Annotated in this window: 36 protein-coding genes and 1 pseudogene; 28 read left to right on the top strand and 9 right to left on the bottom strand. The window is 44.9% G+C overall.

Annotation, left to right across the window (positions count from 1 at the left end):
• Positions 1-109: 109 nt before the first annotated feature.
• Positions 110-1,238: pseudogene (locus DW922_RS10065) on the bottom strand (IS3 family transposase); the annotation flags it as partial.
• 46 nt (positions 1,239-1,284) lie between these two features.
• Between DW922_RS10065 and DW922_RS10060 the strand changes: the two are divergent.
• On the top strand, positions 1,285-1,797 hold the full coding sequence (locus tag DW922_RS10060; RefSeq protein WP_002567441.1) for a restriction endonuclease subunit R: 513 nt from the start codon (positions 1,285-1,287) through the stop codon (positions 1,795-1,797).
• A gap of 367 nt (positions 1,798-2,164) precedes the next feature.
• On the opposite strand, the gene bla is transcribed toward DW922_RS10060, so the two are convergent.
• Positions 2,165-3,058: a class A beta-lactamase gene (gene bla, locus DW922_RS10055; protein ID WP_002567442.1), complete on the bottom strand. Its 894-nt coding sequence runs from the start codon at positions 3,056-3,058 to the stop codon at positions 2,165-2,167.
• A gap of 1,761 nt (positions 3,059-4,819) precedes the next feature.
• On the opposite strand from bla, the gene DW922_RS10050 reads away from it, so the two are divergent.
• Positions 4,820-5,242, top strand: a complete 423-nt coding sequence (locus tag DW922_RS10050; protein ID WP_002596369.1) for a hypothetical protein — start codon at positions 4,820-4,822, stop codon at positions 5,240-5,242.
• A gap of 108 nt (positions 5,243-5,350) precedes the next feature.
• On the top strand, positions 5,351-6,346 hold the full coding sequence (locus tag DW922_RS10045) for a hypothetical protein (RefSeq protein WP_002596370.1): 996 nt from the start codon (positions 5,351-5,353) through the stop codon (positions 6,344-6,346).
• 141 nt (positions 6,347-6,487) lie between these two features.
• Here DW922_RS10045 and DW922_RS10040 read toward each other — a convergent pair whose 3' ends face one another.
• The 5 genes from DW922_RS10040 to DW922_RS10020 all read right to left on the bottom strand — a co-directional run bounded on the left by DW922_RS10040 (position 6,488) and on the right by DW922_RS10020 (position 11,170).
• On the bottom strand, positions 6,488-8,293 hold the full coding sequence (locus tag DW922_RS10040) for a BlaR1 family beta-lactam sensor/signal transducer (protein ID WP_118726452.1): 1,806 nt from the start codon (positions 8,291-8,293) through the stop codon (positions 6,488-6,490).
• Position 8,294: 1 nt separating this feature from the next.
• The gene (locus DW922_RS10035; protein WP_002596372.1) at positions 8,295-8,681 is read right to left on the bottom strand and encodes a BlaI/MecI/CopY family transcriptional regulator; all 387 of its coding nucleotides are present in this window, start codon (positions 8,679-8,681) and stop codon (positions 8,295-8,297) included.
• 230 nt (positions 8,682-8,911) lie between these two features.
• A complete protein-coding gene (locus tag DW922_RS10030; protein ID WP_118726451.1) occupies positions 8,912-9,259 on the bottom strand; it encodes a helix-turn-helix transcriptional regulator in 348 nt (115 codons plus the stop codon).
• Positions 9,260-9,476: 217 nt separating this feature from the next.
• Positions 9,477-10,880: a relaxase/mobilization nuclease domain-containing protein gene (locus DW922_RS10025; protein WP_002596374.1), complete on the bottom strand. Its 1,404-nt coding sequence runs from the start codon at positions 10,878-10,880 to the stop codon at positions 9,477-9,479.
• A complete protein-coding gene (locus tag DW922_RS10020; RefSeq protein ID WP_002596375.1) occupies positions 10,829-11,170 on the bottom strand; it encodes a MobC family plasmid mobilization relaxosome protein in 342 nt (113 codons plus the stop codon). The genes DW922_RS10025 and DW922_RS10020 overlap by 52 nt, the downstream gene beginning before the upstream one ends.
• A 385-nt stretch (positions 11,171-11,555) precedes the next feature.
• Here DW922_RS10020 and DW922_RS17480 point away from each other — a divergent pair, with 385 nt between their 5' ends.
• The 6 genes from DW922_RS17480 (at position 11,556) to DW922_RS09995 (ending at position 15,014) form a co-directional block, all read left to right on the top strand.
• A complete protein-coding gene (locus DW922_RS17480) occupies positions 11,556-11,717 on the top strand; it encodes a hypothetical protein (protein ID WP_014081113.1) in 162 nt (53 codons plus the stop codon).
• Positions 11,718-11,720: 3 nt separating this feature from the next.
• Positions 11,721-12,050 carry an HTH domain-containing protein gene (locus tag DW922_RS10015; RefSeq protein WP_002596376.1) on the top strand — a complete coding sequence of 110 codons (330 nt, stop codon included), beginning with the start codon at positions 11,721-11,723 and terminating at the stop codon, positions 12,048-12,050.
• A gap of 541 nt (positions 12,051-12,591) precedes the next feature.
• On the top strand, positions 12,592-12,774 hold the full coding sequence (locus DW922_RS18050; RefSeq protein WP_002596377.1) for a DUF6462 family protein: 183 nt from the start codon (positions 12,592-12,594) through the stop codon (positions 12,772-12,774).
• A gap of 107 nt (positions 12,775-12,881) precedes the next feature.
• The gene (locus DW922_RS10005) at positions 12,882-13,064 is read left to right on the top strand and encodes a hypothetical protein (RefSeq protein ID WP_002596378.1); all 183 of its coding nucleotides are present in this window, start codon (positions 12,882-12,884) and stop codon (positions 13,062-13,064) included.
• A gap of 46 nt (positions 13,065-13,110) precedes the next feature.
• Positions 13,111-14,343 carry a site-specific integrase gene (locus tag DW922_RS10000; protein ID WP_002596379.1) on the top strand — a complete coding sequence of 411 codons (1,233 nt, stop codon included), beginning with the start codon at positions 13,111-13,113 and terminating at the stop codon, positions 14,341-14,343.
• 194 nt (positions 14,344-14,537) lie between these two features.
• Complete coding sequence (locus tag DW922_RS09995) at positions 14,538-15,014, top strand: hypothetical protein (protein ID WP_080908660.1); 477 nt, start codon at positions 14,538-14,540, stop codon at positions 15,012-15,014.
• 129 nt (positions 15,015-15,143) lie between these two features.
• On the opposite strand, the gene DW922_RS09990 is transcribed toward DW922_RS09995, so the two are convergent.
• Positions 15,144-16,376, bottom strand: coding sequence for a site-specific integrase (locus DW922_RS09990; RefSeq protein WP_006874387.1), 1,233 nt, complete (start codon positions 16,374-16,376; stop codon positions 15,144-15,146).
• A gap of 52 nt (positions 16,377-16,428) precedes the next feature.
• Positions 16,429-16,629 (bottom strand): hypothetical protein, encoded by a 201-nt coding sequence (locus DW922_RS09985; protein WP_003501914.1) that lies wholly within the window; start codon positions 16,627-16,629, stop codon positions 16,429-16,431.
• A gap of 914 nt (positions 16,630-17,543) precedes the next feature.
• Here DW922_RS09985 and DW922_RS09980 point away from each other — a divergent pair.
• The 19 genes from DW922_RS09980 to DW922_RS09890 all read left to right on the top strand — a co-directional run bounded on the left by DW922_RS09980 (position 17,544) and on the right by DW922_RS09890 (position 41,484).
• The gene (locus tag DW922_RS09980) at positions 17,544-18,611 is read left to right on the top strand and encodes a lambda-exonuclease family protein (protein ID WP_050624129.1); all 1,068 of its coding nucleotides are present in this window, start codon (positions 17,544-17,546) and stop codon (positions 18,609-18,611) included.
• Positions 18,612-18,625: 14 nt separating this feature from the next.
• Positions 18,626-20,899, top strand: a complete 2,274-nt coding sequence (locus tag DW922_RS09975) for an ATP-dependent RecD-like DNA helicase (protein WP_118479204.1) — start codon at positions 18,626-18,628, stop codon at positions 20,897-20,899.
• Between the two features lie 69 nt (positions 20,900-20,968).
• On the top strand, positions 20,969-22,126 hold the full coding sequence (locus DW922_RS09970; protein WP_118479206.1) for a hypothetical protein: 1,158 nt from the start codon (positions 20,969-20,971) through the stop codon (positions 22,124-22,126).
• Positions 22,127-22,168: 42 nt separating this feature from the next.
• A complete protein-coding gene (locus tag DW922_RS09965) occupies positions 22,169-23,962 on the top strand; it encodes a YodL domain-containing protein (protein ID WP_118479208.1) in 1,794 nt (597 codons plus the stop codon).
• A gap of 15 nt (positions 23,963-23,977) precedes the next feature.
• Complete coding sequence (locus tag DW922_RS09960; protein ID WP_025529719.1) at positions 23,978-24,226, top strand: hypothetical protein; 249 nt, start codon at positions 23,978-23,980, stop codon at positions 24,224-24,226.
• A gap of 72 nt (positions 24,227-24,298) precedes the next feature.
• Positions 24,299-25,219: a Cas9 inhibitor AcrIIA9 family protein gene (locus DW922_RS09955; protein WP_182439116.1), complete on the top strand. Its 921-nt coding sequence runs from the start codon at positions 24,299-24,301 to the stop codon at positions 25,217-25,219.
• 25 nt (positions 25,220-25,244) lie between these two features.
• A complete protein-coding gene (locus tag DW922_RS09950) occupies positions 25,245-25,787 on the top strand; it encodes a hypothetical protein (protein WP_050624134.1) in 543 nt (180 codons plus the stop codon).
• A gap of 1 nt (position 25,788) precedes the next feature.
• Positions 25,789-27,975: a PcfJ domain-containing protein gene (locus DW922_RS09945; RefSeq protein WP_118479212.1), complete on the top strand. Its 2,187-nt coding sequence runs from the start codon at positions 25,789-25,791 to the stop codon at positions 27,973-27,975.
• 66 nt (positions 27,976-28,041) lie between these two features.
• On the top strand, positions 28,042-28,299 hold the full coding sequence (locus DW922_RS09940; RefSeq protein ID WP_025529721.1) for a hypothetical protein: 258 nt from the start codon (positions 28,042-28,044) through the stop codon (positions 28,297-28,299).
• Positions 28,296-28,619 carry a hypothetical protein gene (locus tag DW922_RS09935; RefSeq protein ID WP_003501931.1) on the top strand — a complete coding sequence of 108 codons (324 nt, stop codon included), beginning with the start codon at positions 28,296-28,298 and terminating at the stop codon, positions 28,617-28,619. The genes DW922_RS09940 and DW922_RS09935 overlap by 4 nt, the downstream gene beginning before the upstream one ends.
• Entirely contained in the window at positions 28,619-30,643 is a 2,025-nt protein-coding gene (ligA, locus tag DW922_RS09930) for an NAD-dependent DNA ligase LigA (RefSeq protein ID WP_118479214.1), read from the top strand. The genes DW922_RS09935 and ligA overlap by 1 nt, the downstream gene beginning before the upstream one ends.
• A 110-nt stretch (positions 30,644-30,753) precedes the next feature.
• Complete coding sequence (locus tag DW922_RS09925) at positions 30,754-32,871, top strand: hypothetical protein (protein WP_118523227.1); 2,118 nt, start codon at positions 30,754-30,756, stop codon at positions 32,869-32,871.
• A complete protein-coding gene (locus DW922_RS09920; protein ID WP_118479218.1) occupies positions 32,868-35,342 on the top strand; it encodes a hypothetical protein in 2,475 nt (824 codons plus the stop codon). Before DW922_RS09925 ends, DW922_RS09920 begins: the two co-directional genes overlap by 4 nt.
• Entirely contained in the window at positions 35,335-35,964 is a 630-nt protein-coding gene (locus DW922_RS09915) for a hypothetical protein (RefSeq protein WP_118479220.1), read from the top strand. The genes DW922_RS09920 and DW922_RS09915 overlap by 8 nt, the downstream gene beginning before the upstream one ends.
• A 236-nt stretch (positions 35,965-36,200) precedes the next feature.
• Positions 36,201-36,890 carry a response regulator transcription factor gene (locus DW922_RS09910; protein WP_039959333.1) on the top strand — a complete coding sequence of 230 codons (690 nt, stop codon included), beginning with the start codon at positions 36,201-36,203 and terminating at the stop codon, positions 36,888-36,890.
• A complete protein-coding gene (locus DW922_RS09905) occupies positions 36,887-37,918 on the top strand; it encodes a HAMP domain-containing sensor histidine kinase (protein WP_118479222.1) in 1,032 nt (343 codons plus the stop codon). Before DW922_RS09910 ends, DW922_RS09905 begins: the two co-directional genes overlap by 4 nt.
• Before the next feature lie 128 nt (positions 37,919-38,046).
• Complete coding sequence (locus tag DW922_RS09900) at positions 38,047-38,307, top strand: hypothetical protein (RefSeq protein WP_080908638.1); 261 nt, start codon at positions 38,047-38,049, stop codon at positions 38,305-38,307.
• Between the two features lie 112 nt (positions 38,308-38,419).
• Positions 38,420-39,085 carry an ABC transporter ATP-binding protein gene (locus DW922_RS09895; RefSeq protein WP_118024200.1) on the top strand — a complete coding sequence of 222 codons (666 nt, stop codon included), beginning with the start codon at positions 38,420-38,422 and terminating at the stop codon, positions 39,083-39,085.
• A gap of 14 nt (positions 39,086-39,099) precedes the next feature.
• Positions 39,100-41,484 carry an ABC transporter permease gene (locus DW922_RS09890; protein ID WP_118552398.1) on the top strand — a complete coding sequence of 795 codons (2,385 nt, stop codon included), beginning with the start codon at positions 39,100-39,102 and terminating at the stop codon, positions 41,482-41,484.
• Positions 41,485-41,494 lie beyond the last annotated feature (10 nt).

The following is a 41,494-nucleotide window of genomic DNA, read 5'->3' as shown; positions in this document are numbered from 1 at the left end:
CAGTGATATCCTTGAGGAAAATGTGTCAACTAATATTGACAATATCATAGGGTTTTGAACTATAGTCAATGAAAAAGACGCGATTTTTAAATATATTTTCTGGGAATGCCTAGATTCCTTGTCGTTCCCAGAATGTTGTTTCCATTTCGTCTGGTATCAGATAGCCTAAAGAACCATGTGGTCTGCGAGAGTTATAGAAGTCTTTGATATACTGGAAGACAGAGTGGTATAGGTCACGATAGGTGCGAAAATTACGCCTATTGGTTTCTTCTTTTTTGAGATATTTGAAGAAACTTTCGCAGCAGGCGTTATCAAAAGGATATGCCTTTTTCGAGAAGGACTGGACAACATTCAGTTCATCAAGCAGTTTTCGAAATGCAAAGGTTATGTACTGTGATCCTCTATCAGAGTGAAACATCAGTCCAGCAGGACAATTTCTGGTATGATATGCTTTCTGAAAGGTCTGGATTACCAGATCTGCATTGGGTCTGGATGATATATTCCAAGAGATAATTTTTCTAGAAAAAGATCCATAATGATACAAAGGTAATACCACTTACCTCCGGCTTTGAGATATGTAAAATCACTTGTCCAGACCAAGTTGGGAGCTTTTTGATGAAAGGCTTGATGCAGGTGATTAGCATAACAGCCGGACAACTCTTTTGGGCGAGAAATGGATTTTGGTTTTATTGTGGATATAGGCGGAAGCTGCATGGAATGCATCAGGCGGTACACTCGACCGACGCTGATGAAAATGCCATAGTCACGACCTAAGATATATGTAATTTTATAAGCACCGATGCGTTTATCGTAGTCAGCGTAAATGTGTAGAATCATTTGTTTGATGTTCTGATTCTCAATGGTTCTGGAAGAAGGCAGAGAATAAAAATGTTTGTAATAAGTACTGCGGTTTACGTTGAGAACACGGCAGAGGGTTTTGATATTGTGCTGTAATCGAAGCTTATAAACTGTGCTTAATCTTTGTTTGAGTGTAGCGTGAAGATGGCAATCGCTTTTTTTAGGATGAGGTTTTCTTCTTCAAGCTGAGCATTTCTTTTCTGAAGTTCCTGAATCTGTTTAGCGGTCAGAATTTCACCATTAGATGTTTCAACAGTGGAGTATTGCTTGATCCATCTGGAAAGAGCAGTTTGAGAAACACCATACTCTTTGATTAGAGAAGCTTGCGTTTTGCCATTATGATAGAGATCAACAAGAGTTCGTTTGAAATCCTCATCATAATAATTTTTTTAGCCATAAAGATACCTCCTTTTGGTGTCTAGTATTATGGTACATCTGTTTATAAATCGTGTCCACTTATTTAATATAGATCCAAATATCGACTACATATTGATGTTGGTCGAGCAATATCATGAGGGCAACTGTGAGGATAAGGAAATTCTCACTTCGATCCGTAAGGCAGTAGATGCCAGTATGCAGCTTCGCAGCAAGAAAGAATTGATTGAAGCCTTTATCAATCGTGTCAATGTAGACACACAAGTTACAACTGACTGGCGCAGATTTGTGCTTACTCAGGAAGAAAATGACCTTGCTAAAATTATTATGGCAGAAAAGCTCAAACCAGAAGAAACCAGAAAATTTGTGTCCAATGCGTTCCGCGATGGAGTATTGAAAACGACTGGAACCGAAATTAACAAGCTCATGCCTCCGGTATCCCGTTTTGGCGGTAGTGGCAGAGCCAAGAAAAAGCAAGGTGTTATTGAGAAACTGAAAGCATTTTTTGAAAAATACTTTGGTTTAGGTATTACGGAGATGCAGTCAGAAAAAGAAGAAAATTAGAATTATGATAAAACCATATTGGCAAAATTGATTTTTGTTCCTGCCGAAAGGGCTTGTATTGTATGAATGAAATTTTAAGTTTTGTCGATCCCCTGACCACCATAATGGTGGTATCAGACTGTCAAAAAACCCCTGAATTTTGGATAAAATTCAGGGGTTTTTGACAAGTTAAACAGGTGAGAAAGCCACTTGTTATTGACATGCCATCAGCTAGATGGTATATATAGCATATGGGTGAAATCTTCTAAGTATTGCATCCATGATTATCTGAAAATAATCTTATCTATGGTTCTTTTTGAGAGTTTCTAAGATAAAACTTTTGTAATCGTATTTTGGTATATTAATTTATTTTTGAGTGAATCAATTTTTATGATATTAAATCAAAGATGATTTTTGTGGCATCTGCTATCAGTTTATTGTCATATTCTGCATCTTGTTCTGCTTTTTTTGAAAGTACAGCTACAAATATAGGTTTTTTATTTGGGGGTGTTACAATAGCGATATCATTTCGTGTTCCATAAGAACCAGCACCACTTTTATCTGCCACAATCCAATCACTTGGTACACCAGCACGAATTAATTCATCACCAGTTGCATTATTTGACATCCAATCTATAAAAATCTCTTTTTTATCATCTGACAATATATCTCCAGTTACATATTCTTTCAAATTGAAAGCCAATTGTTTAGGAGTACTAGTATCTCTTATATCGCCAGGTACAGCATCATTCAATTCAGTTTCTATTCTAGAAGGCTCACTTACAGTATCACCAATTTTACTTAATGATTGTTTAAAACCATTAGGTCCATCAAGAAGAGTAAATTGTAGATTTCCAGCAGTATTATCGCTTTGTCTAACTGCAGCATCACATATTTCTCTAATAGTCATTCCAGTATCTACTTTATCTTTTGCAACTGGTGCATAAGATAAAACATCTTCTTCTTCAAAATATATTACATTATCAAGTTCTTCAATAGAGTATTTTTCTAAAATGGCACCGGCAGCTAAAGCTTTATATGTTGAACAGTATGCAAATCTCTCATCTGCATTATAAGAAATTTCTTTATTAGTTTCTGTATCAAGTGCATAAATTCCTAATGTAGCATCATATTTTTCTTCCAGTTCTTGAAATAGAGAATCATAATCTGCATTAACATTTTCATTGCTATCAGGAATGTTTTCTTGTTTATTACTACATCCAACAGATAATAATATGATAAAGATCGTTAAAATACTTATGATAATTTTGTTGTGTTTCATAACTTTATCCTCCTAAAATATAGATTATACATAGAATTTTGAATTTTTGAAGCATTTATATCATTTCATATAGCTAACTTATGCATTTGTAATATATTATCTCCACCTTTCAAGTTTTTCATTGCAAATCCATAATAAAATAGTAGTATTTCCATTTTAAAGGATATGAGAGTTGTATTTGTCACAATATATAATTCTTTATTTAGGTTAAATTTAGTAAACCATTCATTTTAGTTGTGCTTACGAACTATAATCCAACATAGTTTATCTTTTCTCAACATATTTGTATTAAGATTTTGAAAATGTTTTGTCACCTCTCTTTATAAATAAAATGAATTCTATATGTATTTGTCAATATAAAATTTTAGTTGAGAAAATATAGCAATAAGTCTATTGTGTGAAGCACGTTTTAAATATTACAATAGTAATATTTAAAAGTCAAGCAAAATTTAAAATAATTTTTCCTATTGTATCTGAGCATAAAAAGTGAACTGAACCAATAAAAACGGACAATGACAAAAAGCCCCCTTATTTAAAATAATAGAATCACATAAGGAGCCTGTGGTTTCAACAAAAAACACTTGATTATATGAGCAGGTTTTATTATAGCAAAAAGTAAATACACGCATATCAAATAATTGAACCAAAGCTGATTGCTATGTGTAAAGTAGGAAAAACCAATCCGTAAGCTTGTAAAATACTTTTAATTAGAGATTCGACAAATTGAAAACTGAATCAATTACTATAATCGGGAATAGACTCGTCTTATTGCTGGGCTTCTGCTAAAATACAGAGGACGTCCTAAAAACAGACAGAACCAGCTAGTATCAGAGAATATCAGTAAGAAATTGAGTGCCTGAAGATGAAAAATGAACTTTTACGGAATTTTCTGCGATTAGAAGAATGGATGTGAGAGTACAAGTGCAATATGAGTTTATATATAGACACAAAGTGTGCTATACATTATCAATGATGTATCGTTTCTTCGAGATATCTTGCTGTAGATATTATGATTTCCGAAAACATTCCAGCAAATTATGAAGAAATATGGGTTGTTGCCAGAAATTTGCCGACACAGAAAATGGGTAACGGATATTTCTTATATGCATACATAACAGGATATTTTATATCTGTCAGACATCTTTTATAACCATAAGTATATCCAATCAAAACCACTAGTAAACTAGTGGTTTGAGCAACCCCTAGAAGGGATATTACGTGCCAACCCCTAAAAGGGGCATCGAAAAAATATCATCGTATTTGTTTGCACTGCAACCTGTAAACAGGTACTATAATTGAGAATACAGTATGTTAATTAAATATTGTATATCCTTTAGTTGATAATTCGTAAATCCATAGTAATTATCATTCAAAAAAATATACTAAAGTATTTTATTTATCCCTAGTAGAACTAGGGGTTTTATTAAGCTAAAGCATCCAATGAAAAACAGGAGTGGCATCGCCACTCCGTTGGAAACTCAAATATTATCTTAACAAGAATGTTTTTTATATGATGTCCACACAATATGGGCAGTTTATCTTTTTGTGTACCATCCTTTTATCAATTTAAAGAATCGTATTAAACTAAACTGATTGAGTTATGTTGTTTTTTCTTATCTATATGATTGTTACTTTTATAATTTATAAATATTCATATCAGATAATATAGAAAGTGTAATTTCAGATATGCTTTCGTTAGAATATGCTATGCCATATCAATTACTTAAGACAAAATATAATAGAAGGAAAATTATTTATATAATGACACCAGTATTATTTTTGTTATCAATCGGCTGCTATTTTGTAAAGAGTTATCCGATGTTTTATGTGGGAATGGGGATTTCTATTATTGCATTGATTTGGATTATTTGGTTTCAATCTAAGGGAAAAAAATTTGAAAATAATGTCCATGAATTTGTATGGAATAAATCAAGATATAACAAAGTGGAAATTGATATTCAGGGAATAAAATTAGAAGATAAAAAGATCTGTGAACTTAAAGAAATAGATAGAGTCTTTTTGTACAAAGGTTTTTTCTTTCTCATAACGAATGAAAAGAAGTTACTTGTACTAAAAACAGTAGGTGTAGAGACAGAAGAACTTATTAAGATTATTAAAGAAGCTGATATCTTATTTGAAAAAAGAGAAGAACCATTTAATATTTATGAATATTGCAAAAAGTAGTAATTAAAAAAAGAAAAAACATGTCCCTTTTCGGAATTGTGTTCCCGCTCTCCATCAATGTATAAATATAAATTTGTAATTGTGTCTGCATGACAAGGAGGCTTTCAGATGAAAGATATTTTAAAGCATTATTCTAAGTATATACTCTTAGATACACTTGTAGCCGCTACGTTATTTGCAGGTGCTCACGGCATATTATCGCTTTTCCATCTGAAGTTTATAGAATGGTTTTATTATGCGGTAATCGGAATCATAACAATAGGAATATTGTTGGGCATATTTCAATTATTGCTAAAAATACGAAAGAACTATGTGAAATATGTAGCAATATGTGTTGAAGCCATTTGTCTCATACCTTTGACTTATATTTGCATTTTAATATTTGCTTTTACTTATAAACCGATGCATATAGTTGAAAAAGACGGAATAAAATGTGTTGCCTATGTGAGAGCCTTTCTGCGGGTATATGTTGATTATTATGAATACAGAAATCCACTTATTACAGGTGATGAAGTACTTTTTACTGATTACTTTGGAAAAGGCGGATTTGATCCATTTGTTGATGGTTACGAATATGATAGTATGATAGAAGAAAATGCTGCAATGGATGATACTACTGAAATAACTGATGATTCAGAAGACGAGAGAATAGATAATGAAAATATATTTTCTCAACAGAAGAAGGAGGATGACACAGCAATAGATACAGACAGTGACGGCTATCCTATGACAGAAGAATTTCAGTCCTATAAGAAGGAACTAACAGCTGTTGCAACTTATATCAGAAATACCGAGTCATACCAAGGAGTAAAGGCTGGGGATGAACTCAGCGAGTTTCTGGCATATAATATTTCGGCTAAGGGATATCCTTACGTTAATATTGCGGAGCAAGTATACGAGCAAGATGGTATTTCAACTATAGCAACGCATTACATTATTATTAATGAATCTTATGTTGAAAATGGTTCAAGAGAATATGTTTATCAAATTAAATTCAAAGACAAATCCGGTAATGAAGTAGCTTCCACCAAGGTTGTGGATTTCTATCTAATAGATACTGAGACATTGGAGATTACGGATGAGAAAACAAATGATTGGCATTAATTCGGGAAAGCACCCGATGATGTACAGAAAGCTGTAATTTAACAACTCACTTTTCCGAAAAGGGAGAAAAACATTTAATATTTATAAGCCTCGAAAAAACGAGTAAAAGTTAATTCTACAGTTAACCTTTACTCGTTTTTGTTATTTCTGTGATACCCAGATATTCATGTCTGATAAGATAGACATGGTTATTTCAGTTGCGTTGCCGCCAGTAGCATCGCTGTCTGCACTAATGTTGGTGGCAAAAAAGTATGTATTATCTGCAGTTTCGATATAACCGATGAACCATCCGTTTACATCCTGTCCATTCACACGGCCAGTTCCGGTCTTTCCGTAGAATGTTCCGGCATCGGAAGCTGAAAGGCAGATGGCATCTTTTACTGCATTGATATTTTCAGGGGCGAAGCCGAAACTGTTATTCTGCAGCTTGGTTAAAAGTTCGACCTGTTCTATTGGAGAGATTTCCAAGGAGGATTCCATCCAATAAGAGGAGAAATCGCCACTCATGTTTTCGTTACCATATCCGATTTCTTGAACATAGCTGTAAACGTCAGAGGCTCCAAGCTGTTCATCTACTGCTTGAAAATACCAATTCACAGAGGAGTTCATTGCAGACTGTAAGGTCTGATCTGCGTTCCATGCTTCAAATGGATAGGTTTCTCCATTCCATGCAATGAACGAATTTTCCGGTGTAATGACGCCTTCTTCCAATCCGAACAAAGCATCGTATATCTTGTAGGTGGAGTTTGGAGCAACCCGTAAGGTGGCATGCTCCATGTCATGTATACTCCATGCATCGTTTTCCAAATCGTATAAAACAAAGCTGCCTTTGTATTCTCCGAAGTATGTGGAGAGGTCTACATAGGAAATATTCTCAGAAGAGGAATCCCATTGGTAGTGGCTTCCATCTGCTGCGTATGTAGAAATAAAAGGTGCGAATCCAAGGAGAAGGACAGCAGTCAACATGAATGCAGTCATACCTTTTACTCTTTTTATAAATGTCGGCTTCTCATAAGATACAATGTTGATAATTCTCCGTTTCATCTGCTTCATGTTTCCACCAAGACCGGCGGCAAACGGAAATGGAGTAAGTGAAATCTTTTCCGCAAAATTGATCAGTGTATTACCATAATCTGCATAATCATCCTCCTCAAGCATCTTTAAAACAGAGGTGTCACAGGCAACCTCTCTGTCATTACGCATTTCTTTCAGAGCATACCAGACAAGAGGATTGAACCAATATATTATTCCGGCAAAGTTCATTAGATAGTTGGCAATAGCATCTTTGTGCTTATAGTGCTGTAGCTCGTGTAATAGCATGTATCGCATGTCCGATTCGTTATAATCTGAGATGAGATGAATCGGCAGATAAATACAAGGTTTCAAAAGCCCCACAATAATTGGAGATTTCAAAAATGCAGTACTGTAAACATGGATATTTCTGTTAATTCCCATTTCTTTCATACATCGATGATATAGTTTTCGGACTTCCGGGTTCTGAAGGGGAAGTGCAGATTTTTTCAAGTTCTGTAAGCGGATAGAGGATTTGATTACCAATATAATCATTGCAAGGATGCCTACAAGCCATATTCCAAATAGTATGTATCCGATGCTGGATGGAGTCTCACTATTTACCGAAAGGGCAAAGTCATTCATCCAGTCTGCATTTCCGGCTGGATTGATCCCCACAGCTTCTCCTATGGCGGTTCTGGTGCCAGAAGTAGGAGAACTTTTCAGGCTACTGAGCCACGAGAGGATTTGCGGAAACCCAATTAAACGGAACGGTATAAAAGGAACTACCAACAATCCAAGTAGCAGGAACCACAGATTATACTGCATCCGGCTGGATAGGTTGCCTTTGAATATCCGCTTGGCTATCAAAAGAATTCCGATGATACCGCTGATAAATACATTGCATATTAAAAAGCGTATCATAAAATCAGCCATGTTAATTACCTCCTTTTTTTGACCTCTTGGAAAGAAGAGAGCGGAGAGTGTCTATTTCCGTTTCGGACAGTCTGTCATTTTCTATATATGCAGACAGCATGGCAGTGATGTCCCCATCGTAGTATCGTTCTAGAAAAGAGTTACTTTCCTGACCGATGTATTCACTTTCTTTCACAACTGGAGTGTAAACAAACACCCGACTTTGTTTTTCATAAGTCAGAACGCCCTTGTTCACTAGACGTTTAATTAGAGTTTGTATTGTTTTTGGACTCCAGCTCGTAGTCTGTAATAATTTATCAGTTATTTCATTGGTGCTGATCGGCGCATGTTTCCATACGATTTTCATAACTTCAAATTCAGCTTCAGAAATCTGTGGTAAATCGCTCATTTCAAATCCCTCCTTAAATCTTACGGCTGTAATAAAAATATTATAGATGTTATTTGTGTAGTTGTCAATTTAAGAGAAAATAGATTGACTTGAAATCTTACTTATGTAATAATTAAAATATTACATAAGTAAGAATTAAAAAAGGAGTGGAATCAGGATGATTGAAATTGTAAATAAAGTGCTTTGAAAATAAGAAAACCAATAGAGTCACAAGGAGTCTATTGGCATTCTTACAGATTTGGATGGTCTTGCTTGTGCAGCAGATCAAGCAGATAACGAACCATAGGCAATAAATCCGCAGCCTCCTGTTCCGTGCAGTCATTCAGCAGGGTCAGGAGTTTTTGGAGATTTGGCTGTTGGTTTGCGTTGGCTGGGTAGAAAATCTTATCGGCGGGTATCTTCAGATATGTAATCAAAGGATACAGCTTATTATATTTGGGGTTACCACGTCCGGCTTCAATATTTAGTATGGTGCGGGTATCCATATTAAGAGTTTCAGCCAGCTTTTCTTGTGAAAGTCCGAGTTCGGTACGGGCTTCACGCACTGCAATGGCAAGAATTTGTTTTATGTCATGCATTATAATTCACCTCGATAGTAGTTTACAATACCTATTAAAACGAGTGAATTGCAATAGAATACAGTGTAGATATGGAGCGTAATACATGGATGTAAAGTATGGGAAAATACATAGAAAAAGAATAGTGAAAAGTTTTGAGATAGCAGCATATTACACACTAAGGTGTATCGCAAAGAAGTATAAAACTTCAACGCGATACACCTTTTTTGTGGGGAAATCAGAGCGTTGTAAAGTCTTTTTCCGGTTTGTGGTTTGTGGTCTGTTCCTGTCCCGGAGTCCGGTCAAGATACTGGTTCAGATTATCCAGTTTTCGGTTGAGAGCCTGTATGTCTTTTTCAGCAGATTTATAGGTTTTCTGCAAGGCTTCTTTCTTGGCATACAGAGCATTGTAATCATTACGAAACTTATCAATATCAAAATGTTTTAAGCTGATTCCAAAGCGTTTCAGCATATTTTCTGCACCGTCATGGAGCAGGAGTTCTGTTTCATGGTGGCGGAGATAAGCGTCAGGGTCTTTCGATTTCCGGTAACGGATGTGATAGATATGATTGCTCTGATATTGTTCAGCGTATTTCAATATCTGTCCTAAATCCTTTAGCTGACGTTCTGTTTCCACAAGACTGTTCCGTGCGGTTTTTGCAAGAACAGACTTACTTTCAATCTGTTTTTCAAGCTCGATGATAGAACCTGCTTTACTGTAACTGCTGGCAGCGATTTTGAGATTTTCAATCGCTGCCCAATGCTGCAGACCGGGGCTTTGCGTGAACTTTTCTTCCGAGGTGTCAATGAGCGTTCGGGAAGAATAATCCTTGATAAGAGGTTTCTTTCGGGCAGGGAATGGGACACGTTTTTGTGTCTGTGCTAAAGCCTTTGTTTCTACCCGTTCCTTAATCCGTTCTTTGGTGTATTCTGCACCCAAAGACTTTAAGCTGCCACGGACAAAATGCTCCCGGTCAAGGGGGCGGAAGGAAATGTACTTTAAGGCGTTTCCTCCAATGGTTTCGCCTTTGATTTCATAACCTTTTGCCCGTATCAGCTCCATGCACTGTTCATATGTATCAGCGTTTTGAATTGCTTCATCAATGTCCTGCTTGAGCTTGATTTTCCACGAGGTGCCATTTCTGCCGGATGTCCATTCTTTATAACTTTTACCACGCTGGTTTGTGGGAGAAATGACGGATAACTGATGCTTGGAACACAGCTCATCATTCAGGCGGCGAATGTGGTAGTAGGTCTGTTTACAGTCATGATATTTTTCGTGATTCACATTATCTGCGGCACAGAAAATGATGTGGTTGTGAACGTGACCTTTATCAATATGAGTGGAAACGATATAAGAAAATTTCCCCTCTAACAGCTTGTTGGCAAGCTCCACACCGATCTGATGTGCTTCCTTATAAGATACCTCTCCCGGAGCGAAAGCCTGTATCAGATGAAAGGCTTTGTTGGGGTCTGCCTGATTTGTTTTTGACAGAGCAAATTTGAAGTCAAAGGCAGCGGTTTCAGGACTGCATCCGAAGGAAGAAATGAGAATACTTTCATCTGTTTTTTGGGGATTACAGATATAGTTTACTGCCTTATGGACGGTTGCCTGGATAGCATGGATTTTTGTGATTGCCATACCTGTTTCATCAGCTCCTTTACTTCGTTTACATCGGCTTTATAAACATTGCCAGTAGCATTCATCCGCTTGGCAATCTGGTTCAGATTATTGCCGATACGGGCGAGCGTGGTGTTGTATTCCCGCAGGTGTTCGTAGTTTACATCGTAGACATAGCCATACAAAATCAGATGCCGAATAAATGCGGATTTGCTCTTCATGCCGGAGGCTTTCCATTTCTGATCTAAGATGTATTGCTCGTCATCGCTGAGATAGATTTTAAGTTCATTTTGTCTTTCTCGGTTTGCCATTGCAGTATCAGTCCTTTCCTTATTTGTATAAAAGATTTTCAAATATGCCGTAGCCGGCGGTTGTTTTTTGCTTTTAGGGGGACAGGGGGATATGCCCCATGCAAGCCAATTTCTGCAAGTTTTCACTTGGTAGAAACTTGCGGAAATGGTGCCTGTGAGGGAACACAGGCAGTGCTTGCTATTCTTCTGCAAATTACCCGTAGGGAATTTGCGTGTTGCGTGAGTATAGGCGAGCGGTTTGCAACACAGTAGGGCGTTACCGCCCTTGTTATGGATAGCGTTGATAATTCGACTTTGCAGTTGGGCAGAAGCAATAAAAAACTGCCACGGTTCATAAGGGCATGGATTGCCCGTAAAAACTCCATAGCAGTTTGTGTGACTTTTTATGATTTTTGATTCTATCCATAATGATTTTATCAATGGGAAAGGGGAAAGTCAATGGCTGGAGAGAGATAAAAGATTTACAGAGAAATTTAGGGGAATAAGCAAAGATACTGCATATTCTGCATTTAAAATTAGAATTGGAAAACCAGAAGAGAGGGGGTGAAGCATGAATACCGTACATCGTAGAACGGAAATAATCAATATTCTTATTATCAGACGACATACAACAGCGAATGAATTGGCACAGGAATTTGGCGTTTCCATTCGCACGATACAGTATGATATTCAGGCTTTAACTCCGGTTTATCCGATTTATACAAAACAGGGAGAGAACGGAGGAATTTTTATAAGAGAGGATTACAAGCCTTATGCCAATTCGCTGACACCTATGGAAGTAGCTGCCTTGCATGAATTATATGATTGGACGGAGGGCATACATAAAAAAGTTTTATTTCAAGTTCTAAGAAAATATGGACCGGATAAATTACAACTTTGATCTTGTCATTCTGATAAAGCACATAATTTTTACAGAACCGTTCATAGCAGACGGAAGTGTGCTTATGTGCTTTTTAGGCTGACAATTTCAGCTTTGATTTTATCCAAAATGCAGACGATGTCTGCGATTGTACCTTGACAATTTCATAAACCAATGCGTACAGGACGTGTGGAATATGTGGAGCCGCTTTGAGGATACGCCATAAGACACCTGCTTTTGCCTTTGGCAGAGGTGGATACGAAGGAATATTGAAAGCAGATATTGAAGTTAAGGTGTGGAGCGAGAAATATCCGGCATAAATGTGTAGCAGTTACACGGAGGCGTTGATACATATTTTTGATAATGATACTTCCGGCTTAGTCCGGTCAGATAAGATGACGGTGCGATACCGATGTGGGTAGTGTAATGAGCTGCCACCTGTACGGATTTTTTAATATCTTCCAATAAAAGCATATTTGTTTGTTAAGTATGTTTTTATTGGCAGATATGCCATAACCATAGCAAGAGAAAAAGAACACACTTTGAAAAGGTAGGTGGAAGAATGCAGGCAAAAGTGAACACAAAAAATTTTATAAGGTATGACGAGGGTGCGGAGAGGTATTCTATGAGTAAACACAGCTTTATGAAATTGGCACAGGATGCTCGTGCTGTTTATAAAATTAACCGTATCACATTGGTAAACGTGAAGATTTTTGAGGAGTATTTGGAATCTTTTCGGGCGTAGACATGATAAGAAAGAGGAAAACGAATTATTGTATATCAAAAAGCATTTGACTTTTTGATATACAAGTAGTAAAATGAAGTCAGGTTATGAAAGGCAGGTGTTGACGGATGGCAAGAATGGGTAGACCTAAGTTAGAAAATCCGAGAAGTGAAGGTGTATTCATCCGTCTTACAAAAGATGAGCATACAGATATAACAGAGTATGCCAGCTCTCATGATCTGACCATAACACAGACGCTTGTTCAAGGATTTAGAAAGCTGCAAGAGCAGGATAATACCGAGAATGAGTAATGGCATTTGTGACCTCTTTCTTATATTGAGAGGAAGGTGGTACATAATGTCAATGTCGAGAAAAGATTCAAAAGGCAGAGTATTAAGGAAAGGCGAAAGTCAGAGGAAAAACGACGGAAGGTATATCTACCAGTACACCGATTCGACAGGTAAAAGGCGGGTCGTTTATTCAAATGACCTGTTGGAGTTAAGGGAAAAGGAAAAAGAACTTGTTCGCAATCAGTTGGACGGTCTTGAAAGCTATTGCAGTGGAAAGACAACTTTGAACTATGCATTTGACAGGTATATTTCAACGAAGTATGATTTGAAAGAACACACACGGGTAAATTATAAGTATATGTATAACCGTTTTGTCAGAGATACTTTTGGAAAAAGAATCATCAATGATATAAAGTATTCTGATGTGAAATTCTTTTATTGTTCGTTGATGAACATATTGGGGTTACAGGCGAATACATTGGATAATATTCATACGATTCTGCACCCAACCTTTCAGATGGCAGTTAGGGACAATGTGATACGCAATAATCCGGCAAGCGGTGTAATGGCAGAAATCAAAAAGGCGAATGGAAAGAATAAGGGCATAAGACACGCACTTACATTGGAACAGCAGAGAGCATTTTTGAATTATGTATCGAACAGTCCTGTGTATTGCCATTGGTTGCCACTGTTTACAGCACTTTTTGGAACGGGATGTCGCATAGGAGAAATGATAGGGCTGCGTTGGGAAGATTTGGATTATGAGAATAAAACCATTAGTATAAACCATGCGGCTATCTATCGAGTAATGGAGAATGGAAAGAGTGAATTTCATATTTCTTCGCCAAAGACAGAAGCCGGGATTCGTACTATTCCGATGATGCAGGCTGTAGAACAGGCATTTAAGGATGAATACGAAGCACAGAAAGAAACCGGTTTTAATGTGCAAGTGGTTGATGGTATGAGTGGGTTTATCTTTTGCAATAAAGACGGAATTATCCATAAACCCAGCGTAATCAACAGTGCAATCAAAAGAATTTACGAAGCCTACAATGCCGAAGAAATTATTAAGGCAAAACGGGAGAGCAGACGCCCGGTATTGATTCCTCATTTTTCGTGTCATCATATCCGACACACATTTTGCACCAGATTTTGTGAAAATGAAAGAAATCTGAAAGTGATTCAAAGTATTATGGGTCATGCAAATATTGAAACAACGATGGATATTTATGCGGAAGCAACAGATGTGAAGAAAAAGGAAGCAATTAAAGCTCTGGAAAATAATAGTGATATATTTTAGGAAGAAGTCCTTGCAAGGGGACGATTTCCAAGACAAACCTGACATCAAAAAAGTCAGAATACATCAAAATGACATTAGTTTGTTGGATTTTGGTGGACAAATATGGACTGGCGATATATAATGAAAATCGTGTAAAAAAGCGTTTATCAACTTATTTGGACTGTGGTGGATTAGCTTCGGTTATATTCCCGACAATGAAGACCCTGGACCCAAAGAAGGCTGAAAACAAAGCCGAAAAAGCAGCGGTAAATGGTTCTGCAGAGGATGCAACCGTGTCCGCGCCAAGCGTACAGATTGATCTTTCCAAGGTGAAAATCGAGCCGTTGTTTGCAGATGATGTAGACTTTGAGACATTCAGCAAGTCTGATTTCAGAGTGGTTAAGATCGAAGCCTGTGAGGCAGTGCCGAAGTCCAAGAAGCTCCTGAAATTCACACTGAATGACGGAACAGACCGGAAACGCACCATTTTAAGCGGTATTCACGAGTATTACGAGCCGGAAGAGCTGGTTGGTAAGACCTGTGTGGCAATCACAAACCTGCCGCCGAGAAAGATGATGGGTATTGATTCCGAGGGTATGCTGATTTCCGCAGTGTACGAGTATGACGGACGGGAAGGCTTAAATCTTTTGATGCTGGATGACAGTATTCCGGCAGGAGCAAAGCTGTACTAAAGAGGTCATTTACTACAAAAAATCGCGTTACTACAACTTTTCTACAACTTTTGCGCGAGACCCTACGAAACCGGATGAAGCAATATGAAAGGCGGATCTGCTTATAAAATGCAGATTCGCCTTTCTTTTTTACATCAGCTTCATGTTCACACTAATGTTTTTTGCCTTCTCCTGCATATTCTCTTGTGTGATATGGGTGTAGATGTCCATTGTAGTAGAGAAATCGGCATGCCCCATGACTTGCTGAATGAATTTAACATCGTTGGTGCTTTCGCAGAGCCGGGTACAGAAGGTGTGCCGCAAGTTGTGAACACTAAAATGAGGGAGCAGATCCGGTTCACGGTCTTCCAGTTCAGCCTGATCCATTTCCTCCATGTTGTAAGTTACGCTGATTCTCTCAATCGCCCGATTGATATTGTGGGCGCTCATGAATGAGCCGGTTCGGTTGCGGAAAACAAAACCGTGCACTCCTCCTAACACCAGTTGATCGTCTGGATACAATGCGTCGATGGTTTCAATCTGGAGGCGAAGCTGCTCGGCCACCTCTGGATAGAGGATAGGGATAATTCGTGTACCGCTCTCAGTTTTGGGAGTGGTAATGTGAAATCCGGCTTTTCCGTCAATGACCCGGTAGATTAAGTTGTGGTTGACCGAGATTGTGTTTTCGCTCAAGTTAATATCGCTTTTGGTAATGCCGGTACATTCTGCGACACGCATTCCTGTTCCAAGGAGCACAGTCATGATGGGGAGCCAATGGCTGTATGTAGGGGACTTGGCAATAAAACGCAGGAAATTCTGCTGTTGCGTTTTAGTGAGCGCGATCCGCCGTTTAGGCTTTGGAGCGCTGCCATCCGTTTTGAGCTTGCGGTAAATGCCCTTGCTGGGATTTTTGCGGATGTAATCGTCGTCCACGGCCATTTCAAGCGTAGGGTGAACAATGGTGTTGATGCTCTCCAGTGAGTTGATAGCAAAGCCGTGTTTCAGCAGTTTGGTATAAAACGCGAGAATATCACTTCTGTGGATTTGTGGCAGAGGCATGTTAGCGAAAGGCTCTTCTTTCACATAGAAGTCCCACAGGTAAAGATAATTTGCTCTGGTAGAGGGCTTCAGTTTGATGTTGTTATTCATGTAGACCTTGAACATATCATTCAGGGTAAGCTTCATGGCTTCCTGAGTACGGATGCCATCATCCTTATCTTTGTTGATCTGCTTTTCTTTGACACGAAGACTTGCGAGATCGGAGTCGTAAAGATATTTCTTTTTAGTGCCTAATTTGTAGACATACATATAGCTGCCATCTGCCCGTTGTGTTTCTCCGGGCCGAAGATTTCGTCCTTTGTTGTCTTTTCTCACTTTTGCCATTACTGGTACCTCCTGATTATAAAAGTGTAGTGCGCCTTACTGGCATGGTTATTTAGCCGGAAATATCATAAAGATATTCTTTGATACGCTGGACACTCCATAGGACACGGGTGTTCATGGTAATGCGTGCATTGGCAAGATCCCCAATCTGTACTGCAGTGTGCCTTCCACAGCACAACAGTTTGCAAAGGGTATCGGTATCAACAGCCAAGCACTGCTCCGGCGGTAGGTCATTCGGTTTTCTTTTCTCCATAATCGTCCTCCTTTTTTCGATTACAATGATCCCTTACGATTTGTAGAAGAAGGTTTTCAACAAAAACAATGAAAACGGTCTTGAGGTCAGGAGGTATTGAAATAACAAAAGAACTCTAATGGGGCCATTTCCTACGCCAGAACGGTTCTGCCGTGTATTTCAGGCTGCTGCTGTGCAGCACTTCGATTATGGGCGCGCTTCTGTGGTCATCGCACACTGTCCAGAATTCCTGTATAACTCCCCATAGAGGTTATGAATTTGTCAAGGTACTAAAAGAGCGTAGGGATCATCCGGTATTACCAAATGATCCGATACATCCTATAAATAGGCGGGGAAGAAAGAACTTCTGCAAAGAGGAAAGAAAATTTAAAGAAAATCTAAAAATCAATATATAGAATGTTTGAATTGACAAGCACTATATATTGTGTTAGAATTGCAATGTAATTGATTTTTGTGCGTTGCCCGTCAGGGTACACAGGCTTTAGGGCTTGTGTTGCGGAGTAATGACTGCATTGCACACGCTGTTAATTTTGTACTTGTGTCAGTAGTATCACTGCGCCTTTTCAGGCCGGTATATTGCTGGCTTTTTTATTTTACGGGATTTACCCACCATTGCGAGAATGACATCGGTTCATAGGCAACTATGGACGCCAGGCTTTATGCCGTCTGTCATTCTCGCTTTTTTATTGCCTGTAAGCCTGAAAGGGCTTTAAGGATAAATCAAAACTGAGAAAGGCAGGTCATGTACATGAATGTGAAGCAGAAAAGAAAGCAGAATGGTCGGCGGGTCAAGCCGGCACACTCCACGGACTGGAAGATGAAGAGACAGGCAGTATCTTCGCTCCGGCCCCGAAATGTTGCACCAATGGCGAGGGCAGTTATTTTGCCCCGAAGATCACGAAGGGGGATTTGATATGTCTGGCAGCAATAGTGCTGAACGAAAGCGGCATGAACCGCTGGTGCTGGTAGAAACGGCAGATCTTTCAGAAGAAGACTGGCTGGATTACCGGCGCCGTGGAATCGGCGGCAGCGATGTATCGGCGATCTTTGGCACTTCTCCATTCCGGACAGCCAGGGATCTGTACTACGACAAACTGAACATAGCGTCAGTGGAAGATGATGAGGGCAACTGGGTTGCCATGGAAATGGGGCATTTGCTGGAGCCTCTGGTAGCAAAGATATTCGAGCGGAAAACCGGATATCGGGTCTACCAAATCAAAAAGATGTTCCAGCACCCCCAGTATCCTTGGATGCTGGCTGATGTGGACTACTTTGTGGAACTGCCGGATGGCACCACAGCGATCCTTGAGATCAAGACCACAAACTATAATGCCAGAGATAACTGGTGGATGAATGGGAAGGAGACTGTTCCAGTCTACTATGAATCTCAGGGGCGTCATTATATGGCAGTAACGGATCTTGACCGATGTTTCTTTTGCTGCCTGTATGGTAACAACGAGGAGGAAGTTATTATCCGGGAGGTCAAGCGTGATTTCGAGTATGAGGCTGAGATGGTCTTTTTGGAGCAGTATTTCTGGGAAAACCATGTGCAGCGCCATGTGCCGCCGCCCTATACAGAAAGTGGGGCCTTGATTATTGAGAGCGCACGCAAACACTTTGGCCCGGCAGATAAAAATGCCCCGGCCGTTGCACTCGACCTGGATATGACTGCAAAACTCATGCAGTATTTGCGGCTTTTGGATGAAAAGAAAAATGCAGAGGTGTACTCCAAAGAAATCGACAAGGATATTCAGCGTCTGAAGGCACTGTTGATTGCGGAAATGGGTACCAGCTGCACTGCAGTCTGTGAGCAGGAGGGAGTGAACTATACGGTTACCTATACCCCTGTTCGCAAGTCCATCATCGACAAGGATAACCTGCTTCGGTTGAAACTGGAGCATCCGGATATTTACGAGCAGTTTGTTACAGTATCCGAATCCAGACGGTTCAGTGTTAGAGCCTCGATTATGGAGGCCGCTTAGTGAGGTGAAAAAGGATGAATTGTATTGGTACCTACGACGGGACGATTTTTTATAATCCTGCCAATAAGTTTTGTATCGTCAGTGTAAAAACCGCAGATCAGAGCGTGCCAGCCGAGGCCAGGTCAAACAGGCGATACAAAGACCATTTGATTCGCTTTACAGCTGTGGGGTATGAGATTCCACGGACAGATGCGGTAGAGTTGGAACTGGATGGTGAATGGACAAAGGGCAAGTATGGTGTCCAGCTCCAGGTGGAGCAGTGGCGTGAAATTGTGCCCAGAACAAAAAACGGCGTAGAGGGCTACCTTGCCTCCGGGCTTATCAAAGGGATTGGTCCCAAAACTGCCGCAGACATTGTGGAGCGGTTCGGTGTGGACACACTGGATATTCTGGAACACCAGCCGGAGCGGCTGTTGGAGATCCGGGGCATTACGGAAAGTAAATTGGAGGACATCAAAGCTTCTTATGCAGAAAACCGTATGCTCCAAGGAATTATGACCTTGCTGGCACCGTTTAAGATTACTCCCAAGACGGCATTGAAAATATATCAATATTTCGGCCCGACCAGCGTAGAGATTTTGGAAAAGAGCCCATTTGAGCTTTGCCAGATCTCCGGCTTTGGATTTCGGCGGGTAGATGCAATCGTACAAAAGAGCGGGGGCAATCTCCATGACTCTATGCGTATCAAAGGGGCTATCTTTTGTGCGCTGGATGAGGGCAAGAGTAAACGAGGCCATCTGTACATCAGTTCTGAAGAACTGGAGAAATCAGCGCTGAAACTGCTCAATGAGAAGATACCTGTACCGGAGCTTCGCCTGCATCAGCAGGAAGTCAGGGATATGATGCAGGAAATGATCCTGAATGGAGCAGTCGTTTCCGTGAAGGATAATATCTATCTTCCCAGAGTGTTTGCCCAAGAGGACGAAACGGCGCGCCGGATCGCCCAGCGTCTGGTCGCCCAGATGCCAGTAGAGCATATTGCGCCGGTGCTGGAACAGGTCAAGGTTGAAATGGGACTGCGCCTGTCTGCACAGCAGGAGGCTGCGGTCTATGCAGCATTTAGGCATGGCTTGTCAGTAATTACGGGTTCTCCTGGTACTGGTAAAACAACAGTGCTGCGGACGATACTTGAGGTTTACCGGCGGCTGCACCCTGATGGCAAAATTGCTCTTATGGCACCTACCGGTCGGGCAAGCCGCAGGATGTCGGAGAGTACCGGCTTTGAGGATGCCCGAACATTACACAGTGGTCTGGGACTGACCAGTGAAGAGGATGAGGGTAGCCGGAACAGAAAGTCAGAGCCACTGTCGGCCGATTTAATCATTGTGGATGAGTTTTCCATGGTGGATATGTGGCTTGCTGAGAAATTTTTTGAACGCATGAAGATAAATGCCAGAATCGTACTGGTAGGCGACCCAGATCAGCTTCCGAGCGTAGGAGCAGGAAATGTGTTTCGTGAAATCATCGAGACCAAAATCGTCCCAGTAACGGTGCTGGATCAGATTTTCCGTCAGTCGAAGGATAGTCTGATTGCCTATAATGCCAAATTTATCAACGAGGGCAATACCAAACTGTTTTATGGACCGGATTTTGTTTTCGTGTCTGGTGATAGTCAGGAAGACACCGCTGAAAAGATTACAGAACGGTATTGTTTGGAGATACAGGAGAGTGGCATTGAGAATGTGCAGATTCTTTCACCTTTCCGTTCAGAAGGTGCCGCGTCGTCGGAACAGCTGAATGAGACCATTCGTGAATTGGTCAACCCATTCCGCTCTGCGGAGGAGGAAATCAAGTTTGGCCCCAGGATATTCCGGGTCAATGACCGCATCATGCAGACCAAGAACACAGAAAAGGTATCTAATGGTGATTTGGGTTTCATCCGGTATATTAAGGACACTGACCAGGGCAAAAAGATCGGCATGGATTTTGGTGCTGGCAGGACGCTGGAATATGGCGTAGATGATTTGAGCAATGTGGATCTGGCTTATGCTACTACGATCCACAAGGCTATGGGCTCTGAGTATGAGACCGTTATTATGCCGCTGCTCAAAGCGCACACCATCATGATGTACCGTAATCTGCTCTACACCGGAATCACGCGTGCCAAAAAGCGGGTGGTGCTGATTGGGCAGAAACAGGTATTGTTTATGGCAATCCATCGTAATGAGATCGGCAAGCGGAATACGCTGCTGGGTATGCGTATTCAGATGTACTTCAAAGCCTACGCAAAGAAAGCCGGTATCCCAATTCCGGCTGCGTTGGAAGAACAATTAAAGAACGCAAGTTAAAAAAGAGAGGTCAGGTGCAGAAATGGCACTTGGCGTCTCCTATTTTTATGTCAGAAAGGAGTTTCCAACATGAACGAAAAAAGTAATCCGATGCCTATGATGTACAAAACAATTCCGGCAGTGGCAGAACTGAACAAGGTGCCGGGCTTTGACCCGCTCAAATTTCTGCGCCATAAGGTGTCCAGAAAAACCAATGAGGAAATGCTGCAGTTGGAATTGCCCTATCAGAAGCTGTGGTTTCGCCTGCGTCACCCCCAGGGCCGCATGAAACTGACTACTCTGCGGATCACGGAACAGCTTGCGATTATGGAGGCCAGAGTTTATCTGGACCGCAGTGATGCAGAGCCTATCAGTAGTTACATTTCGCAACACAGTGCAGAAGAAGGTACCGACTATGTACAGGCTGCCCAGGATGAGGCATTGAGTGCTGCGCTGTCGGATGCCGGTTTCGGTCTGCAGTTTGCCGATGTTGCTGTTGACAGTACGGGCAAGGTGTTTGGAAGCAGTATTCCGCTTTCCGGGACGGCTCCTATCCAGCAACCGATGCCAAATGCGGCGCAGAGGCCCGTAGAAGCCCCTGGAGCGGCGCTGCGGCAATCTGGCGGGGAAGTTCATGCCCGGCCGGAAAGAGCGCCTCAGAACGCCGTAGAGGGCCGTAATGCTCCTGCTCGTCCGGCGCCTATTCAGAAACCTGCGGCAAAGCCGGTTCAGAATGAACAGCCCCCGGTTTCTCCGGTACAGCCAGTTGTCCAACAGATGGTTGCAGAAGAGAAGGAGAATATGGATACACTGCCTGCCGGCAAGGTAGAGGAGAATGCTCCCAATATGGAGCTGCCGGTACCGAGCCGCGAGGTTACATTGGATAGCAGTCCAAAACAGGATGATGCGTCTGAGCAGCCGGCCGCCTCCGTATTCCAATCGGATGAACCGGAAGAACTGCCTGTGGCGCCTGTTGTCCAACAGGAAGCACCCGATCAGCCTGTGGCGCCTTCTTATACGGAGAGCACTCCGGTAGAAGACATCTTGAAGGTAATGACCTTTGAAGAAGCGCAGAATGTGGTGGTGGATAGTGGTCTGAGCAAAGGAAAGACCATGGCAACAGTTGCCAAGGAGCGTCCGGTGAGTCTGAAATTCTACCTCACCCCAGGCAACAAGAGCACCAACAATATCGTTCGTGCTGCGGCGCAGATCATGCTCGATGGTATGGCCGCACAGAAAGCCGGATGATAAGCAGCCCCATCTATGGGGTCAAGAAGGGAGGGAGAACAGATGGACTCATATCCAGGAGATTTTCCGTTCGGTATTATGGATGTAGTGGAACTTCTACATCTACGAATCAGACGCCGACAGGCAAACAGTGTATATGTGGATTGCCCGTTTTGTGGTGACCGCCGCGGCAAGATGAATGTGAATTTCGTCAAAAATGTCTGGCGGTGCAATTATTGTGATGAGCATGGCGGTATGCTTGCGCTTTATGCGCGGCTAAACAATACGACTACATCCGATGCGTATTGGGAGATAGGAGAAGCCCTGTGCAACGATTTTCACAGGGAACGGCCGAACTCTGGATATGAGATGGCAGGAAACCAGCAGGCTGGCACTGGGTCCCCGGTTTCGGGGACTCAGACCGACCTTGCCGGATATGAGAGGAGGGGCGAACTAAAAACAGTGCAGCAAGCAGAACGGGCCAGCGGACAGGAAATTCATCAAACGCTTTCGCTGCTGCTCGCTATGCTGCCTCTTCAGCCTGCCCACCGCAACCATCTGCACTCCCCAAAACGGGGACTGTCGGATGAACAGATCGACCGGATTGGGTTCAAGAGCACTCCACCCCCATTCCTTTGCCGCTCCATTACCGAGCGGCTGATGAAACAGGGATGCAAGGTGGAGGGGGTGCCCGGCTTTTATCTGGATGACAGCGGGCGCTGGACCATGAACTTCTACCGAAAAAACGCAGGGATTTTGATTCCGGCTGTGGGATACGACGGTATGATACATGGCCTGCAGATACTTTTGGATAGTCCGCTCAAGCAAAAAGATGATCCACCGGATAAGTCAGGAGCCAAATACATCTGGTTTTCGTCCTCGTCCAAAAATATGGGCGTCACATCCGGGAGCCCGGTACATTTTATCGGCCATCCATCTGCTCGAGTGGTCTATGTCATTGAGGGACTGCTGAAAGCAGACATCTCACACTGCCTGACAAACCGGACTTTTGCGGCGATTGCCGGCGCAAACAACACAAGCCAGTTGGATACGCTGTTTGCACTGTTGGCACAGAATGGCACTGAGGAGATCATTGAGGCTCATGATATGGATAAGTACAGTAACCAAATGACCTCTAATGGGGCATCTAAGATCTATCTGATGGCCCGAAAAAATGGAATGGCATGTCGTCGGCTGACCTGGAATCCGAATTATAAAGGGTTTGATGATTGGCAGCTTGCCCTTCGGGAGAAAGAACAGAAGGAAAAGGAGGTGCAGAGAATGAATTTTAAGCAGCAATATCTGTGCGGTAAGTGTGATTTTACCTATATAGATGGCTGCGTCGAGCTTTGGCACACCAGAGCGGAGAAAGATTTGGATCTGACAGAGTATCTGGGGCTGACAAAGGAAGAGTATCAGATATTTCTTGCTCAGGGCAATCGGGCGCTGAAGGATATTCTGGACAGCCAGAGAGTTTTCCGGAGATTTTGCATTTACCAGCTTTGCCTGGGTGAGACACAGACGGTACCTTTCGCGTTCAAGCAACTGGATGCACTGCGTAAAGCTGGATATGAACAGCCGCCTGCCGTCGCCTATCAGACGGTATGGAGCGCAGAGGTCTGTTGCCCAAAGGGGCAGAATGACATGGAAGTGCTGGGGCGCCTGTTCTTGGACTTTAATGAGCATTTGCCGGAAGATTACAGAGGCCGTCCGTTGGCTCCATCTGATGTGGTGGAACTGGACTGCCAAGGCAAACGCACATACTTCTATGTGAATGACTGCCGGGATTTTGCGCCGGTACGCTTCTCCCCATTCTTGTGTAAAAGACTTCCGGAGCCTGCTCAAAAACAGGAATGAAGGGATAGGGGTCAGATGCGTATTGCAGAAAAGAAGAAAAGCCAGATTACAGCACTGTATGAGCAGTGCTCCAATCTTCCGGCAGATGTCAGAAGTTGTCTGGAGAATGGCTACTTTACCGTAACGGTACCTCCACCCTGGAACATGAGCAATCAAAAGACTGCGCAGGAGGTGCAGGACAAAATCAAGGAATGGTCAAGGCAGTATACTGGCGTGGTCTGCTACTGTTTTGACAGCTTCAGCACACTTTTATATGTGCTGTGAGCAACACACAATGGCATGGAAAGGGTCATAACGGCCTACTCCATGCCATTTTTTGCGAAAGGAGATTTTACAATGGGTGTTTTTTCAGAAATAGCAATGGAGCAGCAAAACAGTATGTTCGATTCGTCTGCAGCCTTTGAGGATGATGAAGCCTTTGAGCTGGAGGAGATGGAATCTTTGCCTGTGCCGCCTGTAGGTACAGACACTGTCCCAGTATCGGCGGCTTCGGTTTCTGCCGGTGAGACTGCTTTGGCTGATGCAGAGGAGGAACCTGCGGATGAAGTAGCGCCTGCTGGGGAAGAGAAGTCTGCTGAGGAGGGGAATTCGGCACAACCGCCCGCCGCAGAAGATGAAGAAAAAAAGCGTGCGGAGCATGAGGCGGCTGAAGCCCAGCGCAAAGCGGAATTTGACGCCAAACAGCAGGCGAAGAAAGCCGCGGAGCAGGAGCAAATCGCCCGTCTGGAAGCGATGAGTGATGAAGAAGTAATCGCGGCCTCTACCCAGAGGGTGAGTACCGATGTAGAAAAACTGACACGGCGAAATATGAAGGAATGTGTGTCCGAGCATATCCAGATGCTCTGTATGGAAGATACGGCGTTTGCCCGTCTGACGATGCATCCGAAAAAGAACATGATCCGCTGTTTCCAGTACATCAACCGAAAGGCATGGGATTATGTGCAGGATGAACTAAAAGCAAGCGGAACCCGCCCTGGTCCCGGACAGCAGACATATGGCTGCGATGTGCCGGATGATATGTGCTATCAGTGGGCGGAAGATTATTTCCGTGACCCTGATGCCAAGGAAGACCATGAGGATGAGGAGAAGTTTGTTCCCAAGCCGTATGCTGGGAAGTCCTCTGCAAAGAGCAAACCCAAGAAGGCGGCAGAGAAGAAAAAGACGGAACCCAAGGCGGCACCCAAGCAGGAGGAAAAAAAGCCTTCTCAGGATGGGCAGATGTCGCTGCTGGATTTTGGGATGGCAAAGGCAGGCTGAGCCGGCAAAGGAGGAAAAATGCAGAATGATTGCTTATAAGGGTTTTCGCCCCGGGCTGATATGCCGTGGCTATCAGTTTGTGATGGGGCTCAATACGACTGAAAAAGCAAATTGCAGGGAAAATGGATTTCACTGTGCGGAAAATCCGCTCGACTGCCTTAGCTATTATTCCAGCCTGGAGCATTCGGAATATTATATTGTCAACGCCGGCGGCGACATCGATGAAGATGAGCATGACTCCAAAATCGCCTGTACGGAGTTGACTGTGATTAAGCGGCTAACCAAAGAGGAGCTGTTTTTACATGGTTTGGCCTACATGGTAGATCACCCGCGCAGGGTGTGGAGTTCCCATGTGGCAGCCAACCGGGCAATGGCGAACTGCGGTTATGCGGTGGTACGGGGGAAAGACCCCGTTGCCACCGGCAGACTGGGAGACATCCTTGCTTTTGCGAAGGAAGCGCCGGATTCGGAAAGTATCGTACAGGTTGCTGTAGGACAAATTGATGGTGTCACATTACTGCCGGATGTGTGGTATGGCGTGGATTTGACAAGAAGGACGGTGAATTGAGATGAAAAAAAGAGCCCTGATGGCACTTCCCAAGCTGACAGCGACGGATGAGATGAAGCAGATCGCGGCGTCAGACTTGCCAAGAAAAGAAAAAATCGCCTACGGATATGTTCAGGAGGTTTGTGAGTATTATGTTTACCTGAGATGCATCACGCAGGATGGGATATTGAAGGTGGCTTTCTTTTTCCCAGAGCATCTTCGCATAGACGGGAATAGCCCAGCTTACGAAGTGTATCTGGATAAAGAAAAGCGGCAATTTATTACTTATAATAGCCTGAACCAGAAATGGTGTGAGGCCAAACTGGACAGATTGGACTGGAAGCGCCGATACTGGTATATCAAAGCCTACTGGGTCAGCGAGGAAGATGAGACATCTATACAGGCATATCTGAACATCAATAAAAAAGCGGTAGAGGCAATCCGGCAGTTTCAGCGGAATGTGCGTGAGGAACAGCTCGAACAGCGGCACCGGCGGGAAACTGATCCATGGGATAAGGATATGGAACAGGTGCCGGAGCTTCCCAAGGACTGGAACCGCTGGGTGGATAAGGTTGCCATCCGGCAAAATTACATTTACTACCACTACAAAAAGGGCGGCGCCAAAACAGGTTACTGTACCTACTGCGAAAAGGAAGTGCCGATCAAGGTGCATCCCCATCACAATCAACAAGGCCGCTGTAGCTGCTGCCGACATCCGGTGGTATTCAAAGCCTATGGACGAGCGGGGTATATGCAGACAGAAAAACATTTTGCCTACCTAATCCAGCGATGCAAAGACGGTTTTGTAGTTCGTGAATTTCAGGCTGACCGGACATATGGGAAAGAAAGCCTTCCAAACTCCAAGCTTTATTGTCAGGAAATCCGGCGCACGATTTATGACCGGGAAAGAAAACCAAGAACCTACTATTGGGGTCTGTATAAACAGCGAAATATGCGCTGGATTTCCGGAAGCCCCTGTTCTTATAGTTGGTCTGGTTCACATGATGGACGGGTCTATGGAAAAACGCTGCCAACTCTGGAACAGAAGGAACTTCGATGCACAGGGCTGGTCAACTGGATTCGGAAGCAGAAAAGTGTTGACCCGGAAAAATATCTGGCAGTGCTTGAACGGATACCGCAAATGGAGCAGATCAGCAAGGTGAACCTGCCGAAGCTTACCAAGGAATGTTTCAGTTCCTGCGGAACAGTCAGTGAACTAATCAAAAACCATAGTGCCGGGAGTCTGATTAAAGCTCTGGGCCTTGACAGCAGGAGGTTTCAGCGACTTCGGCTCCATAATGGAGGCTGTGATCTGCTGCGGTGGCTGCAATATGAAAAGGGCACCGACAGGGAAATCCCAGATAATGTCCTTTTGTGGATGTGTCAGCAGAACATTAGCCCCAGGGATGTCCAGTTCATTGCTGACCGCATGAGCATGGTGCAGGTCTATAACTATGTACGGCGTCAGATGCCATCCTTCCGGAGAAACAGCCATGAGGTATTGCGTACCTGGGAGGATTATCTTTCCATGGCAAAGAAATTGCACATGGATGTATATGATGAGATCGTATATCGCACCAGAAAACTGCGGCGGCGCCACGATGATCTGGTGCTCAAATGCCAGGAGAAGGATATTGAACTGCAGGCCGAGGAGATGGAGGAGAAATTCCCCCATGTTAATGCTATCTGTCAGGAAATCAAAGCGAAATATGAGTACGCCGATGCGGATTACATGGTAGTGGTGCCAGACGGTATTCTGGACATTATTACCGAGGGGCGTGCGCTCCATCACTGTGCAGGCAGCAGTGACCGCTACTGGGACCGGATTGAGCGGCGAGAAAGCTTTGTGATGTTTCTGCGTAAAACGGCTGATCCTTTCCATGCCTATTACACGCTGGAAGTGGAGCCAGATGGAACAGTGCGGCAGAAACGGACGGAATATGACCGGCAGAAGAAGGACATTGAGCAGGCGACCGAGTTTCTGCAGAAGTGGCAGCGGGTGATTACTGCCAGGCTGACAGAAAGCGACAAGGCGCTGGCTGCGGAAAGCAGGATTCTTCGTGAGAAGGAGTTTATCCAGTTGAAGAAGGATCGGGTCATCATTCATACCGGCCATTTGGCAGGAAGGCTTTTGGCGGATGTGCTGATGGCTGACCTGATGGAAAACACGGATAGCATCCAGTCTCCGGCATTGGCTGCTGCAGCGTGACAAAATGAGAATGGCCGGGCGTCCTTGAGGGCGTCCGGTCATTGATGAAGAAGGAAGGAGCAGAGCATGAAACAAATTGGAAATCTGGCAGTGGTTTGCGCCAGGCGACAGGATGTGCTGCTGCAGGTTGGCAGTGAAAAGGTATGTGTCCATGTGGGAGCCGGGCCAGAGCGGAATACGCTTCACGCAGCGTGGGACGATGATGACGCCATTCAGCGTATTGTCCATGAATTAAATTTTGGCAGATATGCAGCCGGCAGAAATGGGCTGCATACCGCACAGCAGGATTGCCCTGTGGGGCGGGGAAAGGAGAAAATTGCATGATCAAAAACCTGAATCAGCTGCGCAGGACACTTCGGGAAGGGACGCAGTTGGAGATATTGGATCACTGTCGGCCGGAATGTATTGGGCAGATACGGAACATTACGCTGGTAAACACGCAGGGCTTTTATAGTACCGTAGCGAATCAGCCAGATGCGTCTGCCAACAGAGGCAACGGCGGCCGCGGCCCGATCCTTTGGTGGGGCAGAGCCGCCCACTGGCAGTTTGCAGACGGTGTTTGCAGTGTTTTCGACAGTGAACAGAAGCATACGGAAGAAGAACTGGTTATGTCCTTCCGGGTACTTGAAAAGGAGGCAGCATAATGGAACGGAATATTTTTGAAAAGCAGAGAGACTTGAATGACCGGCTCAACCGTTATCGGGATGAGTATTATAACCACAACGCTCCCAGTGTGTCAGATGAGGTCTATGACAGACTCTTTGACGAGTTGAAAGAGCTGGAACAGGAAACGGGAATCCAAATGGCAAATTCGCCAACCCAGACAGTAGGCTATCCTGCGGTGAGCAGGCTGGAGAAAACCAGACATGAGATCCCGCTGCTGTCTTTGGATAAGACTAAGAGCAGTATGGATCTTCTGAATTTCATGGGTGAGCAGCAGGTGATGCTGATGCTCAAACTGGATGGCTTGACTGTAAAGCTGACCTATGAGAATGGAGAACTTCTGGAGGCGGCTACCCGTGGCGATGGTGACGAAGGGGAGATCATTACCCATAACACCCGAGCCATCAGCGGTATCCCTTCCCACATCACCTACAAAGAGAGACTGGTTGTGACGGGCGAGGGCTTTATCAGACCCAGTGATTTTGAGGAACTGAAGACCAGCCTACAGGACAGCAGCGGTAAGCCCTATAAAAACGGCCGCAATCTGGCTGCCGGTTCCATCCGTCTGATGGATGCCAAGATATGCCAGGAGCGTCGGCTGGTTTTCATGCCGTTTGGTGTGCTGGAGGGCTTTCCGCACCTGACCCGGAAATCAGATAAGCTACGGGAACTGCGCGCGTTGGGGTTCCAGCCCTGTAAGTATCTGGTCACAAAGCAGAAACTGACGCTGGAAAATGTGGAAGCCGGTATCTATCAGCTGCGGCAATATGCCACTGACAAAGATATCCCCATTGACGGTATCGTGGTTTCGTTTAACGACATCGCCTATGCCCAGAGCTGCGGCCGCACCGGACATCACTATAAGGACGGTCTGGCCTATAAGTTTGAAGATGACCTGCATGAGAGCCTGCTGCAGTACATCGAATGGACGCCGGGCAGAACCGGAGAGATTGCTCCGGTAGCAGTATTTACGCCGGTGGAAATCGATGGCTGTGAGGTCAGCAGGGCCAGTCTGCACAACCTGTCCTTTATTGAGGATCTGGAACTGATGGCTGGAAACCGGATTCTGGTAAGCAAACGAAACATGATCATCCCCCACGTGGAGGAAAATCTGGACAGAGGCGGCTTCTCTATGGTGGATACGATTCCCCATGTTTGTCCCTGCTGTGGACAGCCTACCCGCATCCATGAATCAAGTGGAAAGGGCGAAAATGGCGAGGATCGCATCATCAAGACGCTGTACTGTGATAACCCTGACTGCGAGACACGTCGGCTGAAAAAGTTCGTCCATTTTGTCAGCCAGAAGGCAATGGACATTGAAGGGCTGTCGGAGGCTACATTGGAAAAATTCATCGGTCAGGGATTTATCCATAGTTATCTGGATATTTACCGTCTGGATCGTTACCGGGCTGAAATCGTCCGCATGGATGGGTTTGGTGAAAAGTCCTGGCAGCGCCTTTGGGACGCTATCCAGCAGAGCCGAAACACCACCTTTGAGCGGTATCTGATTTCTATGGACATTCCTATGATCGGCAATACTGCCAGCAAGGTATTGGGTCGTGTGTTCCACTATGATTTGGATGAGTTTCGGGATGCGGTCTATGGCGGCTATGATTTCCGGCAGCTTCCGGATTTCGGGGAGACATTGCATAACAATATCCACGACTGGTTCTGCGTGGAAGATAATTTTTGTATTTGGGAGGAGTTACAGACTATGATGAGTATTCAAAAGCCTGCTGTGGCAGAACACAGCGAAGACAGGGTGCAGGATAATCCCTTTGTAGGAAAGACTATCGTAGTTACCGGCAAGGTGGAACCCTACACCCGGGACGGAATCAATGACCTGATCGAATCACTGGGAGCCCATGCCGGCAGCTCGGTGTCCAAGAAGACGGATTATCTGGTCTGCGGCGAAAATGCCGGCAGCAAGTTGTCCAAGGCCAGGGATTTGGGCGTTACGGTACTGTCACCTGCGGAGTTCTTCAGCATGGCCGGCGCTGAGTAAGAAAATATAGCATACCATCGGTATGCTGTCAGTTGATCAATGGGGAGAGAGCCATGCTGCGGCTCTCTCCCCATATCTTTTATGGAAGATTTCAGGTAGGAGGGATTTTAATGCATATCGACAGGATACCGGTTTACCGGGTATATCAGAGGGCTATTGATTTGGAGCTTTACCATGCCTTTGCCGAATTGGTAGTACAGACTTCTCAGGACGATACGGCGAGAAGGACTTACCGACAAACAAGGGCGATGCAGATATGGCAGGTGGAAACGGATGTGTCCGGCTATTTTGAACCATATCATCTGCGTTATCCTGGCGAGGTGTTGGAGCGGTTTGAGGAAAAACTGGGCAATGATGTCCGAGTTCTCCGCGCTCTGGCCCTGGCGCTGGGAAATACCTGTGCGATCCAGTCTGACAATATGTTTGTGGGCAATCAGCGGGGAGCATTCCTCCAGAAATTGCGGCGATCTGCCGGAGAAGATGTGTACCTGCAGGGCGCTCTGTATCTTTTGGAAACAGATGCGGCACAGCGCCATGCCCTGTTGGAGAAACTGGCAGAAAGAGAGTGTACGAGAACGGAAGAAGCCCTGTTTGTACTGTCGTTATTTGATGATAGGGAACATGGCTATGAGGTGATGCATACCCAACTCAGTCATCTATTCACACAAAATCGGACACTTTCACTGGTATATGATTTTGGTGTGCTGGAATGGTTCATCCGGTTCTATGAAGAGCAGGCAAAGAAATACCGCGGGAAAGCCGACCTGGTGCTGCGCACGCTGATGAAACTGCCATATATGAATATGAAGCCCGACAGCCGCGAATTTTCGGTTTTGACTAAAGCAGGGTATCGCTGCGATGAAATCATTTTGGCAAACTCTCTCGCTGTATGGGCGGACAGGCTGCCGGACCGGTTGAGTTCCAAGAGCATCACTGCCGAGAAAATCGCAACAGCGTGTGGGCGGATGCTTCTGAATGCTCCAAAGGATCTTTCGGAAGAATTTTACGAGTATCTTGGCTGGCTGTTTCAGTTCTATAACAGCTTTACGGTCAAGTACGAAGGATTTCAGGGACTCTGGGAAGCGGTTCAATATGGTTTGAACCCCACAGCACCGAAAACACTGTTATGGATGAATCAAACGATACAGAAGGATTTTCCGTACCGATTTGATGTGTTTGATCCTCAGTACGATAATCTGGCGAAGGAACTGGAGCGGGATAACTACATGGAGTTGTTTACCCTGCAGATGCTGCATTCCAGACAGACGATCCCTTTGAAACAGTGGCTTTCCAGATATCAGGAACTGACCGGAGCTGACTATGGAGAATATTTCAGAAGTTGGCATACGAACGGTAGGCGGGCATTTGCCTTTCTGGCGGAAAAGAAGGAAATCAATCTATGGGAGTTTTTCAAGCAGCATCGGCAAGATGGTGAAGATGCGCCACAACTGAAACTGCTGCGGGAGTATGCCCTGAGAATTTCAAGTTGGAGGTGTTTCCGGTTTGTAGAGAGGCTACTGGCTGAGTACACTTTTTCCCAACTTCAAACGATATTTGGCAAGCGGTTTTACTTTCACGAATGCTTTGTCAGGAGTGAGGGGTATTACAGCAGAAGGGAATATAAAACATACATCAGCCGTCCATTCCTATCTGCAGAGCAGCATCGACAGCTCTATGACTGGGTGGAGCGTTCAGTTTTCCAGACTGAGCCGGAAAAATATGAGGACTTCGTTTTAAGTGCCTTAAAAGCACCGGAGATCCAACGCCTTTATGATAAAAAAGCGCTGGCAGCGGTGTTGCGGCAGTTTTTGCTCCACAGGGAGTATAACGGCTATGAAATCAACCGGCTGAAGGAAACATTCTATTCCAAGGAAGAGTTGGAGGATGAGCACAGAGCCGAAGCTGAGAGAAAGGAGCAGGAAAAACGACTGGAGCAGGAAAAACGGACCATACAGAAACGGGAAAAGCTGCAGCAACTTTATAACGGCAGCGCCGAATCTCTTGTGAAATTCATAGGGGGATATTATTACAGGGATGAGAAGAAAGAGGTACTGGATATGGCATTTGATAAGTTGGTGGAATGGCCCGCCGGTTGTGTGCAGACAATGGATGCCAAAGATGCACACGCCTTTTTTGAGCTGTGTGGTGAACTGGTAGAGTCTGAACCCCGGCCAAGGCATGAGATTTTGAATATGGTACTGACAATGATCGGAGGTGAAGCAGCATGAGAAATACATTAAAACATCTGACCCTATTGACCAGAATGAAAGATGACGGATTGCTTCCGACGCTTACAGGCAGCTTTTCAGAGGATGCCATAGCGCAGGCATGTGGACAGGTGGAGACACTTCAATTACAGGAACGGCTGCACATCCGAAAGACAAAGCGGATACAGGAAGAACTGGTTCGGGTGCCGGACTTTGCAGCGCTCTATGGTGCGTTGTGCAGGCAGGAGATTGGCGATGAAGAAATTGCTTCAGCCTTAGAGTCGGCAGACGGGTATGGAGAGAGACTGACAGCGTATCCCCAAGAGCAGGTGCTGGCAGTCATGAAATTGGAACTGTTGCCTTCCCTGCGGTTTGAATACCTGAAATACTATTTTCCCTTTGTGATGTATGAAGAAGAGGAGCAGGTCATATTGGATAACCTGCAGACTTTTCCCATTGCGGAGTGGAAGGGACTTTCCATGCTGACGGAGCACCAGCGGGATATGATGCGGCAGCCGTTTCTTGGTTCGTATCTTTTTTGCTGGCATCAAAATGAACGGGAAGCTCTGGAACTGTTGGAACAGAATTGTCCGCTCCAGAGAGTCTGCATCTTGCTTTATCGGTATGGCGTGCGGCTGTTTCTGTCAGTAGAGCGACTGAAAGATCTCCGGTGGATGAAAATGACCGATGTGGGAAAATTCCGCCGGCTGTTGGCTGTATTTGAATATGACGCAGAGGATTTGTCTGCTTTTTTTGGCCTCTGGCTGGACAACCATGCCGGACAATATGACCTCAACTGGTTTATCTCCCAGCCACATCCTTTGAGCAAGGAACAGAGGGAAGAAATTTTATGCAACCAACTGAGTTATCTGAATGCTCTGTATGCCGGCAGGCTCCATCTGGATTTTAATGCTGTCCGGCAATTCCAGTTTTCAATTCTCATTTATGCGGTGGAACATAGAAAAAAGCATTTTTTGGAATTGGTGGATCAGAACAGTGAAGTGTTCCTGTCCTTGGGGCGATACTCTCTATTGTTTGAGCCGGGCTTTTGTGAGCACTGCAACATCAATTCCCTGACGCTGAAGAATTTGAAAGCCAGCGATTCTGTGAACCGCAGCGACAGCTTCTTTACGCTTCTGGAAGAAGGGCAGCAGTACACCTTTGAGGAAATGTATCAGCTTTGGCATCAGAAAGAGGTTTATGTCCGGTTATACACTATGCTGACACCTCTTTCCATAGATCAGCGTTTGCTGACGCTTCGGCAGCTGATAAAACGGGATCTGGTCAGCCAGTATACAGGAGATGCAGAGTTGGAGCAGCTTGGAAAATGTCTGTTGGAAAGGCCGTTTAGCGAATGGTATCGGGGTTCATTTGGACATATCTGTGGGCTGACCCGGCGGATTGCCATGGGGCTGCTGCAACACTATACGCAGCTGCAGGCATTCATACCGGATTTCACTACAGAGTCGGATGCGGTATTTACCCTCAATAATATGACGGCTCTTTTGGAAAGGACGGATTGGAAGCAGGTGCGGAAAGATATTCTGACAACAGATGCAGACTGGCTGGATCTAAAAGAAAAACTGGCATTTTCGGACGATTTTGTGGAGCAGAACCGGGAGACTGTCACGGAATTTTTACTGCAGGGCGGCGCGGCTATGGTACGCGCTCTCTATGGGGAACTGGACGGGCAGGAGCTGGCTGTTGAAGCGTTGCGACGGATCGTACAGGCTGAATTGATGGGCCAGTTCTATAAACTCAAATATTTTGCTGGTGACCTGCAGCGTGAGATTCGCTACCCTGTCAGCGAGATGCAGGAGAGCCTCTGGAAGAAAAATCTTTCGTTGGCGCGAGGTGCATTTTGGGCAGAAGAGGTGGATGATTTTTACCACACTCTGCGGCTTGGTGAACTTCCTCATAGTACCTGCTTGTCTTACCGTACTGGAAGCCAGAGGGAGTGCCTGTTAGCTGCCTTTGACTCTAATAAGAAGATTGTCCTTGTGAAAAAGGATGAAGCGGTGGTGGCTCGTGCCTGTCTCCGCTTGACAAAAGGTGCATTTCAAAAACCGCCTGCCGTCGATTTTTCTTTTGCTGATCTGTCGCAGGAGAACATGGATATCGGAAAGCCTGTTACCAGTGAGAAGCCTGTGCTGTTCCTGGAGAGTATCTATACTTTCGGACTCAATGATATTGAAAAAGAGGAAGTAATGAAACTGGCAGTTTCCCTAACGACACAGAAAGCGGCAGAGCTGGGTGTTGTGGCAGTACTTGCAAGACGGTATCTGGGCTGCTATGAACGGGATGAGTATGTGCTTGCACCGTTCTATGTGTACATCTCAAAATCCAAAAACGGATGGCAGTATCTGGACTCTCTGGGAGGAGCAGCATATACCTCAGCAAAAGAGGAGTATGTAGAGCATCCATTCCTGGTCATACAGACTGCCATGCATCATGCAGGAGCACATAACAGAAACGAGGTGGATTATGAATAATAGGACAATGGCAACAGTTTATGTGGATCGGGATAGTATTTCCCTCAAGACCCGTTCCAGAAGTGGCTGTTCGCCGCAGTACTTTATTATTTTGAAAAAGGAATTGCAGCGGCTGGAGGAGAAAAAGTATTTGATCACCAAAGATATCCATTCCTATGCAGAACTGCGGCTGTGTGATGCCGTAGGCGGTGCCAAAGTGCTAGAGTTTTCCTTCACATGGCTGAAGGATGCTGGCAGAGACAGCGTTTCCGGTTATACCGAGCGAATAAGACTGCCTTATGAGCCGTTCCGTTCATATGCGGCAGGTGAGGGAGAAACCGTTGATAGAACACGGTGGCGGCTGTTGTCCATTCCGGAACAGAACAGACCAACGCTGGAGTTTCACAGCCGGAAAAATCTCAAGGCTGTAGTGGAGAATCCTATCCTGCGGCACAAACTGGGGAAATTTCTGGATCAGCATTTTAACTGGTACAACTACGAACGCATCGTCCTGACAGATGATTACTTGCCTTACAGCTTCTTTTTTGAGGGCTACATGGTACAGGGCACAAAGACCTGTGGCGGAGTAATCCTGCATGGTGAAGAGAACATCCAAACGGCGAAATACGGGATACATACATAAAAACCTGTAGGAAGATTTTATACATAGTTAACACCGCCGCAATCGTATAGTTTGCGGCGGTGTTCTTGTTGTCCAACATGACATTGAAACTATTGTATGTATTCATATTTTTATTCTTGTGCTGAAAAGTAGGCTATCCTATAATTAAAAAGAAAAATATCTGATTAGGACATTTCTGTAACATTTTGTGTTTATCCTATCAGTATAGTTGAAAAATAAGGAAGGAAGTGAATGTCTTGAAGAAGATTCTAATTGTAGAGGACGATCAGCTTTTGAATCGGACATTGGCATACAATCTGACCTCTGATGGATATGAGGTCATTTCTGTTTTTAATTTTGACAGCGCGGTAAGAAAGCTGCGGGAAAATGAATTTGATGTGGCACTGTTGGATATTAACCTGCCCGATGGCAGCGGACTGGATCTGTGTGAAGAAATCCGGAATCGCGGTCAGCATACCTATATCATCTTTATCACAGCCAATGATAAGGAGAGCGATATGCTCAAGGGATATGAAGTCGGCGGCGCGGATTATGTGACTAAGCCCTTTTCTGTGACAGTGCTTTGTAAAAAAGTGGCGGCGGTTTTTGCAAATCTGGAGCTGCGGACACCTCGGCATGATCTGTTTGACGATGGCTTTCTGAAAATCGACTTCTCCGAACAAAGTGCGTCCCTTGCCGGAGAATCCCTGGACTTTACACCGAAGGAATACCGCACCCTGTTCCTGTTCGTAAAGAACCCCCGGATTATTCTGACCAAGCGGCAGATTTTAGAGAAGCTGTGGGACATTGATGGAGACTTTGTGGATGAGCATACTCTAACGACGATCATCAGCCGTATCCGCAAAAAAATCGAAACAGATGAGCGGAAATATATTAAGACAGCTTATGGAATGGGATACCAGTGGATCGGCGGTGAGCCACGATGAAGCTGCAAAATTTATCTGTCAGGGTATTTTTGAGAAAAATTGTGGCGGGGACTCTGCTCACTGCCGCTTTGCTGCTGTTGATTTTTTTCCTGTTGACGAAAGATGTGCGTGTTGTCATCTGCGGCATTATTTTGACAGCTGCATTTTACATTTGGGGCATGGTTTTTCTGCACTATTTTCAAAAGAAACTTTCTCTGTTCACCGATGGTTTGTGCCAGACATTGGATCACATGATGGACAGTACAGACCGGCCCCAGGTAGACTATGAAGCGGAAACACTGCTGTCTCGGATTAGCCATCGTCTGGAACGGCTCTATAATGTGATGCAGAAAACCAGACATACGGCAGAGGGAGAAAAGGAAGAACTGCAATCCCTAGTATCAGATATTTCCCACCAGACCAAAACCCCCATCGCAAATTTGAAGCTGATCAACGATACCATGCTGACACGGCCATTGACAGAAGAAAAGCGCAAGGAGTTTTTGCAGGCCACAGGCACGCAGCTGGATAAATTGGATTTTCTCATTCAGGGAATGGTGAAAACCTCCCGTTTGGAAACGGGTGTCATTACGCTGGAGAAACAGGATGCTGTGATCGGGGATACGCTGGTGAGCGCCATCAATGGTGTTTTGGCTCCGATGGAACAAAAAGAGATCAGCCTGTCGGTGGACTGCCCATCTGATTTGACAATATCCCATGACAGCCGCTGGACTTCCGAAGCATTGTTTAACATTCTGGATAATGCGGTAAAGTACACCTCTGCTGGTGGCAGCATTCAGGTGAGGGTACGGGATTGGGAGATGTATTTGAGGATAGATGTGACGGATACAGGCAGAGGCATCCCGGAGCATTCTCAGGGCACGATCTTCAAACGCTTCTATCGGGATGAAGCGGTGCATGATATAGATGGGGTCGGAATCGGCTTATACCTTGCCCGAGAGATCATTACCATGCAGGGGGGCTATATTACCGTCGAGTCTAAAGTTGGGGAAGGATCAACTTTTTCCGTGTTCCTGCCCATAAAATAATTCTGAGGCAGTCTGTTTTGGCAGGCTGCCTTTTTTGAAAAATTTTTAGAGGACAATGGATTTTAGGACAATTCTGCAACATTTGGGATTTATGCTGACAGCAACATCATGAATTTGGAGGTGGCCTTATGGAAATCACAAAGACATTACTCATCAATGCAGCTTGCTTGCTGATCCCGCCGGTTGTTGTTGTGCTGCTGCTCCGGCACTTCTTTCCAAGAAAAATTAGATGGTCGGCTGGTGTGGTGGCTCTGGTAGATCTGGTGATCTTCTGGACAGATATTTTTTATTATGAGAGCGTTTGGCTGACGCTGTTTTTTGTTGTAATTCAGTTAGCAATGGTTTTGCTTATATCTATCCGGCTTTATAAAAAAGACACACGAAAATGAATTGTCCTAAAATTGAAGCAATTCATTATGGATTTTCATACCCTTTAGGACAATTCTGCAACATTTGCCCTTTACCCTATACTCAACAAATTAAGAAAGGCAGGTAACTGTTATGAAAATTTTGCAGACAACTGATCTTAAAAAATACTACGGCACAGAGCCGAACATTACCCGCGCCCTGGATGGCGTGAACTTTTCTGTGGAGGAGGGCGAATTTGTGGCGGTGGTCGGCACTTCCGGCTCCGGTAAGTCCACCCTGCTTCACATGATGGGCGGTCTGGACACACCCACCTCCGGCAGCGTGATGGTGCGGGATAAGGAGCTGGCGAAGATGAACGACGAGCAGCTTACCATATTCCGTCGCCGCAATATCGGCTTTATTTTCCAGAACTACAATCTGGTGCCAATCCTAAATGTGTATGAAAACATCGTCCTGCCGGTGGAGCTGGATGGGGATACGGTGGATCAGAAATTCATGGCGGATGTGGTGTCCATGCTGGGACTGGAGGATAAGCTGAAGAATATGCCAAACAACCTCTCCGGTGGACAGCAGCAGCGTGTGGCAATCGCCCGCGCGCTGGTGTCAAAGCCCGCTATCGTCCTTGCCGATGAACCCACCGGAAACCTGGACAGCAGGACCAGCGCCGATGTGCTGGGGCTTTTGCAGAGAACAAGCCGTGAATTTAACCAGACGCTGGTGATGATCACACATAATGATGCCATTGCCCAGCTTGCAGACCGTATTGTACGGATCGAGGATGGCAAAATCGTTGGATAAAGGAGGTGGCAGACATGACATTGCCTTTTGAAAATGACACAGGGCCGGTTATTAAAAGACTGGCGGCAAGGAGTATTCAGACAGACAAGCGGCGCAACCTGTTTGTGATCGTAACGATCGCTCTGGCGGCTGCTTTGATGGCGGCGATTTTCTGCGCAGGAGCGGGAAATGACAGAAAACTGGAGGCGGATCTCCGGGGACAGTATCAGGCGGTTGTGGTGAATTGTGACCGTGATACGATTGAAAGACTGAAAGACTGCCCGGAAGTGGAACGCTGGGGTCTTTCCCAGAATTACGGTTCCGCCCGCTATGGTGACAGCGTTCTGACTGTGGAGTATGCGGATGCCAACTGGATGGAATTGGGGAAGAAACCTTCCTTTACCGGGACGCTTCCGCAGGCTGCCAATGAAATTCTGGTAGAACGGGCATTTCTTGATTATTTTGAAATCCCCGCAGAAGTCGGGCAGACCATAGAAGTGAATCTTGGAAACGGAAAGCAGACCTATACCGTCAGCGGTATCATGGATGTGGAGAATGACTCCCGTATGTTCCAGCTTTATGTATCTGAAGCATTTGTGGAGGAGATGGCGCAGGGAGAGCCGCTGTTTGAATTTCGGCTTCGTTATACCGGTGCTGATGATATGGAGCTGGAGCAGCTCAAGGCGGGTATTGCAGCATTCCTTTCTGCCAACGATGTCTCAGAGGATCAGATTTTTTACAGTTCCAACTATTTCGATATGCAGGGCTTTAAGTCCGGCGTGATGAAATATTACATTCCCGTGGCAATCCTTTTGCTGGTTGCCTGTGCCGTGGTCATTTACAGTATCTTTTTCATTTCCGTAAAGGGCAAAATGCGGGAATATGGACGCCTGAAAGTGATCGGCACAACACCAAAACAGATCCGGCGGATCGTGCGGCGGGAGGGATTGCTGTTATCTCTTTGCGGTATCCCGCTGGGGCTTTTGGTTGGAGGGGCTATCGGGTTTGCTATTTTCCCGGCACATTGGAGCTGGATGGGCAATCTGCCCTATCTGGCTGCGACCGCAGCAGCCTGCGCCCTGACGGTATTTCTGTCCATTCATGCGCCTGTCCGCATGGCGGCGAGGGTATCCCCCATCGAAGCGGTCCGCTCCAGTGGTTATGAAACGGCAACAGACCGGAAGGATCAGAAAAACCACCGCATTACGCCGTTCTCTATGGCACAGATGAACTTTAGGCGGAGCAGGAAAAAGACGGTCATCACCCTGGTATCTCTCGGGTTGACGGGTGTGTTTTTGGTAACAGCCGCTACGGTACTTAACTCCATCAGCCCCGAAAAGATGGCGATAGAAGCCATGGGAGATCACTGTAACTATGAGGTCAGCTGGATGGATTCGGGAGGCGCGGAAGGCTTGCCTGCCATCGCGCGGGAAAATCCACTGACAGAAGAACTTCGTCAGGAGCTTCTTGCCATAGATGGTGTGGAATCTATCACCAGCCATGAAGTAACATCCGCAACGGTGAAATTCCCCCAGGAAAGTGTTGCGTTAAAGTTCCCTGTATTTGACAGAGAGCAGATGGAACAATGGCTGCCAGAGGAAAATCTGGAACAAGGCAGCGCAGATTATGAGGAGCTTGCCGCAAACAACGGTGTGGTCGTGACTGATTCGGAAGATCATCTTTTAAGTATGTTTTATGGCTATACGCCTGCTGTTGGGGATGTGCTGACCTTTGAATCCATGGACGGTAAGGCCATAGAAGTAACGGTCATGGGGATTGCGAAACCGTCAGTGACATCGGGCACCGGCGCATGGGGCCTGTTTACCCTTACAGAAGAACTGGCCGATCAGCTCTACCCGGACATTGAGAACAGAGAGGCTGTTTGGAATGTCCATACATCGGAGGACTCGGATGCGCTCAGGGCGTCTATTTTCAGCCTGCTGGAAAATCCGGTGCTGACGGTCTTTTCCAGAGCAGACCATGCGGCATCCCTGGAATCGCAGCTAAAGATGATGACCCGCGGTGTTTATCTGCTGCTGGCATTCCTGTTTGTGTTCTCCATGGTAAATCTGGTCAACACCCTGATGACCAATCTGCTGGCAAGGCAGCAGGAGCTTGGGATTTTGCAGTCTGTGGGAATGACCGGAAAGCAGGTTTCCCGTATGCTGATCGCAGAATGCCTGTGGTACGCAGGGGTTACGGTATTTTTGTCGGTTGGCATTGGCGGAATCCTGGGCTGGATTTTTGACTATGTGATCAGCAGCTTTAATATTTTTGGGGAACTGTCCTATCAATTCCCTTTGATGGAAACGGTTGTTTTTGTTCTGGCACTTTTGGTCGTGACCGGAATCTTCTCTTTGGTTGCTGTCCGTTACTCTAAACGGCTTTCCCTTGTAGAGCGGATCAAGACCATGGACTAACCAGAGGCGG

It is taken from the genome of Clostridium sp. AM42-4, assembly GCF_003480105.1.
GTDB lineage: Bacteria > Bacillota > Clostridia > Lachnospirales > Lachnospiraceae > Brotaphodocola.
Note: the sequence above shows the minus strand (reverse complement) of the source record. Positions and strands in the feature narration are given on the sequence as shown.

What these genes read in the sequence shown, in the direction of transcription:
- DW922_RS09970 (WP_118479206.1), top strand. Translation starts at nt 20,969, where the DNA reads ATGAACGAAAAAAGTAATCCGATGCCTATGATGTACAAAACAATTCCG.
- DW922_RS10060 (WP_002567441.1), top strand. Translation starts at nt 1,285, where the DNA reads ATGGTACATCTGTTTATAAATCGTGTCCACTTATTTAATATAGATCCA.
- DW922_RS09920 (WP_118479218.1), top strand. Translation starts at nt 32,868, where the DNA reads ATGAGAAATACATTAAAACATCTGACCCTATTGACCAGAATGAAAGAT.
- DW922_RS10045 (WP_002596370.1), top strand. Translation starts at nt 5,351, where the DNA reads ATGAAAGATATTTTAAAGCATTATTCTAAGTATATACTCTTAGATACA.
- DW922_RS09985 (WP_003501914.1), bottom strand. Translation starts at nt 16,629, where the DNA reads ATGGAGAAAAGAAAACCGAATGACCTACCGCCGGAGCAGTGCTTGGCT.
- DW922_RS09990 (WP_006874387.1), bottom strand. Translation starts at nt 16,376, where the DNA reads ATGGCAAAAGTGAGAAAAGACAACAAAGGACGAAATCTTCGGCCCGGA.
- DW922_RS10015 (WP_002596376.1), top strand. Translation starts at nt 11,721, where the DNA reads ATGAATACCGTACATCGTAGAACGGAAATAATCAATATTCTTATTATC.
- ligA (WP_118479214.1), top strand. Translation starts at nt 28,619, where the DNA reads ATGGAACGGAATATTTTTGAAAAGCAGAGAGACTTGAATGACCGGCTC.
- DW922_RS09905 (WP_118479222.1), top strand. Translation starts at nt 36,887, where the DNA reads ATGAAGCTGCAAAATTTATCTGTCAGGGTATTTTTGAGAAAAATTGTG.
- DW922_RS09965 (WP_118479208.1), top strand. Translation starts at nt 22,169, where the DNA reads ATGGACTCATATCCAGGAGATTTTCCGTTCGGTATTATGGATGTAGTG.
- DW922_RS18050 (WP_002596377.1), top strand. Translation starts at nt 12,592, where the DNA reads ATGCAGGCAAAAGTGAACACAAAAAATTTTATAAGGTATGACGAGGGT.
- DW922_RS09940 (WP_025529721.1), top strand. Translation starts at nt 28,042, where the DNA reads ATGAAACAAATTGGAAATCTGGCAGTGGTTTGCGCCAGGCGACAGGAT.
- DW922_RS09995 (WP_080908660.1), top strand. Translation starts at nt 14,538, where the DNA reads ATGAAGACCCTGGACCCAAAGAAGGCTGAAAACAAAGCCGAAAAAGCA.
- DW922_RS10000 (WP_002596379.1), top strand. Translation starts at nt 13,111, where the DNA reads ATGTCAATGTCGAGAAAAGATTCAAAAGGCAGAGTATTAAGGAAAGGC.
- DW922_RS09890 (WP_118552398.1), top strand. Translation starts at nt 39,100, where the DNA reads ATGACATTGCCTTTTGAAAATGACACAGGGCCGGTTATTAAAAGACTG.
- DW922_RS09895 (WP_118024200.1), top strand. Translation starts at nt 38,420, where the DNA reads ATGAAAATTTTGCAGACAACTGATCTTAAAAAATACTACGGCACAGAG.
- DW922_RS10035 (WP_002596372.1), bottom strand. Translation starts at nt 8,681, where the DNA reads ATGAGCGATTTACCACAGATTTCTGAAGCTGAATTTGAAGTTATGAAA.
- DW922_RS09960 (WP_025529719.1), top strand. Translation starts at nt 23,978, where the DNA reads ATGCGTATTGCAGAAAAGAAGAAAAGCCAGATTACAGCACTGTATGAG.
- DW922_RS10040 (WP_118726452.1), bottom strand. Translation starts at nt 8,293, where the DNA reads ATGGCTGATTTTATGATACGCTTTTTAATATGCAATGTATTTATCAGC.
- DW922_RS09925 (WP_118523227.1), top strand. Translation starts at nt 30,754, where the DNA reads ATGCATATCGACAGGATACCGGTTTACCGGGTATATCAGAGGGCTATT.
- DW922_RS09935 (WP_003501931.1), top strand. Translation starts at nt 28,296, where the DNA reads ATGATCAAAAACCTGAATCAGCTGCGCAGGACACTTCGGGAAGGGACG.
- DW922_RS10005 (WP_002596378.1), top strand. Translation starts at nt 12,882, where the DNA reads ATGGCAAGAATGGGTAGACCTAAGTTAGAAAATCCGAGAAGTGAAGGT.
- DW922_RS09980 (WP_050624129.1), top strand. Translation starts at nt 17,544, where the DNA reads ATGTCTGGCAGCAATAGTGCTGAACGAAAGCGGCATGAACCGCTGGTG.
- DW922_RS17480 (WP_014081113.1), top strand. Translation starts at nt 11,556, where the DNA reads ATGATTTTTGATTCTATCCATAATGATTTTATCAATGGGAAAGGGGAA.
- DW922_RS09945 (WP_118479212.1), top strand. Translation starts at nt 25,789, where the DNA reads ATGAAAAAAAGAGCCCTGATGGCACTTCCCAAGCTGACAGCGACGGAT.
- DW922_RS09975 (WP_118479204.1), top strand. Translation starts at nt 18,626, where the DNA reads ATGAATTGTATTGGTACCTACGACGGGACGATTTTTTATAATCCTGCC.
- DW922_RS10020 (WP_002596375.1), bottom strand. Translation starts at nt 11,170, where the DNA reads ATGGCAAACCGAGAAAGACAAAATGAACTTAAAATCTATCTCAGCGAT.
- bla (WP_002567442.1), bottom strand. Translation starts at nt 3,058, where the DNA reads ATGAAACACAACAAAATTATCATAAGTATTTTAACGATCTTTATCATA.
- DW922_RS10030 (WP_118726451.1), bottom strand. Translation starts at nt 9,259, where the DNA reads ATGCATGACATAAAACAAATTCTTGCCATTGCAGTGCGTGAAGCCCGT.
- DW922_RS09900 (WP_080908638.1), top strand. Translation starts at nt 38,047, where the DNA reads ATGGAAATCACAAAGACATTACTCATCAATGCAGCTTGCTTGCTGATC.
- DW922_RS10025 (WP_002596374.1), bottom strand. Translation starts at nt 10,880, where the DNA reads ATGGCAATCACAAAAATCCATGCTATCCAGGCAACCGTCCATAAGGCA.
- DW922_RS10050 (WP_002596369.1), top strand. Translation starts at nt 4,820, where the DNA reads ATGACACCAGTATTATTTTTGTTATCAATCGGCTGCTATTTTGTAAAG.
- DW922_RS09950 (WP_050624134.1), top strand. Translation starts at nt 25,245, where the DNA reads ATGATTGCTTATAAGGGTTTTCGCCCCGGGCTGATATGCCGTGGCTAT.
- DW922_RS09955 (WP_182439116.1), top strand. Translation starts at nt 24,299, where the DNA reads ATGGGTGTTTTTTCAGAAATAGCAATGGAGCAGCAAAACAGTATGTTC.
- DW922_RS09915 (WP_118479220.1), top strand. Translation starts at nt 35,335, where the DNA reads ATGAATAATAGGACAATGGCAACAGTTTATGTGGATCGGGATAGTATT.